A 57,671-nucleotide genomic window follows, 5' to 3' on the forward strand; every position below is an offset into this window, starting at 1 on the left:
TTAGCATTAGATATGGAAACGCCTAACGCAGTGCATAATAGAAAAGGCCAGCTTCGAGAGCTGGCCTAATAACTGTCAACCTATATTAGGACGACACAAGCAGTATATATGCGCTAGTTGAGAGCGGACTCCAAAAAGGCCCACTGGTCGGCATACCCTTCTATTTGCATCCACGTTGGCGTACCCGCACCGTGACCAGCTCGAGTTTCAACACGAAGTAGAATTGGGTTATCGCAGCTTTGGTCAGCCTGTAGTTGAGCTGCAAATTTATAGCTATGCCACGGCACAACACGGTCATCGTGATCACCTGTAGTGACTAATGTAGCCGGGTAGCACGTGCCGGGCTTGGTGTTGTGAAGTGGCGAATAAGCATAAAGCGCTTCAAATTCGTCTTTGTTTTCACTTAACCCATAATCAGAGGACCATGCTCGCGCATTTGCACTAGGTGTGTGATAGCGAAGCATATCTAACACGCCAACTGCAGGTAAGGCAGCAGAAAAGAGATCCGGGCGCTGTGTTAAGGTCGCACCAACAAGCAAACCGCCATTCGAGCCACCTTGAATACCCATTTTCTCAGGCGTGGTGTAGCCACTTTCAACCAAATACTCACCCGCTGCGATAAAGTCATCAAATACGTTTTGCTTATCTAACTTAGTCCCAGCCTTGTGCCACTGTTGCCCATACTCACCACCACCACGTAAGTTAGCTATGGCCAGTACATTGCCCTGCTCTACCCATACCATGCGCGATACTGAATAGCGGGGCAGCAGTGAAATATTAAAACCACCATACCCGTACAGTAATGTTTTATTATTTCCATCTAGCTTCAAGCCTTTTTTATGCACAATAAACATGGGAACTTTTGTTCCATCTTTACTGGTGTAAAAAATTTGCTTTGTTTCGTAGTCATCATAATTAACACCTGTATCGATGGATTTAAATAATGATGACTCGCCGCTTTTTACGTCATACGCAAATACTTGGCCAGGGTTAGTGAACCCCGTAAGTTTATAGAACGTTGTATCGGCATTTTTGCTTCCGTAAAACCCGCTAACACTTCCAATATCATTAAACGCAATTTCATCTATTTTCTTGCCGTTTAAATCAAATACACTTACCTGCCCTTTTACATCTTTTAGATACTGAGCAAAAAGTTTTTCACCCAATAGCGAAACGCTCGACAAGGTATCAGATGTACTTTCAATTACGGTTTCCGTTGCTTTAACGCCACCATCGAAATCAACCTTAATAACCTTACCTCTAGGGGCATTTGCTGTAGATGTGAAAAATAACTCGTCGTCATGCTCGCCAATTAGGTCGTAACGGCCATCCCATTTGTCGAAAACCGGAACGAGCTCACTGTTATCATTTACCAGCGATTTAGCATAAACACCATTCGCCTGATATCCCTCGAACACAGAAATGAGCAGTGTTTTGCCATCTTGAACAACCGAAGGATAAGGGTTCCATGTAGGTTTATTGTCAAACGCAAAAACCTTTTTGTCTTCACTTTGCGCTGTACCTATTGCGTGAAAATAGATAGATACGGTTTGGCTATCATCATACTTACCAGCTTCATTTTGGGGGTAACGTGAATAGAAAAAGCCGCTTTCATCGGGCAACCACGCGATATTTGAAAACTTAATGCCTTTAATAGTGTCAGTTAAATCCGACTTCTTACTGGTGTCACGAACGTGAATAGTTTTCCAGTCTGTACCACCGTCAGAAAGCATGTAGGCCAAGAACGAGGCTTTAGGGCTTAGTTCAGTTGACGCCATAGACACTGTGCCATCTTCACTCAATGTATTTGGGTCAATCAGTACTTCAGGCTCACCGTTAACGCCGTCAGCCATATAAAGCACATATTGGTTTTGCAAGCCGTCGTTATAAGAATAAAACAGCTTGCCGTTTACCATATATGGCGTTGAGTATTTTTCGTAGTCCCACAGCGCTGTTAGACGTTCTTTGTATCTTTCTCTAGAGGGCAATTCAGCCAGGTAAGGACGAGCAAGGGTGTTTTGAGACTCAACCCAAGCACTTACCTCTTCGCTCTTTTCTTCTTCTAGCCAGCGGTATGGGTCGCTCACTACAGTGCCATGATAGTTGTCTTGCTGAGTCACAGTTTTGGTTTCTGGATAGTCGGACACTTTTGGCATGCCGCCACTTTGTGATTCACCTTGCACTGAACTAGTAGATTCGATATACGAGCTTGTACACGCCAAGGTTAAACCTGCTGATGCCGCTACTATGGCAGCGTATATTAGATTTTTCTTCATTTTTATTCCTTAAACGAAAAATGCCGGTTTCAACCGGCATTTTCTATTTAGCTTTCTGTCGTAACTTGCGTATGTTTTCGACCTTTAAACACGCTTTTAAGGTCATTTAAAATAAGGTACAGCGCTGGGACAAGCAGCAAGGTGATCACCGTGGCGAACAAAATACCGAAGGCCAATGAAATAGCCATTGGGATCACAACTTGAGCCTGTAAACTGCGCTCAAAAACAATTGGCATAAGCCCCATAAACGTTGTTAGTGAGGTGAGGATAATTGCTCTGAAACGCTGAGTACCTGCGCTAATAGCAGCATCCATTAGCGACATGCCTTCTTTGCGCGCACGGTTAACGAAATCCACCATGATCAAGCTGTCGTTAACTACAACCCCAGACAACGCAATTATGCCGCAGATAGAAAGTACGCTTACCGCCATACCTAATACCAAATGCCCCACAATGGCGCCTACGATACCAAAAGGTATAACCGACATAATGATGAAAGGCTGGCTGTACGATTTAAGCGGAATAGCAAGCAAGGTGTAAATGGCAAAGAGTGCAAATAAAAGCCCCTGCATTAGGCTGATCATAGCGTCAGCCTGCTCTTTCGAGTTACCTTGAAGCTGGAAGTCCACCTTGGGATACCGCGCTAATAGATCCGGCATCAGATTTTCAATCACATCATTGGTTACTTCTGACGGGTCAAGCAACGCTTTATCCACTGCACCAGTTACGGTTACCGAGCGTTTACCATCGACACGAATAATTGAATCAAAGCCCTGACCAACTGTAAATGTCGCCACCTGCTCAAACGGAATTTCTTGCCCATTTGGCGCGCGGATACGCATGTTTTCAAGATGCTCTATAGAGCTACGTTCCGTTTTCGGATAACGCACCATCACTTTGATTTCTTCATCGTCACGCTGGATACGCTGTACTTCCGCACCATAGAAACCAAAGCGAACCTGCTGACCTAAATCACGCAAAGAAATACCTAGCGCATCAGCCTGAGGTTTCAGTGCTAGCTGGATTTCTTCGCTTCCGCCTGAGAAGGTGTCGTTAATGTCGGTAACACCTTCGTATTTATCCAACGCTTCTTTAAGTTCATCACTTATCGAACGAAGGGCCTTAATATCGCTTGAGCTAAATTCAAAGCTCAGGTCTGAACCGCCACCAGGGCCACCCGGAGAGCTAATATTAAACGACTTAACACCTGGGATTTCTGGTAACTCTTGACGCCACATGTCTTGAATTTCAAAGTCTGTCAGCGTACGCGTTTCACCTTTGGTAAGCTCTGCGAAAATCTCTCCCCCAAGGTTGCCATTGTCAAAGGCAATGGCGTGCTTTATAACGTTTTCACCCGACTCTTCAGCTACTTTGTCGTCCATGCGGTGCATGGCCTCGCGAAGCGTAGTCAGTACATTATCACGCTGTTCAAGCGATGAGCCTGGCTCAAGCTCGAAACTTGCAATCATAAAATCGCTAGGAATATTCGGGAAAAATACAAAACGTACAATACCACCACCGAACAGGCCTACTGTGAGGATCAGCATAGCCATAAACACAGCAACCGTGGTGTAGCGATTTCGTACAGCTGTAGCCAAAAATGGCGCGTATTTATTGTTTATAAACGTCTTAATACCTTCGCTGAAGAAATCTCGGAACTTTTGAAATCTATTCGCCTTTTCAGGATCGTAAGGCTTAAGCTTCATGTGTACCAAGTGAGCCGGCAATATTAGTTTGGACTCAATGAGCGAGAAAATAAGGCACACGATAACCACCATACCGATGGTTTTCCAAATAATTCCAAACGGTCCAGATACCATCAGCATGGGCGAGAATGCGGCAATGGTTGTCAACACGCCAAATGTCGCTGGCATAGCGACCTTTTTGACGCCCGCTATCACGTTTTCAGTGCTATGGCCTTTTTTGTCTATTTCAGAATACGCCGATTCCCCCATGATAATGGCGTCGTCAACCACAATACCCAGCACAAGAATAAACGCGAACAGGCTAAGCATGTTGATAGACACACCAACCATATCTAGCGGCATAACTAACAAGGTGCCAAGAAAACAAACCGGCAAGCCCACAATGACCCAAAACGCGAGCTTAATTTTTAAAAACAAAGAAAGTACCAAGAAAACCAGCAGCGCGCCGAAGAACATGTTTTCCAGCATCATGTTGAGTCGGTCAGCTAAGTAGAACGAACTGTCGCCCCACGTATCAGCTGTAATATGCGCCGGAAATTCCGATTTCTGACTCTCAATATAGGTATTAACTTGCTCAGAGATTTCTAATGCGTTTTGATCACCTACCGCACGCACTCGCAAACTAACAGCGGGTTTATCGTCGAATAGCGCATATTGGTTATTTTCAATAAAACCATCGTTGATATACGCCACATCACCTAATGTCACGCGCGTGCCGTTACCGTTTGTTACTAATACAATCTGCGAGAAATCCCAACCAGTATAGGCTTGCCCTTTCGTTCTAAGCAGAATATCGCCATTTTCAGTGCGAATTGAGCCGCCGGGTAAGTCGACGCTGGTTTGACTTAAACGCGCAACGACATCGGCGAATGTAAGGTTGTATTTTTGCAAATCAACTTCCGAAAGCTCAACGGAAATCTCATAGTCCCTTGCCCCAACAACTTGAACACTTGAAATACCAGGTAGGTTAGCAATGTCGTCGCGCAAATCTTTGGCAAACTCTTTTAACTCCCGTTCAGACGCGTCACCGTAAACCGAGAGCCAAATTACGTCTTGTTGTATTTTTTGACGGTAAATAACGGGCTTTTCAGTGTCTGCGGGGAAGCTCGGAATAGCGTCAACTTGTACTTTTACTTCATCAAGTAAAGATTGAACATCATAGTCTTCTTCCACCTGAATACTTACCGTACCCATACCTTCAACGGCTGTGGAATTAAGCTGCTTAATACCCTCTAAGTCTTTAATTGACTCTTCAATTTTAAGCAGTACGCCCTCTTCTACTTCCTGAGGTGCGGCCCCCAAATACGGTACGCGAACATTAATAACGTCTATCTCGAAATTGGGAAATACTTGCTTCTGAATACTGAAGGCACCAAATAATCCGCCAACTACAAGCAACCACATCAGAAGGTTTGCAGCTACGCTGTTACGCGCGAACCAGGCAATAAGCCCTTTATTGGTATCAATACGGCTCATTCGCTATCACCTTCCGTGGACGTGCTCTCTACTTTATCGTTATCTTCGCTAGCATCCGATTCAGCGGCATCAGATAGCACTGGCTCATCACCTGGTAGACGAACCTTCATGCCATTATACGGGTTTGGTACGGCACTTCTCACTACCAGGCTTCCATGCTCAATACCAGAACGAATAAACACTTCTTTAGCGGTTGTACGCGCAACCTCAACAGGCTTTATTTCAATCTCACGATTGTCGTTAACAGTCAGTACGGTATTGTCTAAACGTAAAATGCTACGAGGCAACACCACCAATTCTTCATTCTGACGAGACGTGATTTCTGCTTCTACAAACTGACCAAAACGAAGGGGGGCATTATGTGAAGATTTCAGATTGTAAGGATCTTGTACTTCCACAATGGCATATACTACTCGGCTGCCCGTATCTAAGATACCTTCTGAACGCACCAGTTTACCTTCCCAAGTACGTTTCACACCGCCCACAGAGGCCGTTAACGAAACCGGAGCGCCGTCATTGGACTGTCCGGCAATATTGATAAACATTAAGTCGCTGTCAGTAATAGGCAGCCTGACTTCTGCAGTATCGGTGGAGTAAACGGTACCAAGTACTGCGCCCATCGATACAAACTGACCCAGGTCAATATTACGTTCAACCACAATGCCATTATAAGGGGCTGTAATTTGCGTTCTTGCCAAGTTGCGTTTTGCGCGCTCTAGTTTGGCTTCTGCAGCTTTAACGTTTGCTTGTTCTTTTGCCAGTTGCGGCTTACGTAAACCCAACTCAGGCGGTGCAACGCTACTTACCGATCGCCATTCTTGCTCTGCTACTTTGCCGCGAGCTATTTCTTCTTGAAGCGCTGCTTGCGCTTGAGCTAATTCAGCCTCTGCAAGCTTAAGATCCGTGCGATAATCATCTTGTTCAAGTGTTGCCAGCACATCCCCTTTTTTGAACGTACCGCCAGCTATAAATACATCAGACAAACTCACTACTTGGCCACTGACCTGCGCACTTAACGCAGTTTTATTTCGCGGAACAACGTTACCCTGAGATTTTACGATAAAGCTCACGGCCTCTGCTGTTGCTTCTTTCGCTTCAACCAAAAAAGCAGGAATTTCCACGGGTACTTGCTCTGGTGGCTTACGTGATTTGATCATGACTGTCGCGGCGATAAACGCGACCAAAACTATGATTAGTGGAATGCCACTTTTCATCAAGATGGAGTTTTTCATTTACTATCCCTAGGAACGAAGGAAATCCACGCGAGTGAAACGGACGCAACGATGTATTGCACTTTCACATACCACCTGATAACCCACGAAAATCTATTATTATTGTTTCAACACTAGTGTACTGATTTGTGGTTATTGTGCCCACTTAAGATTGTTAAATTTTGTGTCTGTTAATTGTTTTTAAAATACACATAAAAATCAGCCGCCCTAATATAAAAAATTATCAAAAGAATACAAAGTAAGATTGATAATTATCAGATTTTCGTTGATTATTTAATCACTCATTGGTTATGAGTTAACCGGCGGTTGTTATTTGAGCTTAGTCTTTAATGCGAAGTAGCCTCGGGAATGATTTCGCTACGTTGAAGGGAAAACACATTATGAGTCTTAAGAAACAATACCTTAAATCAAAACCTCTGTGCAAAGTGACATTTCGACTAAATGCGGAAGCGGCGCAAGACGCCAAAGAAGCAGCGTTGTGTGGTGACTTTACTGACTGGAAATCACAGCCACTAACGATGAAGAAACTGAAAAGTGGAGACTTTACGTTAACGGTGGATTTAGAGAAGGATCACGAGTACCAGTTTCGCTATCTCATCGATGGTGAAAAATGGGAAAACGATTGGGAAGCAGATGCTTATATTCCCTCACCTGTGAGCATAGAAGACAACTCAGTGGTGCGCGTTTAAATTATTGTTCCATTAAAAAACATACCCGTAACTACTCTAGGTATTTTATAACAATTCCCTACAAAAAAGGCTGCGTATACGCAGCCTTTTGTCTTTAATTTGTTAAGCCTTAAAATTCGATTTACAACGAATTTTCCAGCTCTGGAAGTACATCAAACAAGTCGCCTACTAACCCGTAATCTGCAACCTGGAAGATTGGCGCTTCCTCATCTTTGTTGATAGCAACAATGACTTTAGAGTCTTTCATACCTGCAAGGTGTTGAATAGCGCCCGAGATACCTACCGCGATATAAAGCTGAGGCGCAACAATTTTACCTGTTTGACCTACCTGCATATCATTAGGAACGAACCCTGCGTCTACCGCAGCGCGCGACGCACCGATCGCAGCACCAAGCTTGTCGGCAATGCCTTCAAGAAGCTTGAAGTTGTCACCGTTTTGCATACCACGGCCACCTGAAATTACCACTTCTGCTGCAGTTAATTCAGGTCGCTCAGACTCAGTCAGCTCTGCCGATACGAAATCAGACTTATCACTGCCTTTTACAACGTCCACTGCTGCAACTTCTGCGCTGCCGCCTGTTGTTGCAGCATCAAATGATGCAGCTCGTACAGTAATGACCTTCTTCGCGTCAGATGATTGTACGGTAGCAATAGCGTTACCTGCGTAAATTGGGCGTACAAACGTGTCTTCACTCTCTACACCAATGATGTCAGAGATTTGCGCTACGTCTAATAAAGCCGCTACGCGAGGCATGAAGTTCTTACCTGTCGTGGTTGCAGCAGCAACAATGTGGCTGTAGTCAGCAGCAAGTTCTACAACTAGATCAGCCGTATTCTCAGCAAGCTGATGCTTGTAAGCAGCATTGTCAGCAACAAGTACTTTTGCAACACCGTCAATTTGCGCCGCAGCTTCAGCTACTGCTTGGCAACCTTCACCTGCGACTAGCACGTGAATATCGCCACCCATTTTCTGCGCGGCATTCACAAGCTTATGCGTTTCAGTCTTTAAGCTTGCATTATCGTGTTCTGCATATACGAGTACGCTCATGAAATCACCTTTGCTTCATTTTTTAACTTGTCTACCAACTCAGCAACATCTGCCACTTTAATGCCACCCTCGCGCTGAGGCGGAGGCGTCACTTTTAGCACCTTAACGTTTGAGTCAAGTGAAACACCAAAATCCGCAGCCGCTTTAACGTCTAACGGTTTGCGCTTTGCTTTCATGATATTAGGAAGCGATGCATAACGCGGCTCGTTCAAGCGAAGATCTGTGGTTACTACCGCTGGAAGCGAAAGTGCAACAGTTTGAAGACCGCCGTCAATTTCACGGGTTACATTTACTTTTTCGCCGTCAACAACGACTTCTGACGCAAAAGTCCCCTGCGGCATACCAGTAAGTGCTGCAAGCATCTGTCCTGTTTGGTTATTGTCAGAGTCGATACTCTGCTTACCAAGAATAACAAGCTGTGGTTGCTCTTCTTCAACTACTTTAGATAACAGCTTTGCCACTTGAAGTGAATCAAGATTTTGGTCGGTATCGATTTGAATACCACGGTCAGCACCTAGGGCTAATGCTGTACGTATTTGTTCTTGGCAGCTCTTATCACCAATTGAAACAACAACGATTTCAGTGGCCACACCTTTTTCTTTTAATCGAACGGCTTCTTCAACAGCAATTTCGCAAAAAGGGTTAATGGCCATTTTTGCGTTGGTAAGATCTACGCCAGACTCATCGGCCTTCACTCTTACCTTAACGTTGTAGTCGATCGCGCGTTTGACCGGTACGAGTATTTTCATATTTACCTCAATTGTTGAGTTCGTCGGTGTCTATTACGTTTCATTAATAATTAACTATTAATAATTAAAAACGTATTACTTCACCACGCTTTTTGAAACTTTAACAATGTGCTCTACGTTAAAAAAGAATCCGTGGAACGTACGTTTTTTTAAAGGCTAGCCTTAAAACGCCGTTAACACCACGTTTACGAGCAGTTATAATACACTGCCAGTTAACGTTAACGTAAACTGCTTTGCAATGTACTTACTGTTGACGTAAACGTCAACCTGCATTACCTTGCAAAACGACAATTAATTTACATGTTTTTGACACAAAGCATTATTTGTTTCATCAATAGTGCATTATAAAAATACAAACATAAGGAGCCTCCCGTGGAACGAGAATCGATGGAGTTTGACGTAGTCATCGTCGGTGCCGGCCCAGCTGGATTATCAACGGCTTGTAAGCTTATGCAGCTTGCAAATGAAAAAGACCAAGAGCTAATGGTTTGTGTGGTCGAAAAAGGCTCCGAGGTAGGTGCACACATTCTTTCTGGTGCCGTGTTTGAGCCGCGCTCACTAAACGAACTTTTCCCTGATTGGAAAGAAAAAGGTGCACCTCTCAATACACCCGTAACTGAAGACCACATTTACCTACTTAATGATGAGACTTCAGCGAAAAAGTTACCTAACGCTATTACTCCGAAAACCATGCACAACGATGGCAACTATATTGTGTCTATGGGTAATGTGTGTCGCTGGTTGGCAGAACAAGCTGAACAACTAGGTGTTGAAGTATTCCCTGGCTTTGCGGCCTCTGAAGTCATTTACAATGAAGATGGTAGTGTTGGCGGTGTACTTACCGGCGACATGGGCGTGGGTGAAAACGGCGAACCTAAAGACGGTTACATGCCAGGTATGGAACTACGCGCTAAATACACAGTGTTTGCAGAAGGCTGTCGCGGTCACTTAGGAAAAGACCTCATTTCGCACTTTAAGCTGGACGAAGACAGTTCACCGCAACATTATGCCATTGGCTTTAAAGAGATTTGGGATATAGACCCATCCAAGCACCAGCCAGGGCTTGTGGTTCACAGTGCAGGCTGGCCACTTGACGATGCAACAGGCGGTAGCTATTTATACCACGCTGAAGATAACCAAGTGTTCGTTGGCCTAATCGTAGACCTAAACTACGACAATCCATACCTAAGCCCGTTTGATGAATTTCAACGCCTAAAGCACCACCCCGTATTTAAACAGTACCTTGAAGGCGGTAAACGTGTCTCTTATGGCGCAAGAGCTATCGCTAAAGGTGGGTTTAACTCGTTGCCTAAAATGACCTTCCCAGGTGGTTTACTCGTCGGCTGTGAAGCCGGAACGCTAAACTTTGCCAAAATTAAAGGTAATCACACGGCCATGAAGTCGGGCATGCTTGCAGCAGAGAGTATTTTTGAAGCCATTTCAGAAAATGCTGAGGCACCAGTAAAAGAGTTAACAAGCTTTACAGAGAAATTTAAATCATCGTGGCTATACGACGAATTGTTCCGCTCTCGTAACTTTGGCCCCGCTATCCACAAACTCGGAAATTTCTGGGGTGGCGCATTTAACACGCTAGAGCAAAATATCTTTAATGGTAATTTGTTTTTCACCATGAAAGACGAACATAAAGACTACGCACAGCTTAAAGAAGCGAAAGATGCAAAAGAGATTTCATATCCTAAGCCAGATGGCGTGTTAAGCTTTGATAAACTGTCTTCTGTATTTTTATCTAATACAAATCACGAAGAAGACCAGCCTTGCCACTTAAAATTAAAAGATCCGTCTATTCCTTTGCAGGTTAATTTACCTAAATTTGCAGAGCCAGCACAGCGCTACTGCCCTGCTGGTGTATATGAAGTAATTGAAGAGGAAGGTGAAAAACGGTTCCAAATTAATGCACAAAACTGTGTTCACTGTAAAACCTGCGACATAAAAGACCCAAGTCAAAATATTAAATGGGTAGTTCCGGAAGGTGCCGGCGGACCAAATTACCCGAACATGTAATTTAAAGTATTAATTTGCTATTTAACGGATATTTTTAAAAAGCGAGCTTGGCTCGCTTTTTTTTTGTGCTACTTTTATTTATTATCCAATAGAAATTAAGTACAACGTATTAAGGTTAATTAATGAGCGATTTTTTAGATATTTTAACCCATGGAAGACGTTTACAAGGTGCTGTTAAGGAATTAAGCATTGAAGAACTTGAACAAGTTCAAGAAAAACTTAGCGGTATAATTGAGAAAAGAAAAGAAAAATTAGTAGAACAAGAAAAGCTTGAGAAAGAAAAATTAGAGAAGCTCGCTGCTATTAAAAAGCAAATGGAAGAAGCGGGTTTAAATGTTGAAGATCTACAGGCATTAAATGTAGAAACAAACAAAAAGGTTGGCAAAAAACGTCCGGTTAAATACAAGCTTGTTGATAGCAAGGGTGAAGAACACCTTTGGACAGGTATAGGACGCATGCCTCGCGTTTATAAAGAAGCGCTAGATAGCGGTAAGTCACTCGACGATTACGCCATTAATTAATTGAAATTGTGAATTAAACAAGGCCTGTTTTTACAGGCCTTATTTTGTTTGAACAGCATGTTCAGAAACGGATAAGTATATTGTGAAGTTGAACTACAAACTTTCGGAATGCGCTTCTACCTCTCCCTGGCTGATTCTCATTCATGGACTATTTGGAAATGCCGATAATTTAGCCGGCATTAAGCGCCACTTTGAGTCTAATTACAACGTGATCAGCATTGATCTGCCTGACCACGGTGAATCCCCATGGACATCTTCATTTTCTGTCGACGATGCTGCAAATGGGGTGTTCGAGATTATGCAATCGCTTAATATTAGAGAAAGCGCGGTTTTAGGCCACTCATTAGGCGGCAAAGTAGCCATGAGATTAGCCTTAAACCACGGCGACGTTGTTTCTCACCTCATTGTCGCCGATATTGCACCAGTATCTTACGACCATAGTCACCAAACCGTATTTGATGGACTCAAGGCCGTTCCCTTAGATGCAATTCAAAGTAGAAAAGATGCTGAAAAAGAAATGGCTAAACATGTGAAAGAGCCAGGCGTTCGACAATTCTTATTGAAGAGCCTATATCAAGATGAAAATGGCGATTGGAAATGGCGTTTTAATGTCGATGGATTAATTGCAAGTTATTCACACATTATTGATTGGGAACAAACAAATCAAACATTTGATGGCGTAACCTTATTCATCAAGGGCAGTGAGTCTGATTATATTACGCCAGCCTATCGCGATGAAATAACGCGTTATTTTCCCAAGGCTAAAGCACATGTAATAGAAGGTACTGGCCACTGGTTACATGCAGAAAAGCCAGCGGTCTTTAACGCCGTTGTAGAAAGAACGCTCAATAAATCGTCTTAAAGAAGGGTTTTCATCATCATTTAAGATGAGAATGACTATTATTACCTATTTTTGAACGTTTTAGGCTCTTACAGGCGTATATACTGTGATATAGTTGCGCCAGATTTTTTTAAGTAACAACACTATGCTTGCAGAAAATTACGAACTCATTGAGTCCATCATGCTGTATGGCGGCTTATCTATCCTTTTTGGGTTGATGGGTTTTGCTGTACACGATGTACTGCGTAAGAACGATGTGCCACTTATTGGACGAGTGGTAACGTACGGTGTGCTAGGTTTAGGCGCATTAGGGTTTCTTGCGAAGGGCATTATTGAATGGTTTTGGCTAAGCACAGGCGTTTAATTAGTAACGATTAATAGAGGTTAGATATGGCAAGCGTTGGCCTATTTTTCGGAAGTGACACGGGTAATACCGAACATGTTGCGAAAATGATCCAGAAGGAATTGGGTAAACAGCTAATTGATGTTAAAGACATTGCCAAGAGCAGTAAAGAAGACATCGCTGAATTTGATTTGCTTATCTTTGGTATCCCTACGTGGTACTACGGTGAAGCGCAATGCGATTGGGATGATTTCTTTCCTGAACTAGAGCAAATTGACTTCAACGACAAGCTAGTTGCTATTTTTGGTTGTGGAGACCAGGAAGACTATGCAGAGTACTTCCTAGACGCGATGGGCATGGTACGTGACATCGTTGAAGCCAAAGGTGCGATTTTAGTAGGTCAATGGTCAACTGAAGGCTACGACTTTGAAGCGTCTAAAGGCATGGCTGACGACAATCACTTTGTTGGCTTGGGTATTGACGAAGACCGTCAACCAGAACTAACTGACTCGCGCGTTAAAGCGTGGTGCAAGCAAATTCACGATGAACTTTGCTTGGCAGAACTTGCTTAAGCACAACTGCGAAGAAGAATACAAAAACCGCTCTGATGAGCGGTTTTTTTTTAAATAATTAATCAGCAGCGCCTGCTGTCAGCTACGCTATTCAGCGATTACAGGTGAAACCGCTCTACTGCTTTTCTCAAGCTCTCAGTTTGCGCATCCAACAACATTGTCGACTCGTTCGACTGGCGCGTGCTTTGCGCACTGGAGTCGGCTAGTGCAACTATGCGGTTCAAACTTTTCGCAACATCACCAAGTAAAACATCTTGTTGTTCGGTATCGGCCACAATGTGTTCGTTAATATCGCTTAACCGCTCAATGATTTCTCTAATACTCTCTACTTGTTGAGATACTTGCTGGGTAATTTCCACCCCTTCTTGCGCTTGTTCGCGCCCTGCATTAATAGCTTTTACTGCCTGCGCAGCATCTTTTTGTAAGTTCCCAATCATCTGCTCAATTTCTTCCGTAGAGTCATGGGTGCGGTTGGCTAGCGTTCGCACTTCATCCGCAACAACCGCAAAGCCTCTACCTTGTTCACCAGCTCTTGCAGCTTCAATGGCTGCATTCAATGCTAACAAGTTGGTTTGCTCTGCAATCGTTTTAATCACGTCTAAGATACTGCCAATATTGCGAGAGTTGTCGTCCAAACGATTAATGATCTGCGCCGAAGACTCCGCCTGTTTGGCTTGATTACCCACCTGCTGACTGCTTTTTTGTACCAATTGACCAATGTCTGTACTTTGCTTTGTTATATCGCGTAGGGCGTCCATTGCTTCATTAATTTGGGCGAGGTTGCTGCGGCTTTTTTCCTGTACATGTTTTGTATTCGTAGACGTTACCGTTACTTGCTCACGTTGCTTGTCTACCTCAGATAAGCTCTTATTACCCAGCTCTACGCTTTCTTTTGTAATGTCTATAAGGCGTTTTTCTTGCTCTAATATATTGCCCACTAGCTCTCGTAAACTATCGGTTAGGCTGTTCACTTTTGCGGAAAGGGCAGAAAACTCGTCATTGCCCTCTTGAGGCAATTTGGTGCTTAAATCCCCTTTACTTAGCTGACTTAAGCCTTTATTGATACGGCCAAGGGGCTTGGAAATACTACGGGTTACAATAACCGCTAAAAATATTGCAGCAACCAAGCCCAGTGCCGCGACAATGATATTGCGCACAAGGTTGGCCTGAACAGATTCAAGAATGGCGTTCTGCCCATCAAGAGATTGCTTCTGGACAGCGTCAAACAAAGTATTAATGTCGGCAAGTGCGGTTTCTAACGCTTCTTTTGCTTCCTTCTGAGCTTTCGCCGCTTTGTCTACTTCAGAAAGTTTTTGTCGCTGCAAAGCAATTAATCCATTTGTGCCGTTTACCGCTTCCATCAGTAAATCATACTGTTCGTTAAAAGAAGCTATCGTACCGCCATCATCTACCCCTGTGGCCAAACGATTTACATAGTCTTTATCTACCTGCAAATTACTCAATTGGTATTCTAAATCTTCAATAATACTCGCACTTTGCGTAGCGTTATCGGTTTCAGCCAGTTCAATGAATGAATCATTCATTGTGAGCAATTTGTTGTCTATTGCAGTACCCGCACCAATTAGCGTTTCAATACTGGGGTTATTTCCCTCTAAATAGGAAAGATCTAGCATTAACGCACTAGCCTCATCGGCCGTCATTAAGACTTTTTCAAGCTGTGCAGCAAGAGCCTTCTCGATATTCATTCGCTCGTTGATAGCGGTATACATGTCGTTACTACTATTAACGTAGGCTAGACTAACGTCGACAGCGTTAATGGCTACCGCGTTATTTGGCATAAGTGAGTTTAAACGAGACAAGTCGTCAGAGAATGCGGAAGATAAAGTATCAAACGTCTCTTTGTTTGCGACCAGCTCTTCTCTATTTTCGACATGATATCCGTTGGCAGTAATCACTGATAAAGATAGGATCTCAGTCTTTACTTTTACCATGCTGGTCTGAACTGGCATCTTTTGCTCTACAACGTCTTGTGCAGAATCTTTTATTCCGCTAAGACCAAAATAGGAAAGAATACTGGTAAGTAATAATAAGCAGCCGAATAAGCCAAAGCCTAACGTGATTTTATTTATAATTGTTAACTGCATGGGCACTTCCACCAAAAAAACATGCCAAAAAATAAAAAGGGTTGTATCGCCTTTTTAAGTTTAGTTTAACAGGATGTTAATTCAATGCATCAAAAGTTTTATTTATTTTGCACATTTGTTAGATAAATCTTGCACTTACAATCTGGTCAGGCCAGACACCATGCGGGCTGTACCGAAGTAACAATTTTTATCGCACCAGGGCAATGGATAAATTTTCAGCGAGAAAACAAAGTTTCCACGGTTTTGCTTTTAAATTGTTTCAACTTACCTATAATAACCACCAAATACTTATTCACTCGTTCTTAGTAGGTTGTAATGGATCAAAATAAAGAATTGAAAAAAGCAGGGCTAAAAGTCACTCTGCCTCGCCTTAAAATTTTACAAATTCTGCAAGAGCCAGAAAACCAACACATCAGCGCTGAAGACGTTTACAAAATCCTTATCGAACAGGGTGAAGAAATTGGTCTTGCTACCGTGTACCGCGTGTTAAACCAATTTGATGATGCAGGCATTCTTAATCGCCACCATTTCGAAGGTGGAAAATCTGTATTTGAAATCAGTCACAAAGATCACCACGACCACCTTGTGTGTTTGAAGTGTGGCAAGGTCATTGAGTTTGAAGATGACATTATCGAAGAACGCCAAGAGATGATTGCAAAGCAACACAAGATGAAGCTAACGCATCACAGCCTTTATTTATACGGTGAGTGTACAGACGGTAACTGCGACAACTTACCTGAATAAGTAACAGTTTTATTCTAGCAAAAGGCCCGCTTTAAGCGGGCCTTTTTTCGTTACGCTTTAAACTTATATGCGTGGTAAGCCTTAATTGCTTTCTCCCACACGTCACCCACTTCCCCTGTGCCAATAGGTTTCCCGTCTACTTCAACTACCGGGGCAACTTCTTTGCTTGAAGAGGTTAACCATACTTCATCTGCCTCCAGCAACTCATCTTTGCTAAACCAAGTTTCAGTAACAACCAGGCCTGCCTGTTTAAATGCTTCAATTGCAATGGCGCGAGTAATACCGGGAAGAAGTTCATGGTTTAAGGGGGGCGTAGATATACATCCGTCTTTCACCATAAACACGTTGCATGAACTTGCCTCGGTTATCATACCTTCGCTGTTGTACAAAATAGTTTCGTTAACGCCTGCGTCAACACCTGCTTGGTAGTGCATTACATTGCCTAACAAGGATGTGGATTTGATATGGCAGCGTTGCCACCTTTTATCCTGTTGAAGCGCAACTTTGAAAGGCCTTGCTTCAGATTTTGCTGTAGGCTGTGGTGGCGCTATTTCAAAAGCAAACCCGAATACAGTGGGTGCTATATTCTTAGGGTATGCATGAAAACGTTTTGTATCGGTGCCACGGCTTACGTGGAAATAAACACCAATGTTTCCGCTTTCTATAAACGCTTTGTTTTTTTCGACCAAGCTGGACAAAATGTCTTGCCATTCTTCTGCTGAATAAGGGTTAGCGATTTCAATAGCTTTAAGGCCTTGCGCCATACGCGATGTGTGCCCCTTGAAGCCTACTGCGCTACCAGAATACGTTGGAATGACTTCATAAATACCATCACCAAAAAGGAAGCCTCTGTCCATCGGAGAAATTTTAGCCTCAGAAAGAGGCATATACTCACCGTTTAAAAACGCAATCGTCACAATATTTCTCCTTGTAGTCGTCGACGCCTACTTGTCATCAGTAGCCAGTCTGCCCTTGCTTCTTCTTCATGTTGAAAAACAAAATTCACTTTTTCGCCTGGCACGGCTTGGGCCAAGCGACTTATATCACAGGGGCTTACACAGCCAAGTTTTGGATAACCCCCTAATGTTTGTCTGTCGCGCATCATTACAATAGGCTGCCCGTCCCCGGGAACTTGAATTGCGCCTAAATGAATTGCCTCTGAGCGCATGTTTTCTATATCGGCTGTAACTGATTCACCGGTCAACCTAAAGCCCATGCGATCGACAGCTGATGAAACCGTATAGCTGCTTGTTTCAAACGTGCGTAAAGCAACAGCGCTAAAACTCGAAAACTGATACCCAGGAATAACCCGAATAGACTCTAAAAAACCATAGTTGTCTATGTGCTGCCGCGAGAGAGTGCGTATTCTAGCGGTGCTTTTAATTCTGCTGTTAGCTGAAATGTCGATGCAATCGCCATCTTTTAACGTGCATCCCTTACCATCCAACCCACCAAGTTGTTCGCGTACTACCGTACATGCACTCCCTACCGCTTTTGGCACATGCCAATTTCCACCTATTGCCAAATAGGCTTTGCTACCAAGTAGAGCGCTGCCAAACGTAATAGTTGCGCCTGCTGGTACGTGTTGACTCTGGTATGTTGCTTTAGCGTTTCCATCTACATCGAGTGAGGGCTCCCTGCCAGTCACAGCAATAATACAATCTTCATCAACCCGTAATCGCACTTCACCAATCGCTTCGAAGCATGGCGTACCGTCTAAATTGAAGGCGAGAAAATTGGCCCAATCATAGGCGTTACTATCCATAGGGCCTGATTCACAAAATCCATCCCGTTGCCGCCCTACTCGCCCGTTATCAATAATAAGGCTATACAGTCCCTTATTGAGTACTTCAATTTTCATCGTTCAACCTGCAATCCTGCTATATATTCCTGTTCAGTAACCGAAACGAACTTAACGACATCACCTGCTTTTAACCGCGCTTCACTTTGCTCTTCGCTGTGAATGAGCATGTCGAATGCCGTAAGCCCCAATAAATTCCATCCTCCTGGTGATTCACTGGGGTAAACGGCAGTTTGCCTGTCAGCGATTGCAACCGCACCTTTAGGTACGCGTTTGCGCGGTGTGCCTAGTCGCGCACATTTGAGCGCTTCTGGAATATCACCCATGTAGGCAAAGCCCGGAGAAAAACCCACTGCGTATACTTTATAAGTCGTGCTAGTGTGCAATTCGATAATCTCTTCAATAGACAGTGACGTTTTCTTACTCACTACACTTAAATCACTTGCATTAGGCGCACCGTACCAAACAGGAATTTCAATCACGGCGCTACTTTCATTCTCTTTTGCTTGCAAAGAGAATGATTGCAGGCTCATGTCTTCAGCGCTTAGATTACTTATGGCACGGTATACACCGTGGCTATCAATTAATGCCATATCAAAAATAATTAACAGGCTGTCATAAGAAGGCACACACTCACGCAGCCAAGCCCACGAATCGCTTCCCTTTTTGCTATCTATCGCTGCCAGCATGTGATGACAGGCATTATTCGCGTCGTCCAGGTTTGCGCCATCAAAGTACAAAATAATGGCGTCTGCACTTGCTGTAACTATTCGCTTAATGCGACCGAAAGCTTGCATCTACTGTCCTTGTTATTTAAACGGCTGTCAGTGCTTGGTTCTGAGTACTTAGTTTTAGATATACCACTCTCAGCACAACAATGGGTAACAGCCTCTTGTATTGTTCTTGTAAAATGTGTTTTTTATGAGGCAGGTTTATAGAAATGTTCTGATTTTCTTTGCAATATTCACCGCCCCTTTAGTATCACCATGTACACACAGAGAATCCGCTTCTATTGCAAGTGTTGCTCCCGAGGCTGTCGTTACTGTTCCCGATGATATAAGTTGTTTAGCTTGAAGCAATGCGTCGCTCTCGCTTAACACGGCACCTTCGATCAAGCGAGATTGCAGTAAACCTTCATCGGTATAACGCCTGTCTGAAAATGCTTCAAAATACAACGGCAGCCCCCACTCTTGCGCAGCTTCTTTAATCGCTGCATTTTGCGACGTAGCCTGTACCATTAGTGCGAGGGGCGAATTTAACGACTGCATATTTATTTCGGCTATGCTTTGCATTACTGTGCGCATGACAGCTGTATCTTTCATCATGTCATTGTAAAGGGCGCCATGAGGTTTCACATAGCTCACGTTGGCCCCACAAACCTTTGCCATTCCACTCAATGCACTTACTTGATATTGAATCATAGCGCTGAGTTCATCAGCAGCAATCGCCATACTTCTGCGACCAAATCCCTGTAAGTCTGGATAGGCTGGATGGGCACCTATGACCACGTCATGTTGTTTAGCTGACAGAATAGCCTGCTTCATGACTAACGGATCACCCGCATGAAAACCACATGCAATGTTGGCCTGATCAATTTCTGCCATAATGGCCGCTTCCACCGGCATAGACCATGCGCCAAAACTCTCACCTAAATCGCAATTTAACTTCATAATGGTTTAGCTCTTACGTTCATTCCAGTATCATGTTACCTGTTCTTTTTAAAAAGTCAGTGCTGATGATAAATATTGGAAAAATTAATACATTACGCGTCGTAGCCCAATACCCTTTTGGCTACGCTTTAGCGCCACTTGTCGAAAACAACGACGAAAACGACTGCGTAATAGAAATAGATGATGCTGAAGAGCTGCAAACTGTGACCCTTGCGATTGACGAAGTAGAAACTTCCCTCGCAGAAGGACAACAGATAGACGTATTTGTAGCCACAGATCAGCGCGGCGATCTTTATGCCACTATCAAAAAACCTTTGATTCAAGTTGGTGAAACTAAGGTACTTAAAGCGGTATCTGCCACTAACTTTGGTGCATTTTTCGACTGGGGTTTAGACAACGACCTTTTAATGCCCAACGACTACCAGGCCCAACCTGTCAATCCAGGTATGTACTATGTTGTTCACACCTTTTTTGATGATAAAACCCAGCGTATTTTAGGTGCTACCAAGCTTCACTATTTTCTAAAGGAAAGTAGTGCCTATCTCAACGAGGGCGACACAGTGCAATGCTTGGTTTATGCCAAAACTGATTTAGGTTTTAAGGTCGTTATCAATGAAAAAAGCTTAGGTCTTATTTTCCATAGCGATGCCTTTAAGCCACTTAAAGTCGGGCAAGCTACTGAAGGGGTAATTAAAACAATTCGTGACGATGGCAAGGTGGATGTAGCCCTTCAGCGCATAGACAAAGGTGGCCGTGATGCACTTCAACAAGCCATTTTGGATGACTTAGAAGCTCATGGTGGGATTTCTACGCTAACAGATAAGAGTGCGCCAGAAGCCATTTACTCTCATTTTAACGTGAGTAAAGCGGCGTATAAAAAAGCGTTAGGGGCGTTATATAAGCAAAAGAAAATCACGCTTAGCCCAGATGCTGTTCGCCTTAACAAATAAACGCACATGTCACAGCTGCATTGAAGCGCTAAACTGGCCTGTCTTGCAGCTTCCTTTTTTATTTTTATGACATTAGGACAAACAATGAAAGCACGTGTTTCTTGGGATCAAGATTTAACTTTTACAGGAACTACAGACAGCGGTTACAAAACGGTGATGGACGGCAGCGGTAAGGCTGTATCTCCGATGGAGTCAGTGCTGTTGGCAGTTGGTGCATGCTCAAGTATTGACGTGGTAGACATTCTTAAAAAAGGGCGCTTTAACATTGAAGCCTGCAACTGTGAATTAGAAGCTGAACGCGCTGAAGAGCCGCCTCGTGTATTTACTAAAATTCACGCGCATTACACGGTGTCAGGTGAAGGCATTAGTGAAAAGGCCCTTGCTCGCGCTGTGCAGCTTTCTGCAGAAAAATACTGTTCCGTCATGTTAATGCTAACGGGTAATGTTGAGATCACTACAAGCTATACTTTGGTTTAATAAACTATAGTAGAACCAGCCTCTTTTTAGCGATTCTCGCTAGGCATTAGTAGAAAAGGCCAACCACTTGGGTTGGCTTTTTCGTTGAAACTGTTTGTTACACTCGTAACTTATTGAAATAATTAACAATTAACATTAGTTAACATCTTTGGCATATTAGCTGCTGTATATGGTCATTATTATATAACGACAATTACGTTAGGGTTATTGACCATGGAAACTACAACGCACAGCAACACCTCTTTTTCACCAATACGTTCTTTATTACCGTTTTCGCCAACATCACTCAAATTACTTGTTGGAAGCGGTATTGTTGCCCTCTCTCTCTCGATGACAGCATGTTCTGATGCTGATGCCATTAACGACCAAGCCAACGCCACCGAAGTTGAAGAAACCGTTTTTGCTATTCCCGTTGAAACCCAAACCATTGTTACTGGCGACATTACGTCCACTTACGATACAACCGCTATTTTAGAAGCCCGTGAAGAAGCATTTGTGGTTGCGCGAGCATCTGGAATTATCGAAAAAATTTTTGTAGAAGAAGGTGATTATGTTGAAAAAGGCCAGGTACTGGCACAGCTTGATAAACGCCGCTACGAGCTGAACTTATCAAAAGCTTTGGCTGATTTAGCTGGCATTGAAAGCGAACTAGAAAAGGTCAACAAAGTCTATTCTAAAAAGCTTATCAGCGATGACACTTACGACAAGCTCACTTCGCAATTTGAATCAGCAAAAGCATCTGTACGCTTGGCTGAACTTGATTTGAAAGAAGCCACTATCACAGCCCCAATTGATGGATACATTGCAGAGCGAAACGCAAAAGTAGGTAACCTGACTGAATCGTTCCAACGGGAGAGAATGTTCCATATCGTTCAGCAACGTAATCTTCAAGGCATTGTGTATCTGCCTGAAAATGAGCTACCTAACGTAGTGATTGGACAAGGTGCAATGCTTACCGTGGCGGCTTTAGGCGACAGAAGTATCACCGCGAGTGTTGAACGTATAAGCCCGGTCATCGATGCGACCACAGGCACGTTCAAAGTAACCTTAAAAGTACCTAACGAAGATAACAAACTTAAAGCCGGCATGTTTACCGATGTGTCACTTGAGTACGCAACACATGCTAACGCCACGTTGTTGCCTCGTAGAGCGCTAGTTACCATCGATAATAATCATAGTGTATTCGTTGTCGACAACGGCAAAGTTAAAAAAGTTGATATTTCTACAGGTTTTGAAAACAACGAAGTCGTTGAAGTTATTAATGGTTTAAACGGTAATGAAGAAGTGGTTACCGCAGGCCACCAAAACTTGAAAGACAGCGCCCCTGTTGAAGTAGTTAACAGCTAATTCGGCCCAACAAGGAACTCACACAATGCGTATTGTAGATATTGCTGTAAAGCGCCCTGTTGCCGTTAGTATGTTCACTTTTGCGGTATTGCTATTTGGTATGGTGTCGTTAGGCAGACTGTCGGTTAACCTACTGCCTGACTTATCTTACCCTACTCTCACCATTCGTACTGACTACGACGGTGCAGCGCCAGGCGAAGTCGAGCAACTGGTTTCAAAACCCATTGAAGAAGCCATTGGCGTAGTAAAAGGCGTACGTAAAGTTACGTCCACATCGCGCGCAGGCCAGTCTGACGTAGTGCTTTCATTTGCATGGGGTACTGACATGGATTTCGCGAGCTTAGAAGTGCGCGAAAAACTCGATGTTTTACAACTTCCCCTTGATATAGAAAAGCCAAGACTCCTTCGTTTTAACCCAAGTCTAGACCCGGTAATTAAACTGGGGCTGACGGCACAAAGCGATACGTCAAGTTTAAGCGTAGCGCAAATGAAGCGATTACGTTTATATGCCGAACAGCAAGTAAAACGAGCGCTAGAGTCAGTAGAGGGTGTGGCAGCCGTGCGCGTTGGCGGTGGTTTAGAAAACGAGATACACATTCTTATCGACCAGCAGAAAGCCAGTCAGCTGTCTATTCCCATTACCCGAATTATTGACCGGGTCAGTGCCGAAAACATCAACGCGGCGGGCGGTCGAATTGATAACGCAGCCCAGGCGTTTTTGGTCAGAACCCTGAATCAGTTTGAAACACTGAGCGATATCGAAAACCTTTTCATTGGGCGTTTTGAAGGCAGAAACATTCAACTTAAAGACGTGGCAACGGTTGAGAGTGCTTATAAAGATCGTGATGTGGTAACGCGCTTTAACGGCAATGAAGGCATTGAAATTGCCATTTATAAAGAAGGCGATGCTAATGCCGTTAACGTTGCGCAAAAAGTGGCTAGCCGGTTAAATGAGGTCAACAACAACTTGCCTTCAAACTACACGCTTAGCGAAATTTATGACCAAAGCGTGTTCATTAAGCAAGCTATAGATAACGTAAAATCAGCGGCAGTGATGGGCGGTATTTTAGCCATGTTAGTGCTGTATCTTTTTCTTAAAGACTTCTGGGCTACCGTTATTATCTCGGTTTCTATTCCGGTATCAGTAATTGCTACCTTTAATCTAATGTATGCCAACGATATAAGCTTAAACATGATGAGCTTAGGTGGTATCGCGCTTGCTGTTGGATTATTAGTAGATAACAGCATTGTTGTGCTTGAAAATATCGATCGCCATAAAAAATTAAAAGTGGCTGGAAGCGATAACGCTACAGCTAATGAAAAAACGACGGCAGAAGCCACAGACACTGAGGCATCTGCCGCTAGCGAAGGAACAAAAGAAGTCTCTGGCGCAATTGTGGCTTCGACACTGACCACTATGGCCGTGTTTGTGCCGCTAATATTTGTAGAAGGTATTGCAGGTCAGCTGTTTAAAGACCAAGCGTTGACCGTGTCGTTCGCTTTAGCTGCATCGCTTGTTGTCGCGCTTACACTAATTCCTGCGATGGCACACAAGAAGAAAAAGCAACAGCTCGATCACGAAGAGGTGTTCACTACACCAGCGCCTACTCCTCCTACGTCAACGTTTGGCAAAGTTATGTATTACCTTACCCTACCAATCCGTTGGGTATTCAGACTTATCTTTGTATTTTTACCTGCAGCTTTGGTCACCTTGGTGATTGGCGCTTGGCATATCGTCAGCAAATTATTAAGCGTTGCCTTTAAACCACTTATTTGGGTATTTAATAAAGCGTTTGACCTTCTCGCTTCTGCTTATGAAAAACTGCTGCGCGTAAGTCTTAAAGCCAAAGCGCTGGTGTTAGCTACTGCCTTTATTCTTGCTGCTGGCGCGATAATGCTTGTACCAAAACTAGGTATGGAACTTATTCCTACCCTGTCACAAGGAGAATTTTCGGTAGAAGTGACCCTCCCTGCGGGCTCGCCACTAGCGCGTACCGACGCTATTATCAGCGAGCTTGCTGCGGTTGCAGTAATTAACAATGATGGCGGCGAAACCAAGGTGCTTCGCACCTATGCCATGTCTGGTACGGGAAGCCTTATAAGCGCTGCGCCTAATCAGGGTGGCGATCATTGGGGCCGCTTAAACATTGTCATGCAGCCTACGGCGACAGCTTCCGATATGGACGCGGTAAAGCGTGCCCTTCGCGATCATCTAGCCTTTAAACCTCAGGTTCAGGCAACGTTTTCAGAGCCTGAGCTATATAGCTTTGCATCGCCTATTCAAATTGAAATTGCGGGTTACGACCTCAATCAATTACAGCAGTATGGCGACGCCATTGCTACCAAGCTAGCCAGTTTTAATAATTTTGCAGACGTAACGACCAGCATTCGTGACGGAAACCCAGAGCTTAAAATAGCCTTCCATCACGCCAAACTTGCTCGCCTTGAGCTTGATGCATCAACCGTTTCTCAGCTTATTGCGGCCAAAGTAGGTGGCCGTGTCGCTACACAGTATAGTGTTGAAGACAGAAAGGTAGATGTGCTAGTAAGAACCCAAGAAAACCAGCGAGATGACATCGCCAGCGTGCGCGCCATTGTTGTTAATCCAGGCTCTGCGCAACCTATTCCATTAAGTGCAGTTGCAGACGTGTACATGAGTGTAGGTCCTAGCGAAATCACCCGCGTTGGACAGCAGCGTGTAGCGCTGGTATCTGCAAATTTAGCCAAGGGTAAGCTTGATGAAGCAGTTGCCGTTGCTAATAAAGTCATTGATGAAACCCAACTTCCTCTATCTTTAAGTGCAACAGTAACTGGACAAAGTGAAGACATGCAAAGCAGCTTCCGTTCGCTACAGTTTGCCCTAGCACTTGCCGTGTTTATGGTGTATTTGGTTATGGCGTCTCAGTTTGAGTCGCTGCTGCACCCTCTGCTTATTTTATTCGCAGTGCCGCTAGCTGGCGCGGGTTCTGTGTATGGATTGTGGCTTACCAATACGCCGCTAAACGTGGTGGTATTTATCGGTTTGATTATGCTGTGCGGTATTGTAGTAAACAACGCTATTGTATTAGTTGACCGTATAAATCAGTTACGCCGTCAAGGAGTAGATAAAGACACCGCTATTCTAGATGCTGCAAAGACCCGCCTGCGCCCTATTGTGATGACCACACTTACTACGGTACTAGGTTTATTGCCTATGGCGTTTGGTTTTGGTGAAGGTGCTGAAATTCGCACGCCAATGGCCATCACTGTTATTTACGGCCTTCTGTTTGCAAGCTTGCTCACCCTCATTTTACTGCCAGTGCTTTACAGCCTGTTCGACGTGAAGAAAAACGTTGCGCAGAAAACGTCTGTTAACACTAATGCGGGCTTTAGTGACGAAGGAGCGATGTCGAAAGGAGGTGTACTATGAGTACACCTTCTCACAACGCTAATAACAGTTCTGAAACCCATACTGAAAAGCGCCAAATAGGTGAACCGAATCAACGCGAGACAGATATAGCTTCACAGCCGCACCTTTCAAAAATTGCAGGTATAGGCGCCTCGCTTGCACGCTTTGCGTTAAATAAGCCCGTTACCATCGGAATGCTGTTTTTGTCTATGTTGCTGTTCGGCATTGTATCTGGCCGCTTATTGCCTTTAGAGAAATTCCCTGGGATTGATATTCCAGAAATGGTAGTGCAGATCCCCTACCCTGATGCAACGCCTGTAGAGATTGAAACGATGATAACCCGTCCGGTTGAAGAAGCTGTTGCTACCATGTCGGGGATAAAGCGCTTAAGGGCGCGGTCGTACGACAATATGGCTGAGGTCATTGTAGAGTTCGACTGGGATGAAAACCTTAAAGCCAAAAGTATTGAAGCGCGGGAGAAGATTGACGCTATTCGCCACGAACTCCCTGACGATATAGAGCGGATCATGGTGTATAAATTTAACACCAACGATATGCCTATATTCCAGCTGCGTGTATCGAGCGACCGCGACTTATCAAATGCCTACGACTTGCTTGAGCGTAACCTTAAGCGTCCGCTAGAGCGCGTTCCGGGTGTATCGAAAGTTGAGCTATACGGCACCATGAAGCGTCAAATTACTATTCGCTTAGATCCTAAGAAAATGGCGGCCTACCAAATAGACGGTACACGCTTAGAGCAGCAGCTTCAAAACGCCAACTTCTCGCTAACCGCGGGCTATATGTACAATAACGGTGAAAAAATTCTGGTTAACCCAACTGGCGAATTTACCGATGTAAACGACTTTAAAAATATGTGGGTTACCCGCAGCGTTCGCTTGTCTGATATTGCCAGCGTGACTTACGAGCTTCCTCAACGCAATGAAGGACGTCATTTAGATCGCACCTTTGCGGTAGGCTTTAACGTATTTCGCGAATCGGGCAGCAATCTTGTAGAAGTTTCCGACGCGGTAATGAAGGTTATCGAAAAAGCCAAAGAAGACCCTGAGTTTACAGGCATTAGTTTATTTGTAATGGACGACACCGCGAAAAGCGTAACTTCGTCGCTGAGCGATTTGCTAAACGCTGGCCTTTTAGGTGCGTTGCTTTCAATTATAGTGTTGTACTTATTCTTGCGCCAGCTTACCACCACCTTAATCGTGGTGCTTTCAGTGCCATTCTCGATTTGTATTACCTTAGGTGTGATGTATCTATTAGGTTATACACTCAACATCTTATCGTTAATGGGCCTCATGCTAGCGGTAGGTATGCTGGTAGACAACGCCGTTGTGATCACTGAAAGCGTATTTCAAGAACGCCAACAAGAGGGGAACATTAAGCGAGCCACCCAGATTGGTGTAAACAAAGTCAGTCTTGCAGTCATTGCCGGAACTGCAACCACGGCAATAGTGTTTTTACCTAATATTATTGGGGTAAAAATAGACGTGACTATTTTCCTAGAGCACGTTGCTGTGGCTATCTGTATATCTCTGTTCGCGTCGCTTTTCATTGCTAAAACACTGATTCCCTTACTGACAACTAAGGTAAAGATCCCTGTTGTAAAAACGCCTCAAACACCGTCCTACATAAAAGGCTATGGTCGTGCGCTTAACTGGATGTTGAAACACCAGGGTGTAACTTGCGTTATCGCGTTATTTATCCTGGCATCGACCTTTGTGCCTATGCAGGTGGTAACGTCTGACGATGAGGGTAACGACAACCAAGAGCGCATTTGGCTTAATTACCATGTGACACAAAACTTCACCTTGGATGAAGTGGAAAAAACCGTAAATAAAATGGAAGCATATCTTTATGAAAACCAAGAACGCTTTCATATTAAGCAGGTGTATACCTATTTTACTGCCGGCCATGCAGTAAGCGGTATCACGCTTAATGACCAGTTGCCCGTAAGTGTGGGTAAAATTAAGGAGGATATTCGTGAAAACATGCCTTCATTCGTGCGTGCTCGCCCCTCTTTCCAGTGGGATAGCGGCAACGGTGGTGGCGTGAGAGTAACGCTGTTGGGCGAGTCTTCAGAAACCTTGCTAAATATTTCAGAGCAGATCATCCCTATTCTTTCCACTATAGAAGGGCTGGAAGATGTAAAAGCCGACACGGGATCTACCCGTGATGAGGTTCAAATACGCATAGACAGAGAGAAAGCAAACCGCTTTGGCATACAAGTAAACGATGTGGCTAAACTTATCTCTACGGCACTACGCGGCAGTAATTTACGTACATTCCGCTATGGTGACGCCGGAGAAGTGGCGGTGCAGCTTAAGTTTGGCAGCGATATTCAAGCCTCGCTAAGCGAACTTAAGAACATCAATATTGGGTTTACGCAGGGTCAATCGGTAACGCTGAACATGATTGCAGATTTCACTGTGGTGCCACAGCTTTCGCAAATTAACCGCAACTATCGTCAAACAGCGCTAGCTATTGGTGCAAATCTAGAGGGTGAAACCACCACCGAACAAGCTCGTGAACGCATAGAAAAAGCATTAGCTAATATCGAATTGCCGACAGGCTATAAGTGGACGCTAGACGGCAGCTTCTCTCGCCAGGATGAAGCCAATGCCGTAATGCAAATGAATATGCTATTAGCGCTTTGCATGATATACGTTGTGATGGCCGCGCTGTTTGAATCGCTAATTCTTCCAACATCTGTAATTACGTCACTACTGTTTTCCTTTACAGGTGTTTTTTGGGCATTCATGGTTACAGGCACATCTATGTCTATCATGGGGATGATTGGCATGCTGATTCTGATGGGTATTGTGGTTAACAATGGCATCGTATTGGTAGACAGAATTAATCAGCTAATTAATGAAGGCTTGTCGCTGTATGACGCAGTGATTGAAGGATGTATGACACGTATCAGGCCTATTCTGATGACAGTAGCCACTACAGTTCTAGGGCTTATTCCACTTGCGATGGGGAGTACTCGAATTGGTGGCGACGGTCCTCCCTACTCACCAATGGCCATTGCAATCATTGGTGGGCTAGTATTCTCAACGCTAACCAGCTTGTTCTTAGTACCACTTGCTTACGTGTTGCTACTAAAGCTTAGGTTTAAAACGCAACGTTTGTTTAAAACCAGTAAAGCGCGTGTAGCCACGTACATTAAAATCGCTAATTAAGGCGCGTTTTAAAGCAAAAAGTAAGACAAAAAGCGGGTCTAGTTTTCACCATTTACGTCAACGTGATTGACGATGAGTGCAAGCTAGCCCGCTTTTTCTGGATTTATTGTAACCGCTACCACGCCTTAGCTTCGCGATGTCAGATATTCATGTACGGCATCAGCGTGACGCTCAACTGAAAACTCAATTAGGCTACTGCCATTGCACGTCAACCCTTCTTCAGACGTTACCATACGCAACACTTCACGCTGACTAGCACCAATGCGACCTACGTTACGTGAAAGACTAGAGCGAAGTACTCTAACATCATCATTTATCACAGCTTTACAAAACCCTGCAAATTGGGTTTCGCCTACAAAGCGTATGTCTTTTTGCGGTGCTGCGGCAGTTGCGTTAACGCTAAATGCTGCGGTTGCAGTTACAGCTAGCACTTTTACCGCGTTGGCTAGTTTCGATTTAACTGGTTTCATGTTTAATTCCTCAATGTGTAGATAAAGGCTTTAATCAAGTTTGTGGCAAACTCTTAGTTTTTGGTTGAACAAAGCTGAACAATCAACAATTCGCTCAACGCCCTTTATTTATGCATCAAGAATTAAAACTTTTCTGTTGAATGATTGTGTAATGGGGGTAAATGTGTGGTAAATCAGTTTGTTACACCATTGTTACTAGGCTAAATCACTGTTTTATCGAGATTAATTTAGATTACATATTACTAATATATCTAGCGATGGAACTTGTAGGAAGAAAGAAATATAAGACTTAAGTATAAAAAGGCCCCTTTTGTTATATATAGTAACTTAAAAGGTGTATATTGTGTATTAAGGTAGAGAAATCTGCCTTTTTATTGACCGAGGAGTCATGTAGGACTATAGTGTATTGTATGTTTAATGTGTACACGGAAGGTTGGTTTGTCATCAGTAAAAGTCAGAGCGACGATTGTCGAAGACAATACAGGTATTAAAAGCCAACTGCCTATCTTGCTAACTGAGCAAGGAGAGTTAAGTACGGTCACAGATTACCTACTCAAGCTAGAGGCGGACGGTAAGAGTAACTCCGTCATAAATGGATTTCTTCAAGCGGTGTCCTTATTGTTGGATTACATGGAAGCCAATAGAGGGTTGTTTGACGATCCGAAGTTGCTCTTCCAGACCTTTTCTAAGCGGTTGTATACAGGAACGATTGGTGAGGATGGACTTGACCCCTCTGGTTTATATTGGGTGCCAAGCTCAACCAGTAACGTGAATAAGCATATTCACCGACTGACGGCATTTACCGACTGGTTGGCAGACAAGCAAAGCACTGTGTCAATGAACCCCTTGCGTGATGCCACCCCTCATGAGCAGCGATTGAACTACGCCGCATGGTATCGAAAAAACCAAAATGACTTCCTTGGTCATATTGAAGAAAAGGCCGTCAATAAAACCATCCGTAAGGCACGAACTATTAAGGGGCGCACACCACTCACCAAAACCGAAGATGATGCTATCGCCTTTCCTGAAAAGCATTGGGAAGATTTTTATATGAATGGCATCGGTGGAGCGAGCGATCCACGCGTGGCACTCAGGGACAAATTAATACTCCTGCTCATGCACGGTGGTGGGTTACGCGAAAGTGAAGCTTTAACACTTTGGGTGACAGATGTGTTTGAAGACCCCTATAACCCAGATAGTGCAATCGTTCGAATTTACAATGAAGTCGATGGCAAAGCGCCAAATGACCCTGAAGTTCGTTCTAAAAATCAAAATAGAGAGACGTACTTAAAAGAAAAGTATGCGCGTATCCCTCGCCAGCGTATGAAAGGCACCGCGCATCTTGGTTGGAAGAACCGTGTGGCTGACCATAAAGACAACTACATACAGGTTCAGTGGTTTCCCACCGACTATGGCAAAGTGTTTATGTCACTTTGGAAAAACTATCAAAAGTACCGCGTCAGCATCGACTGTCACCATCCTTATGCGTTTATTTCGTTTCATCACAGCGCGTTAGGCAACCCTTACACCATCAACGCTTTCCATGATAACTACGCCAACGGCTTGAGGCGCATAGATTTAGAACCAAGCAAGGCTGAAGGTAAAGACCCTCACGGGCATCGTCATAATTACGGTAGACGATTAGAACGCTCTGGATTGAACCCGTTGGTGATTCGAGGCTGTATGCACCATAAGTCCTTAGATTCACAAATCCCCTACACAGGCAAAGGTCAGCAGGAAATCTCTGATGAACTGACCCAAGCCACACTGCAACTGGCAAACCCTAACTCCAAAGTCAAAGCATTGGATTGGAAAACACTCGCAGAATATGGTTTTGATGACATCGACCCGCAGGGTTATTTCACTGGTAAACATCCCAAATTGAGAGGTAAATAATGACGCGAGTTAAAGGCAAAAAACATGACGGACGTTCATCGGATTTAACCTTCTCTTGGATGATTACCACGTACGGTGCGGAATGGCAGCAATGGCAGGAACTGGCAGCAGAGTGGATGGCGACACAAAAATCTGGCGTTCAGCACAAGCGGAAGGCGTTAAGCACCTTCTTTGAGTCCTATGTTGCTGAATATGCACCCTATGCCATTGGCAATATAGATTTGTTTTTTAAGGGCTACCAAGGGCATCAATGCTCTGGTGAGGAGTTGACAGCACTGCTTGAAACTACACTAAACGACCCTGCTACGCTCCAAAAGGGCGTGAATTATCCATGTAATTTCATCGATTTTGTTATTGAAAAAATATTCTCGGAAGAAGATGACAATGGCAATCTAGTGCCGCTGTTTCAAAATCCGATCAACAAAATCAAAAGACAAAACTCCGCTACCGAAACTGTGCGTAACCCTTTGCCGTATCGCTACATTCAGGACTTGCGCCAAATCCTTTGTCCACTGCCTGACAAAGTTGAACTGGCCGTCATTGAGCAAAATCTTAAAGAGGGTGAAACCCTGCTGCCTGCCTATCACTATCGCCACTTCAAGCACTGGACATGGGCGCAGCAGCAGACAGGTCAAACAAATGTAGGTCGCAGTAATGGTGATTGGTTTGAAGTGGAGCCTGAGCTGATTGATAAATCCGACCCTGATTGCGTGTGGCGCAGCAAAGAAGTGACTCGCTATATTAAAGGTGAAGGGAACAAGAAAATAACCGTTCACCAACTTTGGTCGCCCGTCAAAGCGATGGTTATTTTCATGAAGCTCCATCTGCCTCTACGTACCTATCAGGTACGGATGCTCGACAGTGGTGAAGCGGATACATGGCGTTATGACCAAGGTCAATGGGTAGTGAATACCAAGCATGATTTTGCACTTGGTAGTGAAAAACGCCCGTTCGGTAAAGGTATCTTCCGCCGCATTCACGACACCATGACAGGACTGTATTCTACAGGCTTGTATATAAACACCAACAAGACCGCTGACCAGAACAAAAACGAGCTAGAGCGTGGTTACATCATCCCTTGGCAAAACGAGGAAGTGCTATATTGGCTAGAAAAACTGCGTAATTGGCAAGAAAAATACAATCCGATTGCAAAGCCCACCGATTGCACCACCCTGCTCAAAAAGCACTTTGGTTTTAAAAAATCGAATAAACAGCAAGAAAGTATGGGGGAAATTACCTTTCTGTTTCGTGATGCAGCAGCCAAAGGAGAAGATAAATACAAGCCAGTCCAAGATATATCTCATACATTTTTATGGTATCGACTCCTATTGACGCTAGAAAATCACCTCGCAGAGCAAGGCAATACCTTGGATAACGGAGAACGTTTAAAACTGGTTGTGGACTACCCAGAGGGTACGCCAGAACGGAATAAGGTTGCCACACTCTTTCCTTTACACAGTTTGCGAGTCTCACTCATCACGGCGTATACGATGGACACGCAATTGCCACTTCCCGTGATTTCTAAGCTCTTAGCTGGGCATACACGCCTGCTGATGACCGTTTATTACAACAAAATAACCCCGTCTGTGATGGCAGAGAAAATGGATGAAGCGCATGGTGAATTGGATGCCAAATCCAAACAAACAGTGCGCAACTTCCTTAAGGATGCCTCAATGGAACAAATTCAGTGCAAGATGGTGTATCACCGCGATGACAGCATTCAGGCGGCACTGGTTAATCGTAATCCGATAGGTTGGGAAGAACGCTCGTGTGGCTTGTGTTTGGTAGGTGGTAACACCGTGAAATCGGATGAAGTCAGTACCCTTGGCGGGTGCTGGAACGGTGGTGAGTTGACTAAAGATGCAAAAGCCGCTGCAAATCGCGTTTATGCCAGTGTGCCACATGGCCCTGAAAACTGTATCCGCTGCCGCTGGTTTATTACCGAAGCTTATTATCTTAAGCCACTCAATGCCCACTTCAATCAACTGAGTTACAAAGCGTATCAGGCCGCTAACCTCTCTGTGGAAATCGAGGGTGAACTGGAAAACCTCAAAGACGAGCAGTTCTTTTGTGAAGAGCAAGGAAAGCCGTTTATCAAACACGATGAACTGCAAGCCTTGCAGCGCCGCTATGAAAAACAGCAAGTCGAAGCCGATGAATATACAAAAGACTGGATTGCGTGTTTTGAGCTTATCAATAAAATCATTCGCGTTGAAGAAACAAGAAATAAAGATGACAGCAAAGATAAGCTGATTGCGGTTGGCTCTGAGCAAGATGTCAGCCATGCCTTGAAGTTTATCGAAACCGACTCAGAGTTGCTGCATCTATCCCTGCTTTGTGATGACGCTGAATTCTACCCTGATTTGCAGGACGAGCTGCGTAAAACTCCTGCCATAGAAAAGCGTTCACGCAAGCTCAGCCGTGTGCTGATGAAAAAAGGCTTTGAGCCGATTTTCATGGAAATGGACGACAAACAACAGCTCATTGCTGCCAATGCGATGCTACGCCAAATGGCAAAAATCGCCGACCCTGACGACAAACTTGAAGGCTACCGCAAGGTGGCTAACTACATCGAGGCGGGTGAATACCTGAACGATAACAAGCTGTTCTCTCAGGGTATTCATGCACTGACTGATAAAGCCATTCACCTAGATGGCATCACACTACCGAACTTATTGGAGGACTAATGGAACTCGATATTGATGTCATTCTGGCGGACTTAAAAGATGGCAAAGTACCTCGCACGCAGCAAAACCTCGATAAGCTCAACGATACGCTGAAAGCCTATGTGGAATCAGGTCAGCGCGATTTCTCCATTACGCAAATTGGGCGAGTTTCTGCCGAAAATGGCGGATTGGCGTATGAGGCTTTGCGTGCTACTCGTAATAAGCACTACCGAACACTCATCGAAGCATGGGCGGCAAAATGCAATACCAGTATCAAAAAACCGTTATCCAACACCTCTAGGTCTAAATCCATCCCTGCGGATAATAAACTGTTAGAGCGCATCCCAGACCCAGCGGTACGCGCCTTGTTTGGTCAAATCATTGCCGAGCGTAACCGTTACCGTAAAGAGGTTAATTTGCTCAAGCAACACGCCAATATTACCATCGACAAGCGCCCAGTACACCAGTTTGATACCACCGCAGAACCAAGCGTGGAAGTGCTGCCATCCCTATCAGGCGTACTCACCGAATCAGAGAAAAAAGCCTTAGCGTATGCCATTTCAGATGAATGCATGGAGGCAAACAACTGGCAATACACCCAAGCGGGTCAGGTAAAAGACTTGGAATACAACAGCGAAGTATTCCCAAGAGGCTTTGTCACAGGGCTTCGCAAGCTATTGGGTGAGGTAGATGACTGATGGCAAGTGGGCAGCAGAAAGCGCAACAAAACCTTGAGGCATTTGAGGTCTGGAAAGCCACACAGACGGACGATGACTTTAAACAAATCGTGTTCAGAGGTCAGCTTAACCGCATAGAGGTTGCTAAAGGTGTGGGTTGCGGTAAGTCGGCTTTAAACCAAAATCCCGCCCTCAAGAAAGCACTCAAAGCCTTAGAAGATGAGCTGCGCGGTAAAGGTGTCCTGCCACCGTTGACCGACGCTGCCAAGAAGAGCGAGGGCAAACCTCAAGCCTACGATAACACTGCAAATCGAAAGCTTCTCGATTCAAAGCGAGTATCATCATTAGAGGCTGAGAACATTGAATTGAAAGCTAAGGTCAGGGAGCTAGAAAAGCGACTTGAGTGCTTCGGTGAGCTATCTGAAACCTTGTCCGAAATGGGGTTGATGCCACGATGAATACCGCTTTGTATGAAGACCAAATGCGTGTCACCAGTATCCCTTATCGCTCGACAAAGATGGTGATATTCAGCGGTGTGCCGCTGGTGAAAGACTCTTACAAAACCAATAGTGGCAAGTATTACGTCACCATCAAAGCCGACCCCGATAGCATCCCTGTGCTTCCAACGCTGGGTCAGCATTGGTCTGTCAAAGGCGCTCGCCAGATAGAAAATATGGAGGTAGGCGATTATGTGATGCAGCAGCACACCTATGAATCACCCAAGCATGTTAAATGCACTTTGCCCGAAACGGGTGAGCAACTGATACGCTTTATCGCCAGAGAAAGTGACTTCAAGGGTATTGGCGAAAGCAAAGCTAGGGCGCTCTGGCAGCTCTTGGGTAAAGACTTCCATGCCACACTGAGAAATGACACCCCAGAGTCCAGAAAGCGTCTGACATCGATTCTGAGTGAAGATTCAGTGGAAGCACTCTTTAAAGGGTACGCCAAATATAAAAATCTGGCACATTGCAACTGGATGAGTGAGTACAGCATCCCCGCCAGTGTGCAGCAACGGCTGCTCAAGCATCACGGTGAAGCCGCCATAGAGGTAATTAAGGATAATCCTTATGCTTTGATGGGCTTTGGTCTTTCGTTCAGTACCATTGAAGATATTATCAAAGTAACGGATTTTAAGAGCGATGTTGCGAAGGATGACCCAAGAAGGCTCAGCGCTGCTCTGGAAATGGCGATTCGCAAGGAGATTGAAAAAGGTCACACCTATACCACTCATGCCAATGTGCGCCCTTACCTCAACAAACTATTGAAAGACAAAACACTGGTCACTCAGGCGTTCCAATCAGGTCATGATAAAGCTCAGTACATTTTAAATCCCGATACAGGAGCCTACCATCCAACGGCGCAACTTCTGATGGAAAGTGTCGTTGCCAAGCGCTTAAAAACACTGATTAAGCGAAATGACTTGTTTGATGAAAACGCCAATGCTGCGTATTGCTCTGCGGTTGCGGAGCTTCCCTACGAATTAACACCTAAACAAACCGAAGCCGTCACAACGTGTCTGGATAATTCGGTAAGCTGTATTACGGGCGGTGCAGGAACAGGCAAAACAACGGTACTCAGAACGGCTCTCAGGGCTTACCATCAACTTGGATTTGAAATACACGCCGTTGCCCTCAGCGGTCGTGCTGCAATGAGACTTCATGAGTCCATCGGTTTTGTTACCTCAACCATTGCCAAATTGCTGCGTGAAGACCCCATAGAACCCAGTGTAGAGAAAACAAATCACCTACTGGTGATTGATGAGGCAAGCATGATTGACTTGCCAACCATGTATCGTCTCGTGAATCACATTCACCCCTCTGTACGATTGATATTCACTGGCGACCCCGACCAACTTCCACCCATCGGCTGCGGCAAGGTGTTGGCAGACATCGTTGAAGCAAAAACGGTGGCTAATACGATGTTAGATATCGTCAAGAGACAGGAAGGTTCAACGGGTATCCCCGAATACTCAAAGCTCATCAATCAAGGTGTGGTGCCTGATCGATTAAGTACGGGAGCAATACATTTTCACGAAACCAGTAAAACAGACATTGCCAAAGTATGTTGTGAACTTTACCAACAGTGTCCTGAAAACAGTCGCGTCATGGCTCCAACCAAGGCACTCGTATCAGAAATCAATAAACTCACCCAACAAGCCGTTAACCCAGGTAGCACTAGCCTTGAGTTCGAAATCAATGGTGATAAGTTCTTTTTACCCCTTCGCATGAATGATGCGGTGTTATTTACCCAGAATCATTACGACAAAGGCATTCAGAACGGCTCACTTGGTATGCTAACCAACGTCAAACCTTCTGGTGATAGTTACGGTGAAGTGACGCTAGATACAGGTGAAAAGGTCGAGATAACACAATCCGTTCTCGACTGCATGGAGTTGGGTTACGCAATCACCCTACATAAAGCTCAAGGGTCACAGTTTCCACGCATCATCATCGCTCTGCAAAACGGAAGAATAGTAGATAGAGCATGGCTCTATACGGCAATTACGAGAGCGGAAAGTGAAATCCATATCGTTGGTAGTCGTGATGATATGAAGCAGATCACCGAGGCACCTAGTCACTCTCATAAGCGGAATAGCTACCTAAAGGAACTGTTGAGTTAGCAATTTCAAACTCGTTTATGCCCCGTTATGAGTTAGACCTAATATTCATTCATATCTTGTTAACGTGATTTTGGATTAGTTTTACTTGCTGCTTTTTTGAGTAGTTATAACGAGTCATGGTGATTTTATCGCTTGAGTTTCGTTTTTAATAAGGCTGATTAAATACATTTCTCATAAACACTTTGAAATAATGCTATCAAGCTCATGATATTTATGAGTTAAATGGAATATGATCGATGAAATTTATGAGTGTGTTATTGCATAAGGTGAAGGCTTGTTAATAAGTTGTTTTGCCTTTCAAAGAATAATAAATTTCAACGTTAAGCTAGGAGTGTAATTATGGATGTAAATGTAAAAGAAATTGCAGGGGTCTGGGACTCTGGTTATTCGCTTGATAAGCACATTGTAAGTAGTACGTATATTGGTGAAAATCAGTGGGGTCATGCGCAGTTTGATACGGTGAGAACTGATGTCGGTGAAGCGGTGTTCCTCTTAAAATACCGAGATGATTTTACTAAGTGTGCTGATATTGCTCAAAGCATAAAGGACAATATTTTACCGAAACTACCTTTTATTTCTTTCATTGTGGCTATGCCACCTTCGAAAGTCAGACCCAAACAACCTGTACAAGAAATAGCGTTAGAGCTCGGTAATATCGCTGGTAAGCTTTGTATTAATGGTTTACTGGTAAAATCAAAGTCCACACCACAAATGAAAGATATTGCCAGTCGTGAGGAACGTATAGAGTTGTTGATGGCGGCATTTGAGATCGATGATAAAGTAATAGCAGAGACGTTGCCGGAAACAGGTTACAACGTACTTATAATTGATGATTTGTACGATACTGGCACATCATTAGAAGCTGCCACTCAGACACTACGTCAATGTGATAAGATTGAAAAAATATTTGTTGCTACAGCTACTAGGAAAAGATAATGACTACGGTTTTTATTTCAGGCTCAATGAGAATTAAAAATTTGGACGAAAACGTGCGTTTTCGCTTAAAACACATAATTGATGCTGGGTTTGATGTGATCGTTGGTGATGCTGATGGTGTGGATTCCTCGATACAAGAGTTTTTACTGCAACAATCCTATCAGAATGTGACGGTATATTGTACTGGCGGACAACCCCGAAACAATGTAGGACGTTGGGCCATCAAAAACATTGTTAGTAGCGCATCTCCCGGTTCTAGGGCGTTTTTTACCGCCAAAGACTTAGCCATGACCCAAGATTGCGATTTTGGATTGATGGTTTGGGACACTAAAAGTACAGGAACTTTGAGCAATGCAGTGGAGCTCTTACAGCTCGAAAAAAAGTCACGTGTATACGTCAATAAAGAGAAATCTTTCGTAAAGGTAACCACCGTACAAGATCTTGAGCACTTGGTTACTTTTATGAGTGACTTTGCGTATAAAAAAGCGAATGACAAGATTAAGTTAAGAGCTAAGATTGAAGCCATTAAACATAAGTCTTTCGAACTATTTTAGTACAGGCATACAAGCATTTAAGAGTGATTACCAACGCTTGACATTTTTCATGCCATCGTTGGGTTTCGTGTTTACAGTGGTGTGGTTAGGTTTCATGGTAGCGTTGCTCACCTTAATGTGACTACATGTTTTTAAGGATAGTTGTGAAAAATTTTACTCATTTATATCAGAGCTTTAAATTCTCAATGGTCCGCATTACTGTTAGAACAGAAAGTGGTGATTTAAGTAATGGTTCAGCTTTTCATATCGGAGATGGTTGGCTTGCTACTGCCGCACACGTAGTAAATGGCGGAGAAATTGAAGAAATTGTTTCTGAGCATTGTCATGAAAACTTGGAAATCGAAAAGATAATCTGTCATAGCGATAATAGAGTCGATTTAGCAATCATAAAGACGAACCTCAATCTTACTCACTACTTAACACGCACAACTATTGTTGGCGCTCCTGAGGGCTTTGTTCAAACTGATCATGTTGAGATCGGTGGGCATTTAGATGACTGGATTGGTGACGAACTAGTTCTGTCTAAAGTATTGCTGATGGGGTATCCGCCAATTCCTTTTTCAAATGGCCCTGTTTTGCTTGCTTCGGAAGGTGAAGTTAACGCAGTTGTTGATAAATATAATGGACCACACCCTCACTTCATCATTTCTAACATGGGACGTGGTGGATATAGTGGAGGCCCCGTTTTAAGTGAGTATGGCTTTTTACTCGGTGTTCTTACTGAATCATTAGCAAAAAATAACCAATCTGAAGAGCTTGGATATTCTTCTGCCATATCGGTTGAACCTTTATTGGTACTTCTACAAGAAAACGGTGTTTATCCGGGAAAAAATAAAGAAACAATCGAGGTGCTTCTTGAAGGTGCTGACCATTGGGATAACAAAACATAACATAGTGTTCAAGAGAGATTCATGCCACATGGCATTTTTAGTATGCGGTGGGTTTTGGTGGTGAAAATGGTCTGCGGAAGGTTGGTTTATATGGCATTCCCCCCTTAATTTAACGCAGCGATACCCTTAGTTTTCCTAATATCTACCGGTCGAAATGGAGCTAATACTCTAAATGATTTCTGTCCAGAAACGTGTTTTTCAGCGGGTGGTCAAGAAAAATCATAAATGCCTAGCGAGTAGTGAGCTGTGCGAGCGTAAGGAGTGGCTTTATTATTTTACTTTACCATCACTTCCCTTAAATACCCTTTTGGCAGGGTGATGGTTTCACGCAGTGATGCCATCGCCTTGCTAAGCCTTCAGGGATAAAAAGCGTACACACCAATATACATAGTATGTACGCTTTACATATCAACAAGAAGTATTGCCAGTAAAGGGCTGTCACTCACTCACACGCAAATAGACATGGTTTTTACTGTATACCCCAGAAAGGGGCCTTAAAACTGTAATTTTAACAAAATATATAATGATAAAGCGCATCTAATGTACAGAAAACCTCACGATTTCCGTAATTAAATTACAGAAAGCGTGGGCGATTACTCATATTTGCGTTCGCGCTTAGTTTCAATGGCATCAATATAAGCATGCCATGAAGCGTAGCCGATAATAGGCATTAACACGATAAAACCAATAAACCCGGTTACGTAACCAATCGCAACGGTGGTAAAGATGATCGCCCCCCAAATAAGCATGGGCACCTTATTAAGCCACACTGCGTTAACACTGGTTAATACAGCGGTGGCAAGGTCAACTTTGCGTTCCATCAAAATTGGTTGGGTAAACGCCGTAATGAAAAGCATAGCCAATGTAAAACCTGCACCGACAATTGTGCCTAGCGCTAAAAATGGTAACAAGTTTTCTAAATCGTTTTCGATATAAGGCGGATAAAGTGCATGGATTAGCGATGAAACACGCAACCAGAATATCATCATCACTATAAGCAAAATGGCAAAGCCCCACTCATTAAACGCATTTCTGCGCATTGCACGCAAAGAATGGCGTAACGTGGGCTTATGGCCTTTCTCCATTTCCCAGCTCACATCATAAAGACCAGCAGCCAGAAATGGACCTACCAACATAAAGCAAACAATGGCGGGTAAAATAACTAAGTGCCAACCTGTCATTTCAACCAAGTACATAATGAACCACGGAATAACCGCGAAAAGAATGCCATAAAACAATGTGAGACCTGGTGCCCGCATGGCGTCTCGTAATGCCAATGACAGCCACTTTACTGGATCGCCAACGTCTAATTCTTTACAGGGAATAACGCGTGCTATACCACTTTGCGTGATTGCATTCTCTGGTGTTTCTTTGAAATGGTGCGACATATTCTTATCACCTCTGCTTGTTAGCCTGTTTGTTACTAACGCGTTTTTTATACACGCCTTACTATTACGATAGGCGCTGAATGAAAAGTTCACAAGTTATTAACATAAATTTTATACTTAAGTGACAAGCGGATCATTCATCTCGTTATATGGTCAATAAATAGCCACTTGGTGAAAAAAGTAGTACTTAAAGCAGAAATACTGCAAAAAGGCCATCGCATATGGCTTTGGATTGCGATAATCTCAGGGTATGTAAATCAACCAGATAGACCATGAAAACTGTATCTCGCTCACATAAATTAGATAACGTTTGTTACGACATTAGAGGCCCAATCGCTGCGCAAGCACGCAAAATGGAAGACGAAGGACACCGCATATTAAAGCTGAATATCGGTAACCCCGCGCCATTTGGATTTGAAGCCCCTGACGATATCGTAAAAGACGTTATTCATAACCTGCCTACGTCTCAAGGATATTCAGACTCGACAGGAATTTATGCCGCCCGCGTGGCCGTGATGCAGTACTACCAGCAGCGCAATATTAAAGACATCCGTGTAGACGACGTTTATATTGGTAACGGCGTATCTGAGTTAATTATGATGGCGATGCAAGCGTTGCTTAATCATGGCGATGAAGTACTTATTCCAAGTCCTGACTACCCGCTTTGGACGGCAGCAGTTAGCCTTTCGTCAGGCTCACCCGTCCATTATCGCTGCGACGAGCAAGCAGGCTGGTTCCCAGATATTGACGACATAAAAAGTAAAATCACTAGTAAAACTCGCGCAATCGTACTTATCAACCCTAACAATCCTACCGGTGCAGTTTACGACAAAGCCCTGTTGCAAGAAGTAGTTGAAGTTGCCCGCGAACACGGACTTGTTGTATTTAGCGACGAAATTTACGACAAAATTCTTTACGATGAAGCAAAGCACACCAGTATTGCTTCACTGGCTGACGATGTGTTTTTTGTTACCTTTGGCGGTTTAAGTAAAAACTACCGTGTGGCGGGCTTTCGCTCTGGCTGGCTTGTAGTAAGCGGCAACAAGCGATTAGCGTCTGATTATATTGAAGGGCTTAATATCCTATCTTCCATGCGAATGTGTGCAAACGTACCTTGTCAAAGCGCTATTCAAACAGCATTAGGCGGCTATCAAAGCATTGACGACTTGGTGAAAGAAAACGGGCGCCTTCGCATTCAGCGCGACGTAACGACAGATATGCTAAACGGCATTGACGGTATTTCGTGCGTTAAACCTAAAGGTGCCATGTATTGTTTCGCCAAAGTAGATGAGAAAAAATTCAACATTCAAAACGACGAAAAAATGGTGCTGGATTTATTAAGCTCTGAAAAAATTCTGCTGGTACACGGTCGCGCGTTTAACCTGACCGAAGGCACGTACTTCCGATTAGTATTTTTACCGCACAGCGATGTATTGGTGCCTGCGCTGCACCGTATTGGCAACTTCTTTAGAACGTATAAACAGGGGGCGTAACGTGTCTGATAAAAGTCACTTTTTTGCGCACCTGGCGCGCTTAAAGCTTATTAATCGTTGGCCGCTAATGCACAACGTGCGCACAGAAAATGTGCAGGAGCATAGTTTGCAGGTGGCCATGGTTGCCCACGCACTTGCTTTAATAAAAAATAAGTTTTTTGGCGGCACACTAAACCCTGATCGTATTGCTACCATGGCAATATTTCACGACGTGTCGGAGGTACTCACCGGAGACCTCCCTACCCCAGTGAAATACTTTAACCCTGCGATTAAAGAAGAATATAAAAAGATCGAAAAAATTGCAGAGAACAAGCTAATTGAAATGGCACCAGAAGCATTTCGAGAAGACTACGCTGCGCTTATTGATCATCACTACCATAGTGAAGAAGAAGCTTTTATTGTGAAAGCAGCAGACGTACTTTGCGCTTACCTAAAAACGCTTGAAGAATTAGCTGCTGGTAACCAAGAGTTTAAGCTGGCTAAGAAAAGATTAGATAAAACCCTTAAAGAATATCATTCTGAAGAGGTGGACTACTTCTTAACGCGTTACGTACCAAGCTTTTCTTTAAGTCTTGATGAAATTACGCAAGACGATATGTGAGCGAGGCGGCTAACAGCCCATAAATCACTATACTGACGAATAGAAGTAGCATACACAGCAAGGCAGCGAGGTTTTTTTGGCAACAAGCGATTGGGAATTAGCATTACACGAGCGTCGTTTACCCCGTAGCGAAACAAGAGACGGCGATCATCGCAATCCGTATCAACGTGATAAAGCGCGCGTTCTTCACAGCGCTGCCTTTCGTAGATTGCAGGCAAAAACCCAAGTGCTCGGTGTGGGGCTGAGCGACTTCTATCGCACTCGACTAACCCACTCTCTAGAAGCCGCCCAAATTGGCACCGGTATTACTGCCCAACTTTGGGTGAAATTTCCAGATATTGCCACGACGTTAGCGCTTGATCCTACGTTAATCGAAACCCTCTGCTTAGCTCACGATATTGGTCATCCCCCATTCGGCCATGGTGGTGAAATTGCCCTTAATTACATGATGCACCAACACGGCGGGTTTGAAGGAAACGGACAAACTTTTAGGATCATCACTCAGCTAGAGCCTTATACCGCCGATCACGGCATGAATTTATGTAGAAGAAGCGTGTTAGGCTTGGTTAAATATCCGAATTTTATCGATGCCCTTCATAGTAAAGGACCTACGCCCGAGCGCCCTGCTTCACTTCGTCAGGTTAAAGCCCACGACTGGCATCCGCCAAAAGGTCTGTTTCGCTGCGATGAGCCCCTGTTCGACTGGCTACTTGCGCCATTTAGCAATGAAGATAAAGATGCGTTTATGCAGTTTACTGCAAAACTGAATGCACACAGTAAAACGCAATTTAAATCGTTCGACTGCTCAATTATGGAACTGTCTGACGATATCGCCTATGGCATTCACGACTTAGAAGATGCCATTGTAATGGATATGGTCGACAAGCATCACTTTGTCGAGGATGTAACCACGCCGCTAAAAGCGCTAGATGTACCGTGGCTGTCAGACAATATAGAAGTGCTAACCAATAAGCTATTTAGCGCTGCACATCACGAAAGAAAAAATGCCATAGGCGCGCTGGTAAATAGCTTTATTACAGCTATTGAAATAAAAGGCGTTGAGGGTTTCGCTCACCCGTTACTGGCGTTCAACGCCGTAATGCCTGAACATTTTGCACAAGCCTTGGAGCTTTTCAAACGCTTTGTGTTTAACAAAGTAATACGCCGCCCCGATGTGCAGCTTCTTGAATACAAAGGACAGCTGGTGGTTATGGAGCTTTTTGAAGCCTTTGCATCAGATCCCGACCGCTTACTTCCCGAAAACACTCAAGTTCGCTGGCGTAAGGCCTGTGAGAGCGGCAATGGTATGCGCGTTCTCGCCGACTATATATCGGGTATGACGGATGAATTCGCATCTCGCCTATACAGTAATATCTTTTCACCTAAACAAGGCGGTATTCAAGATAGTCTGCAAATGTAGATTGTTTTGTTTTTCCAAATTAATTGAAATGAAAAGACCGTACTCTCGGTCTTTTTTATTATGTTGAACTTACTCGTTACATTAACGTAGCTAAATGTATTGGGCGAAGTGACGACCATTTCTCATAGTCTTATCATAATTTAGGTGACGTAATGCCAAAACCATTTAAACCCTCAGTAAAATTGACTGATAACGACGTAACTAATGAAGACGTTTACAAGAGTCGCCGTTCATTGCTCAAATCTATGGGCTTTGTGGGAGCGTCTACGCTGTTGGCGAAGTCGGCAGGCGCTGCCGGTTGGTTTTGGGAAGATGAAGAAGAGAAGGCAGCGTTTAAGGGAAAGGCGCTGGAGTTTAGTCAGCCCCCTAAGTTTCAAATAACGGAAACCCAAACGCCTGAAGATAAAGTGACCAGCTACAACAACTTCTATGAGTTTGGCACATCTAAAGATGCACCAGCCAAAAATGCGACTGAATTTCAAACTAATCCATGGACGTTAAAAGTTGACGGGATGGTTAAAAACCCCATTGAGCTTGATCACGATGCCTTGACAAAGCGTTTTCCCCTTGAAGAACGCATTTACCGCTTGCGCTGTGTGGAAGCATGGTCGATGGTGGTGCCTTGGATTGGGTTTGAGTTGGGGGCGTTGTTAAAACAAGCCGATCCATTAATGTCAGCCAAATATGTGGCATTTGAAACCCTATACGACCCTGAGCAAATGCCCGGTCAACGAAGCCGCTTTACCGGTGGTGGTATTGATTACCCTTACGTAGAGGGTTTGCGTCTTGATGAAGCTATGCACCCGTTAACGCTCATGTCGGTTGGTCTTTACGGGAAGACCTTGCCACCTCAAAACGGCGCGCCTATCAGGCTTGTTGTACCGTGGAAGTATGGTTTTAAAAGCATTAAGTCTATTGTGAGAATTCACCTGACCGACAAGAAGCCTCCTACCACATGGAATCGACTGGCCGCCAACGAGTATGGCTTTTACGCCAACGTGAATCCAAACGTGTCGCACCCAAGGTGGAGCCAGGCCAGCGAGCGTAGAATAACCACAGGTGGGCTACTCGCCAGAAATCGCATCGACACCCAAATGTTCAACGGTTACAGCGAAGTCGCGCCGCTATACAAAGATATGGACTTATCCCGTTATTACTAGCTGGTACGTTTTATAGGGCTACGAGCAAATAGCTAGCCCTTCTAACCAATATCTCATGACCGAAGCTATTAAACACTATTATTAAGTTGTTCATTTAATGCCGTTAAGAAAAAAACCATTTCGACTCTCTGTTTGGCAACGCCGCAGCCTAAAAGGTCTTATTCACCTTTTCGCATTGGGCTATATCGCCTGGTTGTTTTTTGCAGGGGTAACCGATCAGCTTGGTCCAGACCCTGTAAACACGCTCATCAATGAGACTGGAACCTGGGCAATTCACTTTCTTTTACTAACGCTTACTCTTAGCCCACTTGCTAAATGGCTACCAAGCCCAGAACCGATGCAATTCAGACGTATGATTGGCGTATACACCTTTGTGTACGCCTTTGCACACCTGCTCACATACATTGTGTTTGAAATCCAGCTTGATATGGCACTAGTGGCTAGCGAGATAGTAAGCAGGCCATACATCATTGTTGGCCTGGCAGCGTTACTTCTTCTTTTTGCTCTCACCGCTACGTCGTTCAAGCGTATCCAGCGCAACATGGGAAAAAAGTGGCAGAAGCTTCACAACAGCATTTACCTGATCCTGCCCCTTGCACTACTTCATTTCAGCTGGTCGCAGAAGACGTTTTGGCAAGAGCCCGTTTGGTATTGGATGATTGGACTGATATTAATGAGCCCAAGAATGAAGCAGTGGTATGTGAGGTATCAGAAGAAAAGTCAAAAGAAGTCGAGAGACAAAAACGCAGTGGTGTGAGAAAACTAGAGTCGAAAACCTTTTAAACAAGCACGTACAGCAACGCAGCATAACGCGCTGTTTTGCTAAGCGTTACCGCGAGAATAAAAAACCAAAACGGGCTTCTAAGTACACCTGCTACTAAAGTAATAGGGTCGCCAATAATAGGTACCCAGCATAAAAACAAGCTCCACTTCCCCCACTTTGTAAAGGTGTAACTTGCACGGTTAAACGCCGCTTCGCTCACTTTTAACTTATCGGTCGCAATTTCTTTTCCGAACTTGAAGCCCAATGCATAATTAACCACCGAGCCGAGTACATTTCCTAACGAAGCAACAACAAGCAACAACACCCAGTTCAAGCCACTACTGTATAAAGCACTAAGTACAATTTCAGAACTAAAAGGCAATATAGTGGCAGCCAAAAATGCCGATAAGAACATCCCCAAATAGCCTAAATGTATTAATGCGCTCAACGCTCCTCCATCTATATACAGTAGTTTTCTATGTAAAATTCGCGCGGATCTTACCTTAATCGGAGTATGAATACTTCCTTCAGAATTCGATAGCACAAAAAAACCATTATCTTTTATGTAGTTACTTAGAAAACACCAATTTGTGTGAAAAAAGTACAACTAAATACTTGCCAAAGCCCTCCTTTGAGAATACTGTATACACATACACACTGTATAAGCAACCAGTATCAATTAATAACAATATTCCCGAAGTTCAAACTATGAACTTCAGGGCAAATGCATAAAGGGTTTTACTATGAACACATCTTCAGTTTCACGATTTAATGCTTTGCGCGCTTCGGTTTCAAATGTTGTTCAACTACCTTTGCCGATAGAAGGGTTTCCAGGCGAAAAACAAGGTAATGGAAAAGGAACTAACGACAAAGGTTGGAATTATCTGCTTTCAAATACGGTGTCGTTTTCTAAATCTGTAGATCACGCTATCCGTATTCAGAAACCTGAAAAAGAAAAAATGCCCGAATGGATCAGTAAGCTGATTACAGGTGGCCAGTGTAAAACACTGTATGTGGAAAACATTGATTTAGACCTTCAACCAACCGATAGTGAAATGATCAGAAAGCTGTGTGAGCTTTACTCTGTCAGCCTGGTGAATGTACGTGTTAACAGCATTAATGACGAACAAAACGTAGCATTAGGTCCTTGGTAATACAAAGCCTGTTTATGCTTACATCTTGCGTTTGCCCCATCTTACGTTTGCCTGAGTAGCGGTGCGTAAACAAAACCTAAATATTTATTTTCATACAACTCTTTGGCGTGGAATCTCTGACATGTACCCTTTGGCATGGACCGCCAAGGAATCTTTGAATATCGGCAACATTTACGTTTAAAAAAGTTGGGGCTCACGCAACTTATACTTATACTGTAGCGCTTTGTTTTACTCTTAAACTGCGAGTTGTCTTATGCGCTGTTACTGTTGCTCATCAAAATCCTTCGACGAATGCTGCGAGCCTTTTATTAAGGGTGATAAACACCCTAGTTCTGCAGAGCAACTTATGCGCTCCCGGTTTTCAGCCTACGCCACAGCGCATTATCAATATATTCTTGAAACCTACACCAAAGAAAAGCAGCAGGGTCTCTCTGTAGAGGATTTGGCGCAAAGCGCACAAGGTGCGACATGGTTCGCACTTAAAGTACACCCCACTCTAGCGGCTAGCTCCGTAGATAGCTTGGTAGGTAACTTGGTCAGTAGTACTGAAGATAGTTCGATAGACAGTACTGTACATGCCGACGCTAAAGTCGAAGCAGTAACCAACGCCGAGCCAATCTCTAAGACTAATTTAAAGTCCATCTCCAAACCCATCACCAAACCCATCACCAAACCCAATAATGCCATTGTTGAATTCACTGCTTACTATTTTGAAAATAAAAGTATGTATCAGCTTCACGAAACGTCGAATTTTAGTGTTGAAGACGGTAAGTGGCGTTATCACGACGGCGTATTACACGACGACTGCGGCAAAATTAAATACGGGAGAAACCTACCTTGTGTTTGCGGTAGCAACAAAAAATTCAAACAGTGCTGCGCAACTAAGAGCCGCTAACCCAATTGCAATAACTAACTGTACTCCCTTCCCTGCGTATCTTGATTGTTCATCTTTCCTTTAATTTAAAATTAAAGGTGAATTGAATACGTATGCATGATGTTTATTATTTGTAAACAAAATGTAAGCTTTACTTTCATCTTTTATCTCGCTCCCACATAAAATAGGACACACTATGAAGATGAAGAAACATGCGGCAGGCGTTCTAATAGGCGCAGCACTGAGTACATTAAGTTATCAAAGCTATGCCGACGTTATACTACACGCATTTAACTGGATCTACGATGACGTCGCCGCAAAAGCCCAGGAAATTGCGGATCTTGGTTACACCAAAGTACTTGTTTCGCCTGCTTATAAATCGACAGGTGATCAGTGGTGGGCGCGATATCAACCACAGGACTATCGAGTTATTGATAACCCACTTGGTGACACTGCTGACTTTCAAGCGATGGTTAATGCATTAAATGCCAAAGGTGTAGAGACCTATGCGGATATTGTCTTTAATCATATGGCGAACGAAGCATGGAAACGTTCAGACTTAAACTACCCCGGAAGTGAAGTACTACAGCAATACTCATCAAATCAGGGATACTACAATGGCATCACATTATTTGGTGATGTAAGTAGCGGCCTTTTTGGCGGTGGTGACTTCCACGGTACGTATGATCAAGGTGGTCCTAAGTGCATTAGTAACTACAGCGACGTGGGCGATGTTCAGTACAATAGATTATGCGGCGCCGCGCCAGATCCTGGCTTGCCCGACCTAGACCCCAATAATTGGGTAGTAGCCCAGCAAAAAGCGTATCTTCAGGCGTTAAAAGGCATGGGTGTAACCGGTTTCCGCGTTGATGCTGCAAAGCACATGACCAACTATCATATCAACGCGGTGTTCGACAGCAATATAAAAAACGGCGTGCATGTTTTCGGAGAAATAATTACCACGGGCGGTGCAGGCTCTAGTGAGTATGATAACTTCCTTGCACCTTATTTATCAGCAACAGGTCACTCGGCCTACGACTTCCCGCTTTTCGCGCAAATACGTAGTGCATTTAGCTTCGGTGGTTCGATGAATGCCTTAGTTGACCCAGGTGCGTACGGTCAGGCTTTATCAGGCGACAAGGCCATCACATTTAGTATTACCCACGACATCCCGCTAAACGACGGCTTCCGCTACCAGTTACTTGACCCTACCGACGAACATTTGGCAAATGCCTATGTACTAGGCCGTGACGGTGGTGTTCCATTACTGTACTCAGATAACAATGAAAGTGGTGATAATCGTTGGGTAGATTTGTACAAGCGTGATGACATCAAGGGTATGGTTAAATTCCATAACGGAGTTCAGGGCAGTGGCCTGCAAGTGGTAAGTCATAATGACTGCGTTATTTTCTTCAAGCGTGACCATCAAGGCGTTGTGGGTATTAATAAATGCGCAGACGGCCAAGATATATGGGTAGATACATCTACGGACAATTTGTGGTGGTATAGAAATTACCGCGATACGTTAAGTAATGATGTGCAATATATTACAACTCAGTGGCACAAGTTCTATGTACCAGGAAGAAGCGCCCGAATGTGGCTTATGGAATAACCCACTGTTAACAAGAAAAGCCTGAACATCGATTGTTCAGGCTTTATTGTTAAGTTACCCACGTGTCAGGCTTGTAGGATCAGGGCACAAGCACCATCTTACCTTTCACTTCCCGGTTCATTACCTTGGCCATGGCTTTCGTTGCTTGTTCTAAGGGTAATGCTTCATCTACGACCACCTTCACCTTACCTTGCACATACCAAGTTAAAAGCTCTTGCATATTTTCCGCAAAGCCTTTTGGATCGTGCTGAGTAAACGAGCCCCAAAATACGCCCATAACCGAATAGCCTTTTACCAGCGCTAAATTAACCGGGAATTTCGGGATCTCACCGCCAGCAAAGCCAACCACAAGTAAACGACCTTCCCATGCCATACTGCGGCTGCAAGCGTGGAATGTGTCACCGCCAACGCATTCATAAACTACATCGACACCTTTGCCGCCTGTGACTTCTTTCAGCGTTTCTTTGAGATCTTTTTCTTTGTAGTTAATTAAAACGTCTGCGCCATACTCTTTAGCAAGCGCCAGCTTTTCTTCTGTTGAGCAAACTGCAATAACTTTAGCGCCCATAATCTTGCCTATTTGCACTGCTGCTAAGCCAGTACCACCCGCTGCGCCGGTTACAACCAGTGTTTCGCCTGGCTGCAGTTTTGCGCGCTGCTTTAACGCGTGATGTGCTGTCGCATGCGCAGTTACAAGAGCAGCCCCCTCATTAACATGGATGGGATCAGGTAACGGCATAACATGAGTGGCAGGGATCAGCGCTTTTTCTGCGTAACCACCTAAGTTAGACAACGCAATAACTCGTTGCCCTTCTTTTAAATGGCTTACGCCCTCACCTACTTCAGATATGGTGCCTGCCACTTCATTGCCAGGAATAAACGGGAAGTCTGGCTGCATTTGATACAGACCTTGCACCAATAGTCCGTCTGGAAAGTTCACCCCTGCGGCTTCAACATTTACGACTACATGCCCTTTTTTTACTTCTGGGTCTGCAACGTCTTTAAATTGAAGTTCTTCAAGTGGTCCAAAAGATTCGCATACAATTGCTTTCATACTGTCTCCAGTTGCTTTGTTCGACGAGCACGCTATTGATAGCATGACCTGTCATTAAATAGGTTATATGGCGTTTATTCGCTTTGGTGAATGGTTTGGTTCGCGATTTGCGCCAGAGGTCGCACCATTGCGCCTAATTGCATAGCCTTCTCGCTTGACGCATTGCCATCGTGTGCGCGTTTTACCACGCCTTGTAAAATAGCGGCTAAACGGAAAAAACTAAATGCGAGGTAAAACGTCCAATTGCTAATGGCATCAATACCTCTTCGCTCGCAATACGCATTGATATATTCTTGTTCACTTGGAATGCCTAACTGCTCTCTGTCTAAACCACCTAACCCAGCTGCGTGCGCAATGTCAGAGGGAAGGCGCAACTGCATACATTGGTAAGCCAAATCGGCATACGGATGCCCCAACGTTGATAATTCCCAATCAAGCACCGCGACTACTCTTGGGTTTTTAGGGTCAGACATATCAAACATCATATTGTCTAAACGAAAATCGCCATGGACCAACGAGACTTGACCATCATCTTTTGGCAGGTTGGCCTCAAGATACTGAATAAGACTTTCAATTTCTTCAACATGCTCAAGTTCTGACGCTCTATACTGCTTTGTCCACCTGCTTAGCTGACGTTCAAAGTAGCTGCCAGGCTTTCCATAATCGCGTAAGCCTGCGCTTTCAATATCTACACTGTGAAGCGCTGCAAGCACCCGGTTCATTTCATCATACATGGCACCGCGAATAGCAGAAGACGCTATTTCAGGCAGTGCACTATTCCAAAAAATGTCACCTTCAACATAGGCCATAATGTAAAACATGCTACCGATTATGCTGGCATCTTCACATAAATGGTACGCTTTGGGCACAGGCACTTCTGAGCCCTGCAACGCATTGATAACGCGAAATTCTCGGTCAACTGCATGGGCCGATTTCAGTAACTTACCCGGAGGTTGACGGCGTAACACGTAGACGCCGTTGTCCGTAGTAAGCTTAAACGTCGGGTTCGATTGCCCACCCGCAAATTTCTCAGCGCTTTTGACGTGCCCAATACTCGGGCACGCAGAAGATAAATACGAATTCAGCACTGCTAAATCTATGACATGTGGGGCTTTCGCATTGTCTTTAGACACATTCACTCCTTACCCGTAATTTTTTGTATTGTTTATTTACAACACTGACTTATTCAGCGACTGCTTTTTCAGCAATAAGATTACGACCTAACTGCATCATGTGAACCTGATCAGGGCCATCTGCCAGCTTGATAGTACGCGCATAAGCGTACATGGCAGACAATACGAAATCTTGGCTTGTACCTGCAGCGCCGTGCATCTGAATGGCTTGGTCGATAACGTTACAGGCCATAGTAGGTGCAACTATCTTGATAGCAGCGATAAGGTCGCGCGATACTTTGTTGCCATAGCGATCCATCTTATCAGCCGCTTTCAACGTAAGTAGACGCGCCTGTTCAATATCACAGTGCATCTGCGCAATGCTTTCTCTAACCGATTGCTGTTTTGACAACGGTTTGCCAAACGCCACTCGGCTTTCAACTCGTTCACAGGCCATATCGAGCGCGCGCTGTGCACAGCCAATAAGGCGCATACAATGGTGAATACGGCCCGGGCCTAAGCGCCCTTGTGCGATTTCAAAACCACGCCCTTCACCAAGCAGTAAGTTTTCTGCCGGTACACGTACGTTTTCAAACAAGACTTCAGCATGACCAATAGGCTCGTCGTAATAGCCCATTGCTGCCATTGGGCGAACAATAGTTACACCCATGGTGTCCATAGGAACTAAGATTTGAGACTGCTGCTGGTGACGAGGCGCATCGAAATCAGTTTTGCCCATTACAACCATAATCTTACAGTTTTCATTCATAGCACCGCTGGTGTACCACTTACGGCCGTTGATAACGTATTCATCACCATCGCGCTTAATGGAAGTTTCGATGTTAGTCGCGTCACTTGATGCCACTGCAGGCTCTGTCATAGCAAAGGCTGAGCGTATTTCCCCGTTTAAGAGAGGCTCTAACCACTGCTTTTTCTGACTCTCGTTACCGTATTTCGCCAGCACTTCCATATTGCCGGTATCTGGCGCACTACAGTTGAAGATTTCAGAGCTAAACAAAACTCTGCCCATTTCTTCACAAAGTGGTGCATACTCTGCGTTAGTCAAGCCCGCGCCATATGGCTTATATTCTTCAGGTAAAAATAGATTCCAAAGACCCGCTTCTTTTGCACGCTTTTTCAATGTATGCATCATTTCAGGCGTTTTCCAACGACCTTCGCCATTGTTGGCAGAGCCATTTTCTACGGCGTGAATGTATTCCTTTTCAATTGGATACACTTCTTCTTTCATAAACGCTTTTAGTTTTTCTAAAAGTGCTTGGGTCTTTTCATTATATTCAAAGTTCATAACTGCCCCATTTAGCTGTAGGTAATGGCGTGTAACCTGTCAATCACATCCAGGTGAGGTACGCTGTTGAAGTTATTAAGGTGAACGCCTCGCGCATTGGCAAAGCATTGAGAAAAACTGGCATTTCGGATCTGCAAATTCATATTCACAACGGTGGCCGCATCGTAGCCAAGAATGTGTTTGAGCATCATGGCAATTGCACCGCCAGAACTCACAACGAGAACACGCTTCGCATCTATACTTTGAAGGTGCGTGAGCATACTGTGAACTCTGTCTTCGAACTGACCCCATGTTTCATCAAGGAGTTCATGCGCCAATTCGTCTTGCGACCAGGCAAGCATTGCTTTTTTTAGCAATCGGTAATATTCAGAAGGCGAAGCACCTTCAGGTACTTTTGCTTCTGGGTAGCGTGTTAAATAGGAGGTAGCCACTGCCTGAAAATTGAATTCATTCAGTGCGCTATTCACTGTAACTTCAGGTAGCGTATAGTCTTCAGTAGCAATACCCGAGGCAATACCTTCTTTGGTTTCGTGATGCCTAACCATGTCGCCAGAGAAAACTGCATCAAATTCAACATTGCGATGCTTGAAATAGTCACCAAGCCAAATGGCCTGTTGCCCACCCAGTTCACTAAGTTTGTCATAGTTCGCTTTGCCAAAAGACGCTTGACCATGTCGCACTAAATAGATGTCTGTCATACCGCTGCCTGATGTTATTAATATGTTAACTTTCAACCAACATACTAAGGAAAACAGCGATATAAGTTTAATTGATATTTTGAATGAGTATGCATCATGTGAAACTATTCACTGCCAAACATCTGTTCGCTTTTTGCACGTTGCGAACAAAATTTGACATGATAGCTTCAAATGCGTGCAATATATGTTCATTAGATTGTATAGTGAAAAAGCACGACACGACGTCATAGGGAAGTTGGCGTATTTAAGATGTAAAGGACTGTACGTATTTGGACGCGACCTTGTCGTGATTAATTTTGTTTAAAGCCCACCGCTTTTGAAAAATAAAAAGAACCAAAATGAAGTCACTTACACACGCTTTGTCTTGTAATAGCTCAAGCATATCTACACCCCAAAACGCCATTACGCGTTGCCTATGTAGTTCGCCGTTTATTGCCTCTATTGTCTCGTCGACACTTGCTTTGGCTCCCCACGCTCACGCCGATGAGAATGCTCTATCTACTCCGCATAACAAAAAGGCGCTGGAACACATTGTTGTACAGGCGCAAAAGACCAGTCAAAACTTGCAAGATGTGCCCGTTGCGGTCACTGCGCTTTCAGGTCAAGACCTAGTTGAAACAGTTAGCCGAGATGTGTTTGACCTGCAAAACTACGTACCTGCTTTTGGCGCGTTTCAAAATCAAAGCGTAACAAATTCAGGGTTTTCAATACGCGGCATTGGCACGTCTTCACAAAACTTCGGCTTCGAGTCTTCGGTGGGTTTATACGTAGATGGTGTGTACCGTGCACGACAAAACGCGTTAATTAACGACTTAGTCGATATTGAATCTATTGAAGTGTTGCGTGGGCCACAGGGCACACTATTCGGAAAGAATACCGCCGCTGGCGCAATGACGTTAACTACGGTCGCACCTTCACACGACGAGCGCGACGGCTTTGCCGAAGCCATCATCGGCAATGATAACTTGGTTCGTTTGAGTGCTGGCTCATCGTTTTCGCTTATCGACGATGTACTTGCCATGCGAGTATCTGGCTTTAGTTCTCACAGTGACGGTTTCATTAACGATGAGCGCAGCGGACAAACCCTAAATAACCGTAACCGTTCTGCGATAAAAGCACAGTTGCTTTACACTCCAACAGATGAAATTAGCGTGCGACTTATTGCTGATTACGGCGAGCTAGACGAACGATGCTGCGGCGCACTTACTTTTCAAAACAACATTCAGGCTAATGACATAGCGGGTAAATTCGGCACTGATGCGCTGCTGCTACAACCGCCGTTTAATGCAACTATTTACGGGCGCGATAACTTTTATGACTATAAAACCTCGCTGTCGCAAACTCCCCTTTCAAAAATGAAAGACAAAGGACTATCAGTTCAAGTAGATGTGGCATTAAACAAAGCATGGGATTTAGTGAGCATAAGCGCGTACCGCGCGTTTGACAGCTTAGATACGGTAGATACCGACTTTTCTGATGCGGACCTTCTTACTGCCACTAACGACGCCAAGCAGCAATCGTTTTCTCAAGAAATTAGATTACATTACACCAGTGAAGATGTGCGCGGTTTAATAGGTGTTTACTATTACAGCCAAAACTTAGATCTAACCTTTGATACTACCACGCAAGATGATTTTAGCGTGTTCTTTAATGCCGCCGCGCCCGATCTGCTGCCTTTGGCTAACGCCATCAACGAGCTATCTGCAGTTACATCAGGCTTTATTGCGCCTGCTGCAGCCCCCGCGCCGTCCGGTACTACTTTCGCGCACAGCGCCAATCAAGAGCAAGACAGTATTGCTTTATTCTCTCAGCTGGATTGGCTGTTAAACAGTGATTTCACCTTAACAACGGGCTTGCGCTATACCCGCGAAGAAAAGTCGATTGTCGGAGCCTACGATGAGCAAGGGCCTGGTATTGACGGACTAACTCAAGACCCAGCGCAATGGCCTAATGTAGGTCGTGCTGTAGTTGGGTTACAAAACATCGCTGCTGCGTTAGCGGCGGGACAAGCTCCTACAGCACAGTCCCTTAACGCTATCGCACCATTTCAACGAGCGGGCTGGGGATATTTTTTCTTGGGATCTGCAGCGGTTATGCCACGCCCTGACTTAAACGAAGAGCTTGATGATTCACAGTTAACCGGCACGGTAAAACTGGCTTATCACCCTAATGACAACACGCTAACCTACGCTAGTTTTGCGACTGGTTACAAAGCCGGCGGTACGAATACCGACAGAATCTTACCTTCGCTTAGCCCGCTTTTTGATGCTGAAAAATCGCGAAGTGCTGAAATAGGTATAAAACACGATTTTGAAGAATACGGCGTGCGCGTAAATGCCGCGGCGCACTATACACAAATTAGCGACTTTCAGGCTACGACCTTTACCGGAACGGGGTTCAACCTGCAAAATGCGGGCGATATCATAGTCAAAGGTGTAGAACTTGAAGCAACTTGGCTAATGACTGAAAATACCAAATTACACGCTGTTGCATCGCGCACATTGGCGAACTTTGATGAGTTTAAACGCGGTACGTGTTGGGTTGCGTACACGTGGCACACGGGCATTGACGATCCGGGCCGAGTGGAGCCGAACGACCCGTTCTGTTCAAGAGACGGAGACCGCGTAGGCTTCGAGCCTCAGAACTCACTATCTCTTATGCTGAATCACTATTTCGAAGTTGGGAATTATCCAGCCTCCGCCAGTATTGACTACCAATACACGGGCGACGTATTTCTTGATGATGCGAACGACCCGTACAAATACGCTGACGACTTTTCATTATTTAACGTTCGCGTAAGTTTCACTATCCCACAATGGGATAGCGAAATTATTGCGTGGTCGCGCAACGTTTTCGACGAAGAGTACGTTGCGCGAAGTGGCTTTGATGTACCCGTACAAACCGGAAAGATCATGGCCTACCCAGGCGCGCCTAGAAGCTTTGGCGTTACCTTCAGAAAGTCTTTCTAACGCTTTAAATGCGTAGGTTTGGTATGAAACACCGCATGGCACTGAGCAATAACAGACAGCGCTATATGCTCTGGTAGCTCACCACCAATGTCGAAACCAGCGGGGCTTGCAAAATACTGAGTAAAGTTGGTATCGCCAAGCCCGGCTAAATCCATAATTTCCTGCTTACGGTGCAGTGGCCCGAGCATTGCCGTATAGGTTAAC

The 57,671-nt window shown here is 44.3% G+C and carries 47 protein-coding genes (1 of these 47 running past the window's edge); 29 read left to right on the forward strand and 18 right to left on the reverse strand.

The features are described from left to right. Positions 1-113: 113 nt before the first annotated feature. Genes MHM99_RS10095 through MHM99_RS10105 form a run of 3 tightly spaced genes read right to left on the reverse strand, consistent with a single transcriptional unit; the run spans position 114 to position 6,690 of the window. A complete protein-coding gene (locus MHM99_RS10095; RefSeq protein WP_080986410.1) occupies positions 114-2,276 on the reverse strand; it encodes a prolyl oligopeptidase family serine peptidase in 2,163 nt (720 codons plus the stop codon). A gap of 47 nt (positions 2,277-2,323) precedes the next feature. Then, positions 2,324-5,458 (reverse strand): efflux RND transporter permease subunit, encoded by a 3,135-nt coding sequence (locus MHM99_RS10100; protein ID WP_049587288.1) that lies wholly within the window; start codon positions 5,456-5,458, stop codon positions 2,324-2,326. Continuing rightward, positions 5,455-6,690 carry an efflux RND transporter periplasmic adaptor subunit gene (locus MHM99_RS10105; RefSeq protein WP_049587287.1) on the reverse strand — a complete coding sequence of 412 codons (1,236 nt, stop codon included), beginning with the start codon at positions 6,688-6,690 and terminating at the stop codon, positions 5,455-5,457. Before MHM99_RS10105 ends, MHM99_RS10100 begins: the two co-directional genes overlap by 4 nt. 380 nt (positions 6,691-7,070) lie before the next feature. Here MHM99_RS10105 and MHM99_RS10110 point away from each other — a divergent pair, with 380 nt between their 5' ends. Next, the gene (locus MHM99_RS10110) at positions 7,071-7,379 is read left to right on the forward strand and encodes an isoamylase early set domain-containing protein (protein WP_014949733.1); all 309 of its coding nucleotides are present in this window, start codon (positions 7,071-7,073) and stop codon (positions 7,377-7,379) included. Positions 7,380-7,500: 121 nt separating this feature from the next. Here MHM99_RS10110 and MHM99_RS10115 read toward each other — a convergent pair whose 3' ends face one another. After that, on the reverse strand, positions 7,501-8,427 hold the full coding sequence (locus tag MHM99_RS10115) for an FAD-binding protein (RefSeq protein ID WP_014976738.1): 927 nt from the start codon (positions 8,425-8,427) through the stop codon (positions 7,501-7,503). Beyond that, positions 8,424-9,176: an electron transfer flavoprotein subunit beta/FixA family protein gene (locus tag MHM99_RS10120; protein ID WP_014949735.1), complete on the reverse strand. Its 753-nt coding sequence runs from the start codon at positions 9,174-9,176 to the stop codon at positions 8,424-8,426. Before MHM99_RS10120 ends, MHM99_RS10115 begins: the two co-directional genes overlap by 4 nt. A gap of 372 nt (positions 9,177-9,548) precedes the next feature. On the opposite strand from MHM99_RS10120, the gene MHM99_RS10125 reads away from it, so the two are divergent. From MHM99_RS10125 to fldA, 5 genes are all read left to right on the forward strand, one after another. Continuing rightward, positions 9,549-11,198: an electron transfer flavoprotein-ubiquinone oxidoreductase gene (locus tag MHM99_RS10125; protein WP_014976739.1), complete on the forward strand. Its 1,650-nt coding sequence runs from the start codon at positions 9,549-9,551 to the stop codon at positions 11,196-11,198. 122 nt (positions 11,199-11,320) lie between these two features. Continuing rightward, positions 11,321-11,719, forward strand: a complete 399-nt coding sequence (locus MHM99_RS10130) for an H-NS family nucleoid-associated regulatory protein (RefSeq protein WP_014949737.1) — start codon at positions 11,321-11,323, stop codon at positions 11,717-11,719. Positions 11,720-11,801: 82 nt separating this feature from the next. Continuing rightward, positions 11,802-12,581, forward strand: coding sequence for an alpha/beta fold hydrolase (locus tag MHM99_RS10135; RefSeq protein WP_014976740.1), 780 nt, complete (start codon positions 11,802-11,804; stop codon positions 12,579-12,581). 124 nt (positions 12,582-12,705) lie between these two features. Next, complete coding sequence (locus tag MHM99_RS10140) at positions 12,706-12,924, forward strand: DUF2788 domain-containing protein (RefSeq protein WP_012519093.1); 219 nt, start codon at positions 12,706-12,708, stop codon at positions 12,922-12,924. 26 nt (positions 12,925-12,950) lie between these two features. After that, on the forward strand, positions 12,951-13,475 hold the full coding sequence (gene fldA, locus MHM99_RS10145; protein WP_014949739.1) for a flavodoxin FldA: 525 nt from the start codon (positions 12,951-12,953) through the stop codon (positions 13,473-13,475). 98 nt (positions 13,476-13,573) lie between these two features. Here the strand turns inward: fldA and MHM99_RS10150 are convergent, their stop codons facing one another. Further along, on the reverse strand, positions 13,574-15,580 hold the full coding sequence (locus MHM99_RS10150; protein WP_168463297.1) for a methyl-accepting chemotaxis protein: 2,007 nt from the start codon (positions 15,578-15,580) through the stop codon (positions 13,574-13,576). 315 nt (positions 15,581-15,895) lie between these two features. Between MHM99_RS10150 and fur the strand changes: the two genes are divergently transcribed. Beyond that, positions 15,896-16,324, forward strand: coding sequence for a ferric iron uptake transcriptional regulator (fur, locus tag MHM99_RS10155; protein WP_014949741.1), 429 nt, complete (start codon positions 15,896-15,898; stop codon positions 16,322-16,324). Positions 16,325-16,374: 50 nt separating this feature from the next. Here the strand turns inward: fur and MHM99_RS10160 are convergent, their stop codons facing one another. The 4 genes from MHM99_RS10160 to MHM99_RS10175 form a co-directional block, all read right to left on the reverse strand. Further along, positions 16,375-17,241: a D-amino acid aminotransferase gene (locus MHM99_RS10160; protein ID WP_049587284.1), complete on the reverse strand. Its 867-nt coding sequence runs from the start codon at positions 17,239-17,241 to the stop codon at positions 16,375-16,377. Next, positions 17,238-18,185, reverse strand: coding sequence for a biotin-dependent carboxyltransferase family protein (locus MHM99_RS10165; protein WP_049587283.1), 948 nt, complete (start codon positions 18,183-18,185; stop codon positions 17,238-17,240). The genes MHM99_RS10160 and MHM99_RS10165 overlap by 4 nt, the downstream gene beginning before the upstream one ends. Continuing rightward, positions 18,182-18,922: an allophanate hydrolase subunit 1 gene (locus MHM99_RS10170; protein WP_049587281.1), complete on the reverse strand. Its 741-nt coding sequence runs from the start codon at positions 18,920-18,922 to the stop codon at positions 18,182-18,184. Before MHM99_RS10170 ends, MHM99_RS10165 begins: the two co-directional genes overlap by 4 nt. Positions 18,923-19,057: 135 nt before the next feature. Then, positions 19,058-19,795, reverse strand: coding sequence for a 5-oxoprolinase subunit PxpA (locus tag MHM99_RS10175; RefSeq protein ID WP_049587280.1), 738 nt, complete (start codon positions 19,793-19,795; stop codon positions 19,058-19,060). Between the two features lie 65 nt (positions 19,796-19,860). Here MHM99_RS10175 and MHM99_RS10180 point away from each other — a divergent pair, with 65 nt between their 5' ends. From MHM99_RS10180 to MHM99_RS10200, 5 genes are all read left to right on the forward strand, one after another. Beyond that, entirely contained in the window at positions 19,861-20,745 is an 885-nt protein-coding gene (locus tag MHM99_RS10180) for a S1-like domain-containing RNA-binding protein (RefSeq protein ID WP_049587278.1), read from the forward strand. An 84-nt stretch (positions 20,746-20,829) separates the two neighbouring features. After that, on the forward strand, positions 20,830-21,222 hold the full coding sequence (locus MHM99_RS10185) for an OsmC family protein (RefSeq protein ID WP_014949747.1): 393 nt from the start codon (positions 20,830-20,832) through the stop codon (positions 21,220-21,222). A 213-nt stretch (positions 21,223-21,435) separates the two neighbouring features. Continuing rightward, positions 21,436-22,569, forward strand: coding sequence for an efflux RND transporter periplasmic adaptor subunit (locus tag MHM99_RS10190; RefSeq protein ID WP_049587276.1), 1,134 nt, complete (start codon positions 21,436-21,438; stop codon positions 22,567-22,569). 25 nt (positions 22,570-22,594) lie between these two features. Then, positions 22,595-25,978 carry an efflux RND transporter permease subunit gene (locus MHM99_RS10195; RefSeq protein WP_239219208.1) on the forward strand — a complete coding sequence of 1,128 codons (3,384 nt, stop codon included), beginning with the start codon at positions 22,595-22,597 and terminating at the stop codon, positions 25,976-25,978. Then, a complete protein-coding gene (locus MHM99_RS10200) occupies positions 25,975-29,154 on the forward strand; it encodes an efflux RND transporter permease subunit (RefSeq protein WP_168463299.1) in 3,180 nt (1,059 codons plus the stop codon). Before MHM99_RS10195 ends, MHM99_RS10200 begins: the two co-directional genes overlap by 4 nt. Positions 29,155-29,279: 125 nt before the next feature. Here the strand turns inward: MHM99_RS10200 and MHM99_RS10205 are convergent, their stop codons facing one another. After that, on the reverse strand, positions 29,280-29,624 hold the full coding sequence (locus tag MHM99_RS10205; RefSeq protein WP_014949750.1) for a DUF3718 domain-containing protein: 345 nt from the start codon (positions 29,622-29,624) through the stop codon (positions 29,280-29,282). A gap of 438 nt (positions 29,625-30,062) precedes the next feature. Between MHM99_RS10205 and gmtY the strand changes: the two genes are divergently transcribed. From gmtY to MHM99_RS10245, 8 genes are all read left to right on the forward strand, one after another. Further along, positions 30,063-31,520 (forward strand): gamma-mobile-trio recombinase GmtY, encoded by a 1,458-nt coding sequence (gene gmtY, locus MHM99_RS10210; RefSeq protein ID WP_239219210.1) that lies wholly within the window; start codon positions 30,063-30,065, stop codon positions 31,518-31,520. Then, entirely contained in the window at positions 31,520-34,207 is a 2,688-nt protein-coding gene (locus tag MHM99_RS10215; protein WP_239219212.1) for an integrase family protein, read from the forward strand. Before gmtY ends, MHM99_RS10215 begins: the two co-directional genes overlap by 1 nt. After that, positions 34,207-34,884 carry a gamma-mobile-trio protein GmtX gene (gene gmtX, locus MHM99_RS10220; protein WP_239219214.1) on the forward strand — a complete coding sequence of 226 codons (678 nt, stop codon included), beginning with the start codon at positions 34,207-34,209 and terminating at the stop codon, positions 34,882-34,884. Before MHM99_RS10215 ends, gmtX begins: the two co-directional genes overlap by 1 nt. Continuing rightward, positions 34,884-35,321 carry a VPA1267 family protein gene (locus MHM99_RS10225; protein WP_193286096.1) on the forward strand — a complete coding sequence of 146 codons (438 nt, stop codon included), beginning with the start codon at positions 34,884-34,886 and terminating at the stop codon, positions 35,319-35,321. Before gmtX ends, MHM99_RS10225 begins: the two co-directional genes overlap by 1 nt. After that, complete coding sequence (locus tag MHM99_RS10230) at positions 35,318-37,483, forward strand: AAA family ATPase (protein ID WP_239219216.1); 2,166 nt, start codon at positions 35,318-35,320, stop codon at positions 37,481-37,483. The genes MHM99_RS10225 and MHM99_RS10230 overlap by 4 nt, the downstream gene beginning before the upstream one ends. Positions 37,484-37,822: 339 nt before the next feature. Further along, positions 37,823-38,419 (forward strand): hypothetical protein, encoded by a 597-nt coding sequence (locus MHM99_RS10235; protein ID WP_239219218.1) that lies wholly within the window; start codon positions 37,823-37,825, stop codon positions 38,417-38,419. Continuing rightward, positions 38,419-38,973 (forward strand): hypothetical protein, encoded by a 555-nt coding sequence (locus MHM99_RS10240; protein ID WP_239219220.1) that lies wholly within the window; start codon positions 38,419-38,421, stop codon positions 38,971-38,973. Before MHM99_RS10235 ends, MHM99_RS10240 begins: the two co-directional genes overlap by 1 nt. Before the next feature lie 143 nt (positions 38,974-39,116). Then, entirely contained in the window at positions 39,117-39,863 is a 747-nt protein-coding gene (locus MHM99_RS10245; RefSeq protein WP_239219222.1) for a serine protease, read from the forward strand. A 593-nt stretch (positions 39,864-40,456) separates the two neighbouring features. On the opposite strand, the gene MHM99_RS10250 is transcribed toward MHM99_RS10245, so the two are convergent. Beyond that, on the reverse strand, positions 40,457-41,251 hold the full coding sequence (locus MHM99_RS10250; protein WP_049587272.1) for a DUF2189 domain-containing protein: 795 nt from the start codon (positions 41,249-41,251) through the stop codon (positions 40,457-40,459). Positions 41,252-41,523: 272 nt separating this feature from the next. On the opposite strand from MHM99_RS10250, the gene MHM99_RS10255 reads away from it, so the two are divergent. The 5 genes from MHM99_RS10255 (at position 41,524) to MHM99_RS10275 (ending at position 46,682) form a co-directional block, all read left to right on the forward strand. Further along, positions 41,524-42,744, forward strand: a complete 1,221-nt coding sequence (locus MHM99_RS10255; RefSeq protein ID WP_049587271.1) for a pyridoxal phosphate-dependent aminotransferase — start codon at positions 41,524-41,526, stop codon at positions 42,742-42,744. 1 nt (position 42,745) lies between these two features. Then, positions 42,746-43,345, forward strand: a complete 600-nt coding sequence (gene yfbR / locus MHM99_RS10260) for a 5'-deoxynucleotidase (RefSeq protein WP_012519109.1) — start codon at positions 42,746-42,748, stop codon at positions 43,343-43,345. 76 nt (positions 43,346-43,421) lie between these two features. Next, complete coding sequence (locus MHM99_RS10265) at positions 43,422-44,765, forward strand: anti-phage deoxyguanosine triphosphatase (RefSeq protein WP_049587269.1); 1,344 nt, start codon at positions 43,422-43,424, stop codon at positions 44,763-44,765. A 152-nt stretch (positions 44,766-44,917) separates the two neighbouring features. Beyond that, complete coding sequence (gene msrP / locus MHM99_RS10270) at positions 44,918-45,925, forward strand: protein-methionine-sulfoxide reductase catalytic subunit MsrP (RefSeq protein ID WP_168463300.1); 1,008 nt, start codon at positions 44,918-44,920, stop codon at positions 45,923-45,925. Between the two features lie 97 nt (positions 45,926-46,022). Further along, positions 46,023-46,682, forward strand: coding sequence for a protein-methionine-sulfoxide reductase heme-binding subunit MsrQ (locus MHM99_RS10275; RefSeq protein ID WP_049587266.1), 660 nt, complete (start codon positions 46,023-46,025; stop codon positions 46,680-46,682). A gap of 22 nt (positions 46,683-46,704) precedes the next feature. On the opposite strand, the gene MHM99_RS10280 is transcribed toward MHM99_RS10275, so the two are convergent. Further along, a complete protein-coding gene (locus MHM99_RS10280) occupies positions 46,705-47,103 on the reverse strand; it encodes a YqaA family protein (RefSeq protein ID WP_039225474.1) in 399 nt (132 codons plus the stop codon). A gap of 328 nt (positions 47,104-47,431) precedes the next feature. Here MHM99_RS10280 and MHM99_RS10285 point away from each other — a divergent pair, with 328 nt between their 5' ends. From MHM99_RS10285 to MHM99_RS10295, 3 genes are all read left to right on the forward strand, one after another. Beyond that, positions 47,432-47,842, forward strand: a complete 411-nt coding sequence (locus MHM99_RS10285) for a hypothetical protein (RefSeq protein ID WP_049587264.1) — start codon at positions 47,432-47,434, stop codon at positions 47,840-47,842. A 253-nt stretch (positions 47,843-48,095) separates the two neighbouring features. Further along, positions 48,096-48,737: a YchJ family metal-binding protein gene (locus tag MHM99_RS10290; RefSeq protein WP_049587263.1), complete on the forward strand. Its 642-nt coding sequence runs from the start codon at positions 48,096-48,098 to the stop codon at positions 48,735-48,737. Positions 48,738-48,912: 175 nt separating this feature from the next. Next, the gene (locus MHM99_RS10295; protein ID WP_080986408.1) at positions 48,913-50,328 is read left to right on the forward strand and encodes an alpha-amylase family protein; all 1,416 of its coding nucleotides are present in this window, start codon (positions 48,913-48,915) and stop codon (positions 50,326-50,328) included. Positions 50,329-50,407: 79 nt separating this feature from the next. Here the strand turns inward: MHM99_RS10295 and MHM99_RS10300 are convergent, their stop codons facing one another. From MHM99_RS10300 to MHM99_RS10315, 4 genes are all read right to left on the reverse strand, one after another. After that, positions 50,408-51,382: an NADPH:quinone oxidoreductase family protein gene (locus MHM99_RS10300; protein ID WP_014949760.1), complete on the reverse strand. Its 975-nt coding sequence runs from the start codon at positions 51,380-51,382 to the stop codon at positions 50,408-50,410. Positions 51,383-51,456: 74 nt separating this feature from the next. After that, positions 51,457-52,515, reverse strand: coding sequence for a phosphotransferase family protein (locus MHM99_RS10305; RefSeq protein ID WP_053103816.1), 1,059 nt, complete (start codon positions 52,513-52,515; stop codon positions 51,457-51,459). A gap of 49 nt (positions 52,516-52,564) precedes the next feature. Next, a complete protein-coding gene (locus tag MHM99_RS10310) occupies positions 52,565-53,800 on the reverse strand; it encodes an acyl-CoA dehydrogenase family protein (RefSeq protein ID WP_187446793.1) in 1,236 nt (411 codons plus the stop codon). An 11-nt stretch (positions 53,801-53,811) separates the two neighbouring features. Beyond that, the gene (locus MHM99_RS10315; protein ID WP_171338293.1) at positions 53,812-54,498 is read right to left on the reverse strand and encodes a histidine phosphatase family protein; all 687 of its coding nucleotides are present in this window, start codon (positions 54,496-54,498) and stop codon (positions 53,812-53,814) included. A gap of 338 nt (positions 54,499-54,836) precedes the next feature. Between MHM99_RS10315 and MHM99_RS10320 the strand changes: the two genes are divergently transcribed. Then, positions 54,837-57,467, forward strand: coding sequence for a TonB-dependent receptor (locus MHM99_RS10320; RefSeq protein ID WP_239219224.1), 2,631 nt, complete (start codon positions 54,837-54,839; stop codon positions 57,465-57,467). On the opposite strand, the gene MHM99_RS10325 is transcribed toward MHM99_RS10320, so the two are convergent. Further along, positions 57,464-57,671, reverse strand: the end of a protein-coding gene (locus MHM99_RS10325) for an XdhC/CoxI family protein (protein ID WP_168463336.1). It continues 785 nt past the right edge of the window; only the last 208 of its 993 coding nucleotides appear in the window; the start codon falls outside the window, past its right edge; it ends in the stop codon at positions 57,464-57,466. The two genes, MHM99_RS10320 and MHM99_RS10325, sit on opposite strands and share 4 nt — an antisense overlap.

The organism is Alteromonas sp. MmMcT2-2, from assembly GCF_022348305.1.
GTDB classification, from domain to species: domain Bacteria; phylum Pseudomonadota; class Gammaproteobacteria; order Enterobacterales; family Alteromonadaceae; genus Alteromonas; species Alteromonas macleodii.

Excerpts from the sequence above, each read along its gene's own strand:
- MHM99_RS10225 (WP_193286096.1), top strand. The coding sequence starts at position 34,884 with ATGGCAAGTGGGCAGCAGAAAGCGCAACAAAACCTTGAGGCATTTGAG.
- MHM99_RS10140 (WP_012519093.1), top strand. The coding sequence starts at position 12,706 with ATGCTTGCAGAAAATTACGAACTCATTGAGTCCATCATGCTGTATGGC.
- MHM99_RS10170 (WP_049587281.1), bottom strand. The coding sequence starts at position 18,922 with ATGCAAGCTTTCGGTCGCATTAAGCGAATAGTTACAGCAAGTGCAGAC.
- msrP (WP_168463300.1), top strand. The coding sequence starts at position 44,918 with ATGCCAAAACCATTTAAACCCTCAGTAAAATTGACTGATAACGACGTA.
- gmtX (WP_239219214.1), top strand. The coding sequence starts at position 34,207 with ATGGAACTCGATATTGATGTCATTCTGGCGGACTTAAAAGATGGCAAA.
- MHM99_RS10315 (WP_171338293.1), bottom strand. The coding sequence starts at position 54,498 with ATGACAGACATCTATTTAGTGCGACATGGTCAAGCGTCTTTTGGCAAA.
- MHM99_RS10100 (WP_049587288.1), bottom strand. The coding sequence starts at position 5,458 with ATGAGCCGTATTGATACCAATAAAGGGCTTATTGCCTGGTTCGCGCGT.
- fldA (WP_014949739.1), top strand. The coding sequence starts at position 12,951 with ATGGCAAGCGTTGGCCTATTTTTCGGAAGTGACACGGGTAATACCGAA.
- MHM99_RS10215 (WP_239219212.1), top strand. The coding sequence starts at position 31,520 with ATGACGCGAGTTAAAGGCAAAAAACATGACGGACGTTCATCGGATTTA.
- MHM99_RS10240 (WP_239219220.1), top strand. The coding sequence starts at position 38,419 with ATGACTACGGTTTTTATTTCAGGCTCAATGAGAATTAAAAATTTGGAC.
- MHM99_RS10235 (WP_239219218.1), top strand. The coding sequence starts at position 37,823 with ATGGATGTAAATGTAAAAGAAATTGCAGGGGTCTGGGACTCTGGTTAT.
- MHM99_RS10130 (WP_014949737.1), top strand. The coding sequence starts at position 11,321 with ATGAGCGATTTTTTAGATATTTTAACCCATGGAAGACGTTTACAAGGT.
- MHM99_RS10115 (WP_014976738.1), bottom strand. The coding sequence starts at position 8,427 with ATGAGCGTACTCGTATATGCAGAACACGATAATGCAAGCTTAAAGACT.
- MHM99_RS10190 (WP_049587276.1), top strand. The coding sequence starts at position 21,436 with ATGGAAACTACAACGCACAGCAACACCTCTTTTTCACCAATACGTTCT.
- MHM99_RS10310 (WP_187446793.1), bottom strand. The coding sequence starts at position 53,800 with ATGAACTTTGAATATAATGAAAAGACCCAAGCACTTTTAGAAAAACTA.
- MHM99_RS10185 (WP_014949747.1), top strand. The coding sequence starts at position 20,830 with ATGAAAGCACGTGTTTCTTGGGATCAAGATTTAACTTTTACAGGAACT.
- MHM99_RS10165 (WP_049587283.1), bottom strand. The coding sequence starts at position 18,185 with ATGAAAATTGAAGTACTCAATAAGGGACTGTATAGCCTTATTATTGAT.
- MHM99_RS10285 (WP_049587264.1), top strand. The coding sequence starts at position 47,432 with ATGAACACATCTTCAGTTTCACGATTTAATGCTTTGCGCGCTTCGGTT.
- MHM99_RS10195 (WP_239219208.1), top strand. The coding sequence starts at position 22,595 with ATGCGTATTGTAGATATTGCTGTAAAGCGCCCTGTTGCCGTTAGTATG.
- MHM99_RS10230 (WP_239219216.1), top strand. The coding sequence starts at position 35,318 with ATGAATACCGCTTTGTATGAAGACCAAATGCGTGTCACCAGTATCCCT.
- MHM99_RS10105 (WP_049587287.1), bottom strand. The coding sequence starts at position 6,690 with ATGAAAAACTCCATCTTGATGAAAAGTGGCATTCCACTAATCATAGTT.
- MHM99_RS10200 (WP_168463299.1), top strand. The coding sequence starts at position 25,975 with ATGAGTACACCTTCTCACAACGCTAATAACAGTTCTGAAACCCATACT.
- MHM99_RS10320 (WP_239219224.1), top strand. The coding sequence starts at position 54,837 with ATGAAGTCACTTACACACGCTTTGTCTTGTAATAGCTCAAGCATATCT.
- MHM99_RS10290 (WP_049587263.1), top strand. The coding sequence starts at position 48,096 with ATGCGCTGTTACTGTTGCTCATCAAAATCCTTCGACGAATGCTGCGAG.
- MHM99_RS10095 (WP_080986410.1), bottom strand. The coding sequence starts at position 2,276 with ATGAAGAAAAATCTAATATACGCTGCCATAGTAGCGGCATCAGCAGGT.
- fur (WP_014949741.1), top strand. The coding sequence starts at position 15,896 with ATGGATCAAAATAAAGAATTGAAAAAAGCAGGGCTAAAAGTCACTCTG.
- MHM99_RS10255 (WP_049587271.1), top strand. The coding sequence starts at position 41,524 with ATGAAAACTGTATCTCGCTCACATAAATTAGATAACGTTTGTTACGAC.
- MHM99_RS10180 (WP_049587278.1), top strand. The coding sequence starts at position 19,861 with ATGATAAATATTGGAAAAATTAATACATTACGCGTCGTAGCCCAATAC.
- MHM99_RS10280 (WP_039225474.1), bottom strand. The coding sequence starts at position 47,103 with ATGTTCTTATCGGCATTTTTGGCTGCCACTATATTGCCTTTTAGTTCT.
- MHM99_RS10250 (WP_049587272.1), bottom strand. The coding sequence starts at position 41,251 with ATGTCGCACCATTTCAAAGAAACACCAGAGAATGCAATCACGCAAAGT.
- MHM99_RS10300 (WP_014949760.1), bottom strand. The coding sequence starts at position 51,382 with ATGAAAGCAATTGTATGCGAATCTTTTGGACCACTTGAAGAACTTCAA.
- MHM99_RS10275 (WP_049587266.1), top strand. The coding sequence starts at position 46,023 with ATGCCGTTAAGAAAAAAACCATTTCGACTCTCTGTTTGGCAACGCCGC.
- MHM99_RS10120 (WP_014949735.1), bottom strand. The coding sequence starts at position 9,176 with ATGAAAATACTCGTACCGGTCAAACGCGCGATCGACTACAACGTTAAG.
- MHM99_RS10110 (WP_014949733.1), top strand. The coding sequence starts at position 7,071 with ATGAGTCTTAAGAAACAATACCTTAAATCAAAACCTCTGTGCAAAGTG.
- MHM99_RS10205 (WP_014949750.1), bottom strand. The coding sequence starts at position 29,624 with ATGAAACCAGTTAAATCGAAACTAGCCAACGCGGTAAAAGTGCTAGCT.
- MHM99_RS10295 (WP_080986408.1), top strand. The coding sequence starts at position 48,913 with ATGAAGATGAAGAAACATGCGGCAGGCGTTCTAATAGGCGCAGCACTG.
- MHM99_RS10150 (WP_168463297.1), bottom strand. The coding sequence starts at position 15,580 with ATGCAGTTAACAATTATAAATAAAATCACGTTAGGCTTTGGCTTATTC.
- MHM99_RS10175 (WP_049587280.1), bottom strand. The coding sequence starts at position 19,795 with ATGAAGTTAAATTGCGATTTAGGTGAGAGTTTTGGCGCATGGTCTATG.